Annotated in this window: 66 protein-coding genes (1 of these 66 cut by a window edge); 24 read left to right on the forward strand and 42 right to left on the reverse strand. The window is 43.3% G+C overall.

Translation table 11 applies throughout. From position 1 onward, the window contains the following. Positions 1-236: 236 nt before the first annotated feature. The 4 genes from ACFGVR_RS00190 (at position 237) to ACFGVR_RS00205 (ending at position 5,022) form a co-directional block, all read left to right on the forward strand. Positions 237-440, forward strand: coding sequence for a hypothetical protein (locus ACFGVR_RS00190; RefSeq protein WP_448700265.1), 204 nt, complete (start codon positions 237-239; stop codon positions 438-440). A gap of 35 nt (positions 441-475) precedes the next feature. After that, entirely contained in the window at positions 476-1,237 is a 762-nt protein-coding gene (nth, locus tag ACFGVR_RS00195; RefSeq protein WP_448700267.1) for an endonuclease III, read from the forward strand. A 108-nt stretch (positions 1,238-1,345) separates the two neighbouring features. Further along, complete coding sequence (recA, locus tag ACFGVR_RS00200; protein ID WP_448700269.1) at positions 1,346-2,350, forward strand: recombinase RecA; 1,005 nt, start codon at positions 1,346-1,348, stop codon at positions 2,348-2,350. A 191-nt stretch (positions 2,351-2,541) separates the two neighbouring features. Beyond that, a complete protein-coding gene (locus tag ACFGVR_RS00205) occupies positions 2,542-5,022 on the forward strand; it encodes a PKD domain-containing protein (RefSeq protein WP_448700271.1) in 2,481 nt (826 codons plus the stop codon). Here ACFGVR_RS00205 and ACFGVR_RS00210 read toward each other — a convergent pair. Continuing rightward, on the reverse strand, positions 5,019-6,833 hold the full coding sequence (locus ACFGVR_RS00210; RefSeq protein WP_448700272.1) for a MutS-related protein: 1,815 nt from the start codon (positions 6,831-6,833) through the stop codon (positions 5,019-5,021). The two genes, ACFGVR_RS00205 and ACFGVR_RS00210, sit on opposite strands and share 4 nt — an antisense overlap. 65 nt (positions 6,834-6,898) lie before the next feature. Between ACFGVR_RS00210 and rlmH the strand changes: the two genes are divergently transcribed. Together rlmH and ACFGVR_RS00220 are read left to right on the forward strand one after the other, a co-directional pair. Then, positions 6,899-7,372, forward strand: a complete 474-nt coding sequence (rlmH, locus tag ACFGVR_RS00215; RefSeq protein WP_448700273.1) for a 23S rRNA (pseudouridine(1915)-N(3))-methyltransferase RlmH — start codon at positions 6,899-6,901, stop codon at positions 7,370-7,372. Between the two features lie 52 nt (positions 7,373-7,424). Continuing rightward, on the forward strand, positions 7,425-8,360 hold the full coding sequence (locus ACFGVR_RS00220; protein WP_448700275.1) for a cation diffusion facilitator family transporter: 936 nt from the start codon (positions 7,425-7,427) through the stop codon (positions 8,358-8,360). Positions 8,361-8,446: 86 nt separating this feature from the next. On the opposite strand, the gene ACFGVR_RS00225 is transcribed toward ACFGVR_RS00220, so the two are convergent. Next, positions 8,447-8,872 carry an endonuclease domain-containing protein gene (locus ACFGVR_RS00225; protein ID WP_448700276.1) on the reverse strand — a complete coding sequence of 142 codons (426 nt, stop codon included), beginning with the start codon at positions 8,870-8,872 and terminating at the stop codon, positions 8,447-8,449. A gap of 95 nt (positions 8,873-8,967) precedes the next feature. Continuing rightward, the gene (locus ACFGVR_RS00230) at positions 8,968-10,509 is read right to left on the reverse strand and encodes an acyl-CoA carboxylase subunit beta (RefSeq protein WP_448700277.1); all 1,542 of its coding nucleotides are present in this window, start codon (positions 10,507-10,509) and stop codon (positions 8,968-8,970) included. Between the two features lie 124 nt (positions 10,510-10,633). Here ACFGVR_RS00230 and ACFGVR_RS00235 point away from each other — a divergent pair, with 124 nt between their 5' ends. Together ACFGVR_RS00235 and can are read left to right on the forward strand one after the other, a co-directional pair. Continuing rightward, entirely contained in the window at positions 10,634-11,377 is a 744-nt protein-coding gene (locus ACFGVR_RS00235) for a YoaK family protein (protein ID WP_448700278.1), read from the forward strand. A gap of 21 nt (positions 11,378-11,398) precedes the next feature. Next, positions 11,399-12,064 carry a carbonate dehydratase gene (gene can / locus ACFGVR_RS00240; protein ID WP_448700279.1) on the forward strand — a complete coding sequence of 222 codons (666 nt, stop codon included), beginning with the start codon at positions 11,399-11,401 and terminating at the stop codon, positions 12,062-12,064. Positions 12,065-12,066: 2 nt separating this feature from the next. On the opposite strand, the gene ACFGVR_RS00245 is transcribed toward can, so the two are convergent. From ACFGVR_RS00245 to ACFGVR_RS00265, 5 genes are all read right to left on the reverse strand, one after another. Further along, entirely contained in the window at positions 12,067-12,411 is a 345-nt protein-coding gene (locus ACFGVR_RS00245) for a HepT-like ribonuclease domain-containing protein (protein WP_448700280.1), read from the reverse strand. After that, positions 12,404-12,727 (reverse strand): nucleotidyltransferase family protein, encoded by a 324-nt coding sequence (locus ACFGVR_RS00250; protein ID WP_448700281.1) that lies wholly within the window; start codon positions 12,725-12,727, stop codon positions 12,404-12,406. Before ACFGVR_RS00250 ends, ACFGVR_RS00245 begins: the two co-directional genes overlap by 8 nt. Before the next feature lie 36 nt (positions 12,728-12,763). Continuing rightward, positions 12,764-14,401: an L-glutamate gamma-semialdehyde dehydrogenase gene (gene pruA, locus ACFGVR_RS00255; RefSeq protein WP_448700282.1), complete on the reverse strand. Its 1,638-nt coding sequence runs from the start codon at positions 14,399-14,401 to the stop codon at positions 12,764-12,766. Between the two features lie 136 nt (positions 14,402-14,537). Then, positions 14,538-14,936 (reverse strand): hypothetical protein, encoded by a 399-nt coding sequence (locus tag ACFGVR_RS00260; RefSeq protein ID WP_448700283.1) that lies wholly within the window; start codon positions 14,934-14,936, stop codon positions 14,538-14,540. A gap of 123 nt (positions 14,937-15,059) precedes the next feature. Further along, a complete protein-coding gene (locus ACFGVR_RS00265) occupies positions 15,060-15,794 on the reverse strand; it encodes an energy transducer TonB (RefSeq protein ID WP_448700284.1) in 735 nt (244 codons plus the stop codon). A gap of 589 nt (positions 15,795-16,383) precedes the next feature. Between ACFGVR_RS00265 and ACFGVR_RS00270 the strand changes: the two genes are divergently transcribed. The 6 genes from ACFGVR_RS00270 to ACFGVR_RS00295 all read left to right on the forward strand — a co-directional run bounded on the left by ACFGVR_RS00270 (position 16,384) and on the right by ACFGVR_RS00295 (position 23,978). After that, positions 16,384-16,746 (forward strand): hypothetical protein, encoded by a 363-nt coding sequence (locus ACFGVR_RS00270; protein ID WP_448700285.1) that lies wholly within the window; start codon positions 16,384-16,386, stop codon positions 16,744-16,746. A gap of 147 nt (positions 16,747-16,893) precedes the next feature. Continuing rightward, complete coding sequence (locus ACFGVR_RS00275; protein ID WP_448700287.1) at positions 16,894-19,098, forward strand: SulP family inorganic anion transporter; 2,205 nt, start codon at positions 16,894-16,896, stop codon at positions 19,096-19,098. Positions 19,099-19,162: 64 nt separating this feature from the next. Beyond that, a complete protein-coding gene (locus ACFGVR_RS00280) occupies positions 19,163-19,957 on the forward strand; it encodes a DUF2490 domain-containing protein (RefSeq protein WP_448700289.1) in 795 nt (264 codons plus the stop codon). 43 nt (positions 19,958-20,000) lie between these two features. Continuing rightward, positions 20,001-21,131 carry a tetraacyldisaccharide 4'-kinase gene (gene lpxK, locus ACFGVR_RS00285; RefSeq protein ID WP_448700291.1) on the forward strand — a complete coding sequence of 377 codons (1,131 nt, stop codon included), beginning with the start codon at positions 20,001-20,003 and terminating at the stop codon, positions 21,129-21,131. Beyond that, entirely contained in the window at positions 21,094-21,909 is an 816-nt protein-coding gene (locus tag ACFGVR_RS00290) for a purine-nucleoside phosphorylase (RefSeq protein WP_448700293.1), read from the forward strand. The genes lpxK and ACFGVR_RS00290 overlap by 38 nt, the downstream gene beginning before the upstream one ends. Continuing rightward, a complete protein-coding gene (locus ACFGVR_RS00295) occupies positions 21,906-23,978 on the forward strand; it encodes a putative porin (protein WP_448700294.1) in 2,073 nt (690 codons plus the stop codon). Before ACFGVR_RS00290 ends, ACFGVR_RS00295 begins: the two co-directional genes overlap by 4 nt. A gap of 76 nt (positions 23,979-24,054) precedes the next feature. On the opposite strand, the gene ACFGVR_RS00300 is transcribed toward ACFGVR_RS00295, so the two are convergent. Beyond that, complete coding sequence (locus ACFGVR_RS00300; RefSeq protein WP_448700296.1) at positions 24,055-25,236, reverse strand: asparagine synthetase B; 1,182 nt, start codon at positions 25,234-25,236, stop codon at positions 24,055-24,057. Positions 25,237-25,450: 214 nt separating this feature from the next. Between ACFGVR_RS00300 and ACFGVR_RS00305 the strand changes: the two genes are divergently transcribed. The 7 genes from ACFGVR_RS00305 to ACFGVR_RS00335 all read left to right on the forward strand — a co-directional run bounded on the left by ACFGVR_RS00305 (position 25,451) and on the right by ACFGVR_RS00335 (position 32,306). After that, positions 25,451-25,912, forward strand: a complete 462-nt coding sequence (locus ACFGVR_RS00305; RefSeq protein ID WP_448700297.1) for a peptidylprolyl isomerase — start codon at positions 25,451-25,453, stop codon at positions 25,910-25,912. Between the two features lie 10 nt (positions 25,913-25,922). Beyond that, the gene (locus ACFGVR_RS00310) at positions 25,923-26,456 is read left to right on the forward strand and encodes a DUF5606 family protein (RefSeq protein WP_448700298.1); all 534 of its coding nucleotides are present in this window, start codon (positions 25,923-25,925) and stop codon (positions 26,454-26,456) included. 101 nt (positions 26,457-26,557) lie between these two features. Further along, the gene (locus ACFGVR_RS00315; protein WP_448700300.1) at positions 26,558-26,965 is read left to right on the forward strand and encodes a GNAT family N-acetyltransferase; all 408 of its coding nucleotides are present in this window, start codon (positions 26,558-26,560) and stop codon (positions 26,963-26,965) included. 223 nt (positions 26,966-27,188) lie between these two features. Continuing rightward, positions 27,189-28,316 carry a M42 family metallopeptidase gene (locus ACFGVR_RS00320; protein WP_448700301.1) on the forward strand — a complete coding sequence of 376 codons (1,128 nt, stop codon included), beginning with the start codon at positions 27,189-27,191 and terminating at the stop codon, positions 28,314-28,316. 125 nt (positions 28,317-28,441) lie between these two features. After that, complete coding sequence (locus ACFGVR_RS00325; RefSeq protein ID WP_448700303.1) at positions 28,442-29,344, forward strand: nucleotidyltransferase family protein; 903 nt, start codon at positions 28,442-28,444, stop codon at positions 29,342-29,344. Positions 29,345-29,420: 76 nt separating this feature from the next. Next, entirely contained in the window at positions 29,421-29,939 is a 519-nt protein-coding gene (locus ACFGVR_RS00330; RefSeq protein ID WP_448700304.1) for a L,D-transpeptidase family protein, read from the forward strand. Positions 29,940-29,990: 51 nt separating this feature from the next. Further along, positions 29,991-32,306 carry a glycoside hydrolase family 31 protein gene (locus tag ACFGVR_RS00335; RefSeq protein ID WP_448700306.1) on the forward strand — a complete coding sequence of 772 codons (2,316 nt, stop codon included), beginning with the start codon at positions 29,991-29,993 and terminating at the stop codon, positions 32,304-32,306. A 169-nt stretch (positions 32,307-32,475) separates the two neighbouring features. On the opposite strand, the gene dnaK is transcribed toward ACFGVR_RS00335, so the two are convergent. Further along, complete coding sequence (gene dnaK / locus ACFGVR_RS00340) at positions 32,476-34,380, reverse strand: molecular chaperone DnaK (RefSeq protein WP_448700308.1); 1,905 nt, start codon at positions 34,378-34,380, stop codon at positions 32,476-32,478. A gap of 481 nt (positions 34,381-34,861) precedes the next feature. Between dnaK and ACFGVR_RS00345 the strand changes: the two genes are divergently transcribed. Beyond that, positions 34,862-35,722, forward strand: coding sequence for a helix-turn-helix domain-containing protein (locus tag ACFGVR_RS00345; RefSeq protein WP_448700310.1), 861 nt, complete (start codon positions 34,862-34,864; stop codon positions 35,720-35,722). Between the two features lie 91 nt (positions 35,723-35,813). After that, a complete protein-coding gene (locus ACFGVR_RS00350; protein WP_448700312.1) occupies positions 35,814-36,356 on the forward strand; it encodes a YbhB/YbcL family Raf kinase inhibitor-like protein in 543 nt (180 codons plus the stop codon). 54 nt (positions 36,357-36,410) lie between these two features. Here the strand turns inward: ACFGVR_RS00350 and ACFGVR_RS00355 are convergent, their stop codons facing one another. The 30 genes from ACFGVR_RS00355 to rplC all read right to left on the reverse strand — a co-directional run bounded on the left by ACFGVR_RS00355 (position 36,411) and on the right by rplC (position 53,093). Continuing rightward, positions 36,411-37,781, reverse strand: a complete 1,371-nt coding sequence (locus ACFGVR_RS00355) for a S41 family peptidase (RefSeq protein ID WP_448700314.1) — start codon at positions 37,779-37,781, stop codon at positions 36,411-36,413. 103 nt (positions 37,782-37,884) lie between these two features. After that, positions 37,885-38,424, reverse strand: coding sequence for a 50S ribosomal protein L17 (gene rplQ / locus ACFGVR_RS00360; protein WP_448700315.1), 540 nt, complete (start codon positions 38,422-38,424; stop codon positions 37,885-37,887). Positions 38,425-38,631: 207 nt separating this feature from the next. Next, complete coding sequence (locus tag ACFGVR_RS00365; protein ID WP_448700316.1) at positions 38,632-39,624, reverse strand: DNA-directed RNA polymerase subunit alpha; 993 nt, start codon at positions 39,622-39,624, stop codon at positions 38,632-38,634. A 93-nt stretch (positions 39,625-39,717) separates the two neighbouring features. Then, the gene (gene rpsD / locus ACFGVR_RS00370) at positions 39,718-40,326 is read right to left on the reverse strand and encodes a 30S ribosomal protein S4 (protein WP_448700317.1); all 609 of its coding nucleotides are present in this window, start codon (positions 40,324-40,326) and stop codon (positions 39,718-39,720) included. A gap of 65 nt (positions 40,327-40,391) precedes the next feature. Next, a complete protein-coding gene (gene rpsK, locus ACFGVR_RS00375; RefSeq protein WP_448700319.1) occupies positions 40,392-40,781 on the reverse strand; it encodes a 30S ribosomal protein S11 in 390 nt (129 codons plus the stop codon). A gap of 151 nt (positions 40,782-40,932) precedes the next feature. Then, on the reverse strand, positions 40,933-41,310 hold the full coding sequence (gene rpsM / locus ACFGVR_RS00380) for a 30S ribosomal protein S13 (protein ID WP_448700321.1): 378 nt from the start codon (positions 41,308-41,310) through the stop codon (positions 40,933-40,935). Between the two features lie 71 nt (positions 41,311-41,381). Then, positions 41,382-41,498 (reverse strand): 50S ribosomal protein L36, encoded by a 117-nt coding sequence (gene rpmJ / locus ACFGVR_RS00385; RefSeq protein ID WP_008506259.1) that lies wholly within the window; start codon positions 41,496-41,498, stop codon positions 41,382-41,384. A gap of 8 nt (positions 41,499-41,506) precedes the next feature. After that, entirely contained in the window at positions 41,507-41,725 is a 219-nt protein-coding gene (infA, locus tag ACFGVR_RS00390) for a translation initiation factor IF-1 (RefSeq protein ID WP_448700323.1), read from the reverse strand. Between the two features lie 78 nt (positions 41,726-41,803). Further along, positions 41,804-42,580: a type I methionyl aminopeptidase gene (gene map / locus ACFGVR_RS00395; RefSeq protein WP_448700324.1), complete on the reverse strand. Its 777-nt coding sequence runs from the start codon at positions 42,578-42,580 to the stop codon at positions 41,804-41,806. A 3-nt stretch (positions 42,581-42,583) separates the two neighbouring features. After that, on the reverse strand, positions 42,584-43,921 hold the full coding sequence (gene secY, locus ACFGVR_RS00400; protein WP_448700325.1) for a preprotein translocase subunit SecY: 1,338 nt from the start codon (positions 43,919-43,921) through the stop codon (positions 42,584-42,586). Positions 43,922-43,927: 6 nt separating this feature from the next. After that, on the reverse strand, positions 43,928-44,374 hold the full coding sequence (rplO, locus tag ACFGVR_RS00405; protein WP_448700326.1) for a 50S ribosomal protein L15: 447 nt from the start codon (positions 44,372-44,374) through the stop codon (positions 43,928-43,930). Between the two features lie 4 nt (positions 44,375-44,378). After that, positions 44,379-44,558, reverse strand: a complete 180-nt coding sequence (gene rpmD, locus ACFGVR_RS00410) for a 50S ribosomal protein L30 (protein ID WP_066006030.1) — start codon at positions 44,556-44,558, stop codon at positions 44,379-44,381. A 6-nt stretch (positions 44,559-44,564) separates the two neighbouring features. Next, entirely contained in the window at positions 44,565-45,083 is a 519-nt protein-coding gene (gene rpsE / locus ACFGVR_RS00415; protein WP_448700327.1) for a 30S ribosomal protein S5, read from the reverse strand. Positions 45,084-45,095: 12 nt separating this feature from the next. Beyond that, positions 45,096-45,446: a 50S ribosomal protein L18 gene (gene rplR / locus ACFGVR_RS00420; protein ID WP_448700328.1), complete on the reverse strand. Its 351-nt coding sequence runs from the start codon at positions 45,444-45,446 to the stop codon at positions 45,096-45,098. A 5-nt stretch (positions 45,447-45,451) separates the two neighbouring features. Further along, positions 45,452-46,009 (reverse strand): 50S ribosomal protein L6, encoded by a 558-nt coding sequence (gene rplF, locus ACFGVR_RS00425; protein WP_448700329.1) that lies wholly within the window; start codon positions 46,007-46,009, stop codon positions 45,452-45,454. A gap of 20 nt (positions 46,010-46,029) precedes the next feature. After that, on the reverse strand, positions 46,030-46,428 hold the full coding sequence (gene rpsH / locus ACFGVR_RS00430; protein ID WP_448700330.1) for a 30S ribosomal protein S8: 399 nt from the start codon (positions 46,426-46,428) through the stop codon (positions 46,030-46,032). A gap of 152 nt (positions 46,429-46,580) precedes the next feature. Next, complete coding sequence (gene rpsN / locus ACFGVR_RS00435; protein WP_448700331.1) at positions 46,581-46,850, reverse strand: 30S ribosomal protein S14; 270 nt, start codon at positions 46,848-46,850, stop codon at positions 46,581-46,583. Next, positions 46,850-47,413, reverse strand: coding sequence for a 50S ribosomal protein L5 (gene rplE, locus ACFGVR_RS00440; protein ID WP_448700333.1), 564 nt, complete (start codon positions 47,411-47,413; stop codon positions 46,850-46,852). The genes rpsN and rplE overlap by 1 nt, the downstream gene beginning before the upstream one ends. Continuing rightward, a complete protein-coding gene (gene rplX, locus ACFGVR_RS00445) occupies positions 47,413-47,754 on the reverse strand; it encodes a 50S ribosomal protein L24 (protein WP_448700334.1) in 342 nt (113 codons plus the stop codon). Before rplX ends, rplE begins: the two co-directional genes overlap by 1 nt. A gap of 1 nt (position 47,755) precedes the next feature. Next, the gene (rplN, locus tag ACFGVR_RS00450) at positions 47,756-48,124 is read right to left on the reverse strand and encodes a 50S ribosomal protein L14 (protein ID WP_066006038.1); all 369 of its coding nucleotides are present in this window, start codon (positions 48,122-48,124) and stop codon (positions 47,756-47,758) included. 1 nt (position 48,125) lies between these two features. Beyond that, positions 48,126-48,380 (reverse strand): 30S ribosomal protein S17, encoded by a 255-nt coding sequence (gene rpsQ, locus ACFGVR_RS00455; protein WP_448700335.1) that lies wholly within the window; start codon positions 48,378-48,380, stop codon positions 48,126-48,128. Between the two features lie 13 nt (positions 48,381-48,393). Further along, on the reverse strand, positions 48,394-48,603 hold the full coding sequence (gene rpmC, locus ACFGVR_RS00460; RefSeq protein ID WP_448700336.1) for a 50S ribosomal protein L29: 210 nt from the start codon (positions 48,601-48,603) through the stop codon (positions 48,394-48,396). Between the two features lie 78 nt (positions 48,604-48,681). Next, positions 48,682-49,104, reverse strand: coding sequence for a 50S ribosomal protein L16 (rplP, locus tag ACFGVR_RS00465; RefSeq protein WP_448700338.1), 423 nt, complete (start codon positions 49,102-49,104; stop codon positions 48,682-48,684). 52 nt (positions 49,105-49,156) lie between these two features. Further along, positions 49,157-50,020: a 30S ribosomal protein S3 gene (rpsC, locus tag ACFGVR_RS00470; protein ID WP_448700340.1), complete on the reverse strand. Its 864-nt coding sequence runs from the start codon at positions 50,018-50,020 to the stop codon at positions 49,157-49,159. Positions 50,021-50,026: 6 nt separating this feature from the next. Continuing rightward, positions 50,027-50,455, reverse strand: a complete 429-nt coding sequence (gene rplV, locus ACFGVR_RS00475) for a 50S ribosomal protein L22 (protein ID WP_448700341.1) — start codon at positions 50,453-50,455, stop codon at positions 50,027-50,029. Between the two features lie 3 nt (positions 50,456-50,458). Continuing rightward, positions 50,459-50,725, reverse strand: coding sequence for a 30S ribosomal protein S19 (rpsS, locus tag ACFGVR_RS00480; RefSeq protein WP_448700342.1), 267 nt, complete (start codon positions 50,723-50,725; stop codon positions 50,459-50,461). Further along, on the reverse strand, positions 50,725-51,549 hold the full coding sequence (rplB, locus tag ACFGVR_RS00485; protein WP_448700343.1) for a 50S ribosomal protein L2: 825 nt from the start codon (positions 51,547-51,549) through the stop codon (positions 50,725-50,727). The genes rpsS and rplB overlap by 1 nt, the downstream gene beginning before the upstream one ends. Positions 51,550-51,551: 2 nt before the next feature. Beyond that, positions 51,552-51,842, reverse strand: a complete 291-nt coding sequence (rplW, locus tag ACFGVR_RS00490; RefSeq protein WP_448700344.1) for a 50S ribosomal protein L23 — start codon at positions 51,840-51,842, stop codon at positions 51,552-51,554. Between the two features lie 2 nt (positions 51,843-51,844). Beyond that, positions 51,845-52,474: a 50S ribosomal protein L4 gene (gene rplD / locus ACFGVR_RS00495; RefSeq protein WP_448700346.1), complete on the reverse strand. Its 630-nt coding sequence runs from the start codon at positions 52,472-52,474 to the stop codon at positions 51,845-51,847. Between the two features lies 1 nt (position 52,475). Further along, complete coding sequence (gene rplC / locus ACFGVR_RS00500; protein WP_448703057.1) at positions 52,476-53,093, reverse strand: 50S ribosomal protein L3; 618 nt, start codon at positions 53,091-53,093, stop codon at positions 52,476-52,478. Positions 53,094-53,712: 619 nt separating this feature from the next. Between rplC and ACFGVR_RS00505 the strand changes: the two genes are divergently transcribed. Next, complete coding sequence (locus tag ACFGVR_RS00505; protein WP_448700348.1) at positions 53,713-55,050, forward strand: O-antigen ligase family protein; 1,338 nt, start codon at positions 53,713-53,715, stop codon at positions 55,048-55,050. Positions 55,051-55,104: 54 nt separating this feature from the next. Here the strand turns inward: ACFGVR_RS00505 and ACFGVR_RS00510 are convergent, their stop codons facing one another. Together ACFGVR_RS00510 and ACFGVR_RS00515 are read right to left on the reverse strand one after the other, a co-directional pair. Continuing rightward, entirely contained in the window at positions 55,105-55,644 is a 540-nt protein-coding gene (locus ACFGVR_RS00510; protein ID WP_448700349.1) for a TlpA family protein disulfide reductase, read from the reverse strand. A gap of 16 nt (positions 55,645-55,660) precedes the next feature. Then, positions 55,661-56,013: the end of an NAD(P)-binding domain-containing protein gene (locus ACFGVR_RS00515; protein ID WP_448700350.1), read on the reverse strand. Its footprint extends 904 nt past the window's final position; only the last 353 of its 1,257 coding nucleotides appear in the window; its start codon lies beyond the right edge, outside the window; it ends in the stop codon at positions 55,661-55,663.

Here is a 56,013-nt window from a genome sequence, read left to right on the forward strand (position 1 = left end):
GGGGATTTGTTTTGCGTTACATTTTCATCTTTTTTTCATAATTTTTTCATATAGCGTATACGTAAATGAAATTTTGTCCGTTTGATAAATGTTGATTTCAACCTTCCTGACGCATTTTTTCATTTTAAACAAATCTTATAATACATGAAGATGAAATTTAGATGAAAAAAAATCACAATATGTAAAATATTTTAAATAAGCTTGCGTTTAAGTACTGTAATTTAACTGCAAAGCTTATGATGGAACTTTTTACAAATGATTTAAATTCACCTGCAATCGATAACGAGATGAAGGAAGCTGAAGCCACCATACAGAATGTTGGAACCGACGAAATGTTGTTTTACAACTCCATACGTGCTGATCTGCAACAGATACAGATGAAGCCAAAAGCCGAAACGATAGATAACATACTTCACTATTCGCGAAACTATGCCGGATAATATAACAGGGTAATTCTACCTTGTTATATTTGCCTATGTTAAAAGCCGAACGTTATCAGCATTTCGTAGATTATTTTTCAAAAAACCAACCCGCGCCTGTTACCGAGTTACATTACGGTAACCCTTTTCAATTATTGATCGCCGTTATCCTATCGGCACAGTGCACCGATAAACGCATCAACCAGGTTACGCCTGCCTTATTTGAGCGCTACCCGACGCCTGAATCATTAGCCGAATCAAACTCAGACGAGGTATTTACCTATATCCGTAGTGTAAGCTATCCTAATAATAAGGCCAAACATTTGGTTGGCATGGCTAAAATGCTGGTAGAGGTTTTTCATGGCGAAGTACCATCAGAAGTTAACGAACTGCAAAAAATGCCCGGCGTTGGCCGCAAAACCGCTAATGTTATTGCCTCGGTTATTTACGATGCGCCTGCCATGGCTGTGGATACGCACGTGTTCAGGGTATCAAACCGCATCGGGCTAACCACCAATGCCACTACCCCATTAGCTGTAGAAAAACAACTGGTGAAATACTTGCCACAGGAAGTGATCGGTATTGCCCATCACTGGCTTATTCTGCACGGGCGATATATCTGTGTGGCACGCAGCCCAAAATGCGAGATATGCCCGCTAACGTGGTTTTGCAAATACTACGAACGTACCCATACAGAAGCTTATTTATTAAAAGCCGAGGCTGCCGAACTGCGCAAAGCGGAGTTAAAAAAGAAGAAACAAAAACTTGATGTGATAAGTAAAGAACTCAAAAAACGCAGTGTGGAGAAAGATATTTGATGGTTTTACACAGCTTCGCTATGTTTACTTTACCAAAATAAAAATAAATACTAAAAAAATTAGTTATTCTAAAAATATTAGTATATTTGTCATCATACAATATAAGCAATGAGCAGCGTAGAAAAATTAAAAGCATTACAGCTTACTTTAGATAAGCTTGAAAAATCATACGGTAAAGGCACCATCATGAAACTGGGCGATACCGCTATTGAGCCGATAGAAGTTATTTCGACAGGTTCGTTAGGTTTGGATATCGCTTTAGGTGTTGGTGGTTTGCCTAAAGGCCGTGTTATTGAAATATACGGACCAGAGTCATCTGGTAAAACCACTCTGGCTATCCATGCCATTGCCGAGGCGCAGAAAAAAGGCGGCATTGCTGCTTTTATCGATGCAGAACATGCTTTTGATAAATACTACGCTCAGAAATTGGGTGTAGATGTTGAAAATCTATTGATCTCGCAACCGGATAATGGTGAGCAGGCTTTGGAAATTGCCGATAACCTGATCCGCTCTGGCGCTATCGATATTATCGTGATCGACTCGGTTGCAGCTTTAGTGCCAAAAGGCGAAATTGAAGGCGAAATGGGTGATTCTAAAATGGGTTTACAAGCTCGTTTAATGTCGCAAGCCTTACGTAAGCTTACCGGCACCATCAGCAAAACCGGTTGCTGCTGTATATTCATCAACCAGTTGCGCGAAAAAATTGGTGTAATGTTTGGCAACCCCGAAACTACTACCGGTGGTAATGCTTTAAAATTTTATGCTTCGGTGCGTTTGGATATCCGCCGTATATCGCAAATTAAAGATACCGACGAAGTATCGGGTAACCGCGTAAAAGTTAAGATCGTGAAAAACAAAGTGGCTCCGCCATTCCGCATAGCCGAGTTCGATATTATGTTTGGCGAGGGTATCTCAAAAGCAGGCGAGATCATCGACCTGGGTGTTGAGTACGAGATCATTAAAAAATCGGGTTCGTGGTTTAGCTATGGCGAAACCCGTTTGGGCCAGGGCCGCGATGCAGTTAAACAATTGATATTGGATAACCCTGAATTATCCGAAGAACTTGAAGTCCGGATAAAGGAAGCCGTAACAGGTGAAGCCATAGAAAAGTAATAATTTATTTACATCGACCTATTTAAAACCTCTCGGGCAACCTCCTGAGAGGTTTTTGTGTTTTACACATATAATGATGGCGGCTAAAACATAACTTTGTATTTTTACCGTTATAGCATTATATATCAGTAATGTTTGCCTGTGTATTGAAAACATTTATACTCTTTTTTTTATTTATTGCCTTTTCAATAATGTCGTTTGCACAAGCCCCTGCTAACGACGATGCTGCGAATGCAACAATTTTAACCAATGTCACCTCGGCCTGTTCAACCGATGGTGCATATACCAGTGTTGGTGCAAACGCTTCGCTTACCGCTAACGATAAAGATGTTTGGTTTAAATTTACAGCTATCGCATTTGATGTAAGCATCACTGTTACCGGTAATGGTACCACGCCCTTAAATTCGCCCGGAATTGATATTTACTCTTCCATAAACCCTTACAATTCGGCAATTGGTTCGGTTGCTAATGGCGCTACTACTACTACTTATTACAAAGGCGGCCTCACTATTGGCCAGGTTTACTATTTTAGGGTTTATGGCCGTAATGGCAATGTAGGTACCTTTAAATTATGTATTAATAATTATAACCCAATTTTGCAGGCAGGGCAAGATTATGCTACTGCATCTATCTTATGTAATAAGGCAAGCTTTACGCAAACGGGGGTTACCGGTGCCGGCGCAAATAACCGCGAGTCGGCAGGCACCTGCCTCGATGTTGGCGGTGGCGGTTCAATTGAAGCAAACGCAGCCTGGTATAAATGGACAGCCGCCAATAACGGGAGTTTAACTTTTACTATTACACCAACCGTAGTTGCGCCTTTAGCCGATGATATAGATTGGGTGCTGTATGATCTTGGTCCGGCGGGTACATTGCCCTTAAATGTGGCAAATGCCATACGCTGCGATGCAAGCCGTGGGGTTGATTGTATTGCACCTAACCCTATTTATTACCAAACCGGGTTAAAGGCCGGGGAAACCAAAACAAGCGAGCCTCCCGGCTGTGGACCCAATATCAATGGCTTTGATGCACCGGTCGACATGGTTAAGGGGCACGTGTATGCTTTGCTGATCAACAATTTTTCGAACGGAAATAACGGTTTCACCCTTGATTTTGGTGGAACAGGTGAGTTTGAAGGACCAACATCTGCATTTACAGTAACCGGAGGGACACCATGTACTGCGGGGCAAATATTTACTTTTACTAACCAATCTGCCAATTATCAAAGTTTGCAATGGAGTTTTGGCGAGGGCGCATCGCCGGCAACGGCAACCGGGAATGGCCCTTTTAACGTAACCTATTCAACCACCGGAAGTAAGACCCCTGTTTTACTTGCCCTGGGCGGCCAGGGCTGTACTACCGTTGCCGATACCACTTTTATAGTTGGCGTAACGCCGGCCAAACCCCCTGTGAGTAAAATAAGCACACAATACTGCCTGTTGGATACGATCACTTTAAGTACCCCGATCAAGCCAAATTATACTTATCAGTGGACAGGGCCAAACAATTTTAACAGTTCGGCAAACACCATCCGGCTGCCCATAACATCATACAACATGGCGGGTGCCTATGTATTAAGTGTTACCGAGTTTGGGTGCACCAGCGATACGGCCCAGGTTATTTTGGTAAAGGTGGGGCAAAAACCGGTGGATAACTTTACCATCACACCGGTAAACCTTTGCTCGCCGCAACAAAGCTTTAATATTACCAATAACTCCACCGATTATGCTACCCTGCAATGGGATTACGGCGTGGGCGCCAATCCACCAACGGTGATCAATGCAAATACTGTAAATGTAACCTATAGTAGCTACGGACAAAAAACCGTTACTTTAACCGCAACAGGAATGACCGGCTGTGTTACCACGCTTTCGCAAACACTTAATGTACCTCAAAAACCAGCTATACCTGTTATTGCCTCTAATGGGGCGGTTTGCGTAGGCGATACCATCAGGTTGAGCACTACAGCAACAGCCGACAGCTATTTATGGACGGGACCAAACGGGTTTACTTCCGCATCGGCTACCGTCAAAATACCAGCCACAGTTGCAGCGGCCGGAACTTACAACCTGGTTGTAACAGTCGGCGTGTGCTCAAGTGATGCCGGATCGATCCTAATCGATCCGACACAGATCATTCCGATACCTATCGCTTCATTTACTGTAAACCCGCCTATATCGTCAGCTATACTACCGGTACCTACTACAGTATCGTTTACCAATACCTCAACCCTGGCAGATAGTTATTTGTGGAATTTTGGTGATGGCAGTACCTCAACAGCGGTTAACCCGGTACACACCTACAACAGTAAAGGCAGTTTTACGGTTACGTTAACTGCCACCAGCCGTGGGCAATGCACCAACAATGTAAGCAAGGGTAAACTGATATTGCGCTACCTGGTGGTGATATTTATCCCCAATACCTTTACTCCTAACGATGATGGTGTTAATGATGTGTTTAACGTTAAGATAACGAGTTTAAAAACCTACCACATCAGCATATTTAACAGGTTTGGCGCGAAACTTTATGATGGTTATGACATTACCAATGCCTGGGCCGGTACTTACCAGGGGCGCCCTGTACCCATTGGCACTTATTACTATGTTATAGATGCAGTGAGCCTGAATGATGACCCGATAAAAGAATCGGGCTATGTTACGGTATTGCGTTAAACGGCATCCACATCAATACCTATTTGTTTGAGCAACAGCGATGCGTTAAAGGTTTTGCATTCGCCGTGTTTAATTTTGTAATCAAACAGCATTTCGCCATCAACCACCTGGATATCAAAATAAAAATTGCGGATATAATCCGGATACTTTTGCTCTAATTGTGCAATCTGTAAGTCGTGCGTGGCAACAAGCCCAACGCCCTTCTTTTTAATGAGTTGCTCTATCACGGCTTTTGAGCCCTTGTATTTATCAACTGAGTTGGTGCCGCGCAGCATTTCGTCAATTAAAAAATATACTTTTTCATTGCTACCAACAGCGGCCAGCAGCATTTGCAAGCGATCAAGTTCGGCTTTAAATGTGGAAGTGCTTTCGTTCAGCGAATCTTTAATACGCATATAGCTGATGATGGTAATTACCGATACGTGCATTTTTTGGGCACAAGCAGGTGCGCCGCATAATGCCAGTACGGTGTTAATACCCAGGGTGCGCAAAAATGTACTTTTACCGGCCATATTCGATCCGGTGATGATATCGATCTTCAGCTCATCATTCAGTTCAAAATCATTATCAACACGGCTATTGCTATTGATAAGTGGATGTGCTATGCTTTGCGCGGATAAGGTATAACCTTCGCCCCTGGCAATTTCAGGCCAGCACCAATCGGGGTAATTGATAGCCAAACTGCTTAAACCTAATAAAGCCTCAAACTCGCCGATGGCATCAAAAGCGATTTCCAAACTTTGATGATTGTTGCGTTTCCAGTTTTCGATAGCGATAACCTGTTTAACGTTCCACACAAACAACGCATTGAGGATAACGCCCATCACCATATTCATGCGGGCATTTAAATTATTGATCAGCTTTGACAAGGTCCTGATATTAGTGGATACCGAACCGTTTTGCTGGTTCTTAATTTTATCGGCAACAGCTTTACAGTAATCAGATGCAAACTCCTCTTCTTCCAGTTGCTTAAAGACCACGGCAAAGTTGCCAAGCTCCTTCCCTATTTTGCCGGCTAACAGGTCGGCTTTATCAACCTGTTCACTGTTTTTTGCCACAATACGCAGGTTTACTGCCGCAACAGCAGCCGCTAAATAAATGGCGTTATAGTAAAAAACAGAGGCAATAAAACTTGCAGCAACCAGCCAGGGCGATAGCTTAATGTAAGTTACCAGTAGTTTTTCGTTGGGAATAACAATGGGCAGGCGCAGGTAGGCGAACAGTAATTTCAACTGATCTTTATCCTGCTTTAAGGCAAATAACAAATTGGCCTGTAAAGTTAGTTTCCAATCGTTTTTGGCGGCCAACTCTTTTACAGCTTCCTGCCTCTGCAATATATTTTGTTTTTGCGATGGTGCATTAAGCCATTCGGCCAATTTAGCATTTCCCGGAGTTGTGGCGCCCCGGTTTACCAGACTGAACAAAGATGCATGGCCAAAAATATCCAGATCGGAAGTGTAGTGATGCTTTTCATCAGCGAAAGCGGCGCCATTGTTATAAATATTACCACGATCAGTGATGCTGTCGATCTCGTTTTGATTAACCCTTTTAAGATTTTGGTAAAATAAAAACTGTGCCTCGTGCTTGTTTTGTTGTGTAACCAGCCAGCCAAAAATCAAAATAAACAGCAATATGGCAGCGCTTAATAATTCATAGTTTACATCAATAGCGGCTATCACGATCACAATGATCAATAATACAAAAGCACCTAAACGACTCAGCGAATAAATGTTGGCCTGTTTTTTATAATAGTCGGCCTGCTGCTGTGCGGCAGCTGCACGCTCATGGTAATTTTGAAGAATCGTGTTCATTTAAAGGCAAATTAATTGAAATTTGAGCGCTTATTCTCAAATATTCGTTCTTTTGTTTTTTAATTATGAAGATAACACTGCTCACGATCGGCAAAACTGAAGATAGCTATTTGAAAAATGGTATAGACAAATACCTGTTGCGGTTGAAGCATTATATCAAATTTGAGATTGTCGAAGTTCCGGAGTTAAAGAACACAAAAGCCCTGAGCCAGGAGCAGCAAAAAGTTAAAGAGGCCGAGCTGATCTTTAAAAACACCGCAACAACAGATCATATTATCTTATTGGATGAACGCGGATCGGAGCTAAACTCGGTGCAGTTTTCGGCTATGCTGAATAAAAAAATGATCGCATCGGTACAAAACCTGGTGTTTATTATCGGAGGGCCCTATGGTTTTGATGATGCCGTTTATAAGCGCGCCAATGATAAATTATCGCTTTCGCGGATGACGTTTTCGCACCAGATGGTGCGCCTGTTTTTTGTGGAACAGGTTTACCGGGCGTTCACCATTTTAAAGGGCGAACCTTATCATCATCAATAACATTGATACACAATTAATACGGTTTTAATACCCAAAGCGTTATCTTTGCGCCATGGGTCACGATCACAGCCACGACCATCACGGTCATCACCACCACGATCACGCGCCAAAAATTGATCATATCAATACGGCATTTGTTATCGGCATCATATTAAACTCGGCCTTTGTTATTATCGAAGTGATAACCGGTATCATTACCCATTCGTTATCCTTATTAACCGATGCAGGCCATAACCTGAGCGATGTAGCAAGTTTGGCACTTGCCATGCTGGCATTTAAGCTCACCAAGGTAGCAGCAAACAAGCAATATACTTATGGGTATAAAAGCTCAACCATCATTGTATCGTTGCTTAACGCTTTTATACTGATAGTGGGCATTGGTTTTATTGTTTATGAAGCCATTACACGTTTTATTAACCCTGCGCCAGCTATTGCAGGCGATACCATGGCCTGGGTGGCCTTTGTTGGTATTGCTGTTAATGGTTTTACCGCATGGCTGTTTACCCGCGATAAAGACGGCAAAAAAGAACTGAACGCTAAAGGCGCCTATCTGCACATGATGGTTGACGCAATTGTATCGCTGGGTGTGGTTATATCTGGCTTGATCATTTACTTTACCCATTTGTATTGGATAGACAGCGTAGTGAGCCTGATCATCGCGATAGTTATTTTGAAAGGTACCTGGAGCCTATTGCAGGATAGCTTACGTTTGGCGCTGGATGGTGTGCCCAAAGAAATGGACCTGGCCAAAATAAAAGCCGAACTGCTGAAAGTTAAAGGCGTTACCGATGTGCACCACATGCATGTTTGGGCCCTGAGCACTACCGAAAATGCACTAACCGCTCACCTGGTGATCAACGAAGATTACATATCAACGTTTGATGCCATGAAGCACGACCTGCGCCACCGCCTGGAACACCTGGAAATTAACCACAGTACCTTTGAGCCTGAACTAAGCACAGATAAGTGCGCGCAGGTGGAGTGCTAATTCAAAAGTCAAAAACACCTTACTTCTTCAATTCCCTCCCATTGGGAGGGGTGCGTTGGGATGTGTAGAGGCAGGGAGGGGTTAAACTATGCATTCAACAAAGCACGATCGAATCCCTTCGGTAGTTTAATATCCGGCTCCTTTTTAACTATTGATAAAACTGTATCTCCCAATGTCCGGAGTACGTTTATCATATCATATTTAACTTCGGCTTCAGTAAAGCGAAGGAACTTTACGCCTAAACTCTCCAGTTTTAATTGGCGAGTTTCATCTTTTATTAATACTTCTTCACTGTTGTGTGATATCCCATCAATTTCGATAGCCAAAGTCAATTCTCTACAATAAAAATCGACTATATAATTATCAATGCATCTTTGACGATCAAAATCAAAACCCCAAAACTTATCTGATTTCAATTCATTCCAAAGCAGCACTTCACCGAAAGTCATCTCTTTACGGAGTTTGCGGGCGAGTACTTTTAATTGGGGATTGTAAGGAATAATCTTAGCCATATATTCTTTAGGAATCGCTTTGACCTGTATATTTTAGAAACCCCTCCCTCCGCCCTCCCAAGGGAGGGAATCGCTCTTGCCCCAGCTTTTTGGGCTTACAAAGGAATATTCCCGTGTTTTTTTCTTGGGTTATTCACCACCTTGTTTTCTAACATTTTAAAGGCCTGAATTAATTTAGTGCGGGTATCGGCGGGTTCGATCACTTCGTCGATAAAGCCACGCTCGGCGGCGCGGTATGGGTTGGCGAAGATATCGGCATATTGTTGCTCCATTTCTTTCCATTTAGCTTCCGGGTCGGGTGCGCTGGTAATCTCACGTTTAAAAATGATCTCGGCAGCGCCTTTGGCGCCCATTACCGCAATTTCGGCACTTGGCCAGGCATAGTTCATATCGGCACCAATGTGCTTCGAGTTCATTACATCGTAAGCACCACCGTAGGCCTTACGGGTGATCACGGTTACACGCGGCACGGTAGCCTCGCTAAAGGCGTAGAGTAGTTTAGCGCCGTTGGTGATGATGGCGTTCCACTCCTGGTCGGTACCTGGTAAAAACCCGGGCACATCCTCAAACACCAGCAACGGGATATTAAAGCAATCGCAAAAGCGGATAAACCTCGCCCCTTTTTTTGACGAGTTGATATCCAGCACACCGGCTAAAAATGCAGGCTGATTAGCAACGATGCCGATGCTGCGGCCCGCTAATCGCGCAAACCCAACTACGATATTCTCGGCGTAATCTTTATGTACTTCTAAAAAACTGCCCTCGTCTATCACCTCATCTATTACCTCGCGGATATCATACGGTTGCGATACATTTTCGGGCAGGATATCGTTCAGTTTTGCACGCTTTTCATCTCCGGCCTCATAAGGCAAAGCAGGTGCTTTTTCTTCACAGTTTTGAGGCATGTAGCTCAGCAATTTTTTGATATGCTGTATTGCAGCGATCTCGTTAGCGCAGGCAAAATGCGTTACGCCCGATTTGCTGGCATGCGTATGCGCACCGCCCAGTTCTTCGGACGTTACGATCTCATGCGTTACAGTTTTTACCACATTGGGGCCGGTAACAAACATGTATGAGGTGTGCTCAACCATCAAAATAAAATCGGTAATGGCAGGCGAATATACAGCACCACCCGCGCACGGGCCCATAATGGCAGATATTTGCGGAATGACACCGCTGGCCATGGTATTACGGTAAAATATATCGGCATAACCACCCAGGGATACTACACCTTCCTGGATGCGGGCACCTCCCGAATCGTTCAAACCAATAACAGGTGCGCCGTTTTTCATAGCCAGATCCATTATTTTACAGATCTTTTCGGCATGAGTTTCGGATAGCGAACCACCAAAAACGGTAAAATCCTGCGAGAACACATAAACCAGTTTGCCGTTGATAGTGCCATAACCGGTAACTACACCATCACCGGGATATTTTTCTTTTTCCATACCAAAATCGGTTGAGCGGTGCGAAACCAGCATCCCGATCTCCTGGAAAGAGCCTTCATCCAATAAAAAATGTAAACGCTCACGGGCAGTTAATTTGCCTTTTTTATGCTGACCAGCTATCCGCGCCTGGCCGCCGCCTAAATATGCCTGTTCTTGTTTTTGCCTTAAGGTATCCAGTTTTTTATCCACAGTAATGGTTTTATAATGGTTATGGGGTTAAAAATATGAATTAAATAATGAATGGTGAATAAGGAGTGGTGAATAGTTGGTAGTATAATGTTATTTTTGGATTACCATTTACCTATTAAAAACTATGCTGGCACAAGCGAAAGATAACCGCACACTCAAGGCCAACCTGCTGCTGGCATCATCAACCGCGCTGGTTGCCGGGGTGATCAACGTGGCGGGTGTAATTGCGTTTTTAGCCTTTACCACCAACATAACGGGACATGTTGCTTTACTGGCACGCAAGGTAAGCGCCAAGGATATTGAGGAAGTGATTACGGTGTTTATTTGGCTGCTGATGTTTTTTATAGGTGCATTTGTGTCGCACTTTTTGGTACGATCGTTTGAACGAAGGAGTTTATACCTGGCCCATGCCATGCCTATTATTGCCGAAATGGTGATCTTGCTTTTTGTAGCTATTTATGGTAATCACTTTTTTACCGGCAGCGATACTGAGCGCGACGTGATCATCGGCGCCATGTTATTCTCGATGGGTTTGCAAAACAGTTTAGTGTCGACCATATCGGGCGGGTTGATCAAATCATCACACTTAACCGGTTTATTTACCGATGTGGGCGCCGATATTGCCGAATGGTTGCACCCGCGTACAGGTAAAACGGAAATGGTAAAGAACAGGATCGTGGTAAGGTTAACCGTACTGCTGTTTTATTTTTTGGGTGCGGTAGCCGGAGGGTTCTTTTTCGAGGTTATCAATTTTAAACTCTTTTATTTTGTGCCGGTAGTATTGCTCGGTATATTGCTTTATGACCTATGGGATGTTGGTTTTAACAATTTAGGCAGTAACTTCGCGCCAGATACACAATCAAAATAACTTATCTTAACCCATCATACCATGTGCGCCACAAAAGATGAAAACTTCCCATCCGAACTTTCCCTTTACGAACAACTGTTAGCGGGCAACCGCACTTTTGTTAAAGAAACGCTTGAGCGTGATCCACAATATTTTGAAAATTTGGCGCGGGGCCAAAAGCCACCGGTTTTATGGATTGGCTGTGCCGATAGCCGCGTACCAGCCAACCAGATCACCCATACCAAACCGGGCGAGGTATTTGTGCACCGCAACATTGCCAACATGGTGGTACACTCGGATATGAACATGCTTTCGGTATTAGATTATGCGGTAAATATTTTAGAGGTACAACACGTGATAGTTTGCGGCCATTACGGCTGCGGCGGTGTAATAGCTGCTTTGGGTAACGACGAAAATGGCATTGTTGACAACTGGTTGCGCCATATTAAAGACGTATATCGCTTACACGCTGCTGAACTGGACGCTATTACCGATGAAAAGCAAAAAACCGACCGCCTGGTGGAGCTGAACGTAATTGAAAACGTGAACAACCTTACTGCCACATCCATAGTACAAAAAGCCTGGAAGAACGGCAAAAACCTGCAGGTGCATGGCTGGGTTTATACATTGAACACCGGCTTTATTAATGATTTGAAGGTGAGCTTCAGCAATAATAAAAATATTGACGAGGTGTTTAAGTTTAAGTAAGATCAATTAATAATATCCAGTAATTCTTTAATATGGATAATCAGATCTTCTAAGAAGCTTTCTTTAATCGACCAGATAATACTGTAATCTATACCGAAATAGTGGTGAACGATACGGTTTCGAAGCCCGCGTAGTTTATGCCAATCTATATGAATGTGTTCATCTTTAAACTCATCCGGCAAGCGGATGGCCGCTTCTCCTATTATCTCAAAGTTTCTTACAACTGCATCGATGGTTTTACTATCGGTAACAAAATCATCGTAACTTAAGTTATAAGTGTAGGCAATAATCTTTTCAGCACTTTCAAGAATATCTTCTAAAAGAAGTTTCGGCTGACGTTTAGACATAGATTATCTCGGGCTCAATTTGTTTAAAATACTTTAATTTTATTCCTGCTTTCGAAACCAGATCTACTTTGTGGTTTAACTCCTTTTCGAGTTCGTCGGCTAATGATATAAACTCGATACCGATTGGGCGATTAAAATCTATAATAATATCAATATCGCTATTGTTATTAAAATCATCTCGCACAACTGAGCCAAACAACCCAATAGAAGCTATAGGATATTTTTGTATCAGTAGCGGTTTAAACCGATTCAATATGTTTCTTACTTTATTCAGATCGAGCATAATAACAAATATATGAATTTCTGAAATGTGCATTAAATAAAAAGGCGATGGATACCATCGCCTTTTTATTTACAACTCCTTATCCAAAAACGGATAGCGGTAGCTTTTCGGTGGATCGAAAGTTTCTTTGATGGTGCGTGGCGATACCCAGCGCAACAGGTTGATCATGGAGCCGGCTTTATCATTGGTACCTGATCCGCGGGCACCACCAAAGGGTTGCTGCCCAACTACGGCTCCGGTTGGTTTATCATTTACATAAAAATTACCTGCAGCATTGCGTAAGGCATGTGTGGCTTTTGCAATGGCATACCTGTCCTGCGAAATGATACATCCGGTTAAGGCATAAATAGAGGTTTTATCGATGATGGTTAATATCTCGTCAAAATCCTTGTCATCATAAACATAAACTGTAAGCACCGGGCCAAACAGCTCTTCGCACATGGTTACGTAGTATGGGTCGGTGGTTAAAATGACGGTAGGATCAATAAACCAGCCTTTGCTTTTATCATAAGTTCCGCCGGCAATAATTTCGACTGATTTGTCTTTTTTGGCGTTATCGATGTATTTGGTGATCTTGTTAAACGAGCGCTCATCAATAACCGCATTTACAAAGTTTTCAAAATCTTCTGGCGGACCAACTTTGATAGTTGCCAGTTCGGCTAAAAACTTCTCTTTAAGCTGCGGCCATAACGACTTTGGCAAGTAAGCACGCGATGCGGCAGAGCATTTTTGCCCCTGGTATTCAAATGCACCACGAACAAGGGCTGCAGTCAACACATCGATATTGGCGCTGCTGTGAGCCAGCACAAAGTCTTTACCGCCGGTTTCGCCAACAATACGCGGATAAGTTTTAAACTTATGGATATTGGTACCGATGGTTTGCCAGATATTTTGGAAAACACCCGTCGAACCGGTAAAATGAATCCCTGCAAAATCGGGGTGACTGAAAATGATATCACCGGCCATCGGCCCATCTACATAGATGAGGTTAATTACGCCCGGGGGCACACCTGCTTCAAGGAAAGTTTCCATCAACACATTGGCGGCATAGATTTGGGTTGGCGCAGGTTTCCAAACCACTACGTTGCCCATCATGGCAGCCGAGGTTGGCAAGTTACCGGCAATGGCGGTAAAATTGAACGGTGTTATGGCAAACACAAAACCTTCGAGCGGACGATGCTCAACACGGTTCCAGATGCCTTTTGGCGAAACAGGGGGCTGCTGCGCGTAGATCTCGGTCATGTAAGCTACGTTAAAACGCAGAAAATCGACCATCTCGCAGGCGGCATCAATTTCGGCCTGGTAGGCGTTTTTCCCCTGGCCCAGCATGGTAGCCGCATTTATTTTGGCGCGGTACGGGCCCGATAATAACTCGGCAGCTTTTAAAAATATAGCGGCACGTTCTTCCCAAGGCAGGTTTTCCCAGTTGGCTTTTGCTGCTAAGGCAGCATCGATTGCGGCGTGCACATGGCTCGCGTCACCTTCGTGATAAGTGGCAAGCAGGTGCTGATGATCGTGCGGCGGACGGATCTCGGCCTTTTTGCCGGTACGCACCAGCTTATTGCCGATATACATCGGTATATCAATCACTTTTGAGCGGCCTTCGGCCAATGCGGCTTTAAGCGCAAAACGCTCTACACTGCGCGGGCCATAATTTAATACCGGCTCGTTTTGTGGTATTGGGGTGTTAAAAAATCCTTTGGTCATAATTAGTCAGTTAAACTATGCGGCAAAGATAAGGTTTTCGCCGATGTGCAAATATGCAGATACGTAAATGTGCAAATGTTATGACAATGTGCGGATTAGTAAATAAGCAGGTGTGCAAATGTACCAAACTACTTCACTAGTGTTTCTTCACCACTTTTAAATTATGTACCGAATTGGGAATGGTGTCGATCCGGGTTGTTTGATTATCTGGAGATACAGCCACAGTATCCCCCATGAGTGGTTTATTTACCGCGCTATGGCAAGATGTTAAACCCAAAAACAGCATGGCCGCCGATGCCCATTTAAACCATTTACCATATCGTGGCAGCACTTCTATCCTTTCAGCATCATAGATGCCGCACATTTTATAGTTGTTTTTAATTAGGCTGGCCATTACCTGCTCTTCGGTCATCCCTCTAAAATCGTAGACCATTTTTTTACAGCCATCGCAATACCAATCGCCGTTGCAGGGCTGCAGCTCATTTAGCTGTTTTGGGCATTTAAAGGATAGTTTGATGTTTTGTAAGGGTTCCATGTTATTGTATGTATTTACTCTTTAATACTGCAGCAATGGTTATGTAACCGCGTTTCTGAAATTATTTTTACCTGAATGCTACCGGCGACTCACCGGGTTAGCAAGCTGTTAAAAACACAAATTTTATTGTCGGGAAAAATTAACCGGCAAAGTATACTGCACGCTGTAAGGTTTACCATTTTGAATGCCTGGTTTCCATTTGGGCATTGCTTTAATAGCCTTTATAACCTGATCATTTGCTTCGTTATTGCTACCCCTTATTATTTTAATGTTCGTCAATGAGCCATCTTTCTCAACAGCAAATTGCACATACACCTTACCTGTAAATCCGTCGATATATTTAATGTGTGCTGCTAAATACTTATTCAGCGCGGCCTCGCCTCCGGGAAATTCGGGAAACGTCTCTATTGCTACTCCGAAGAAAACATCTTCAGGAAGTGGTTTTATAAGCGGTTGAGTTAATTTAACGGTATCCGGATCAGGGGTATTTATTGCGCCTACTAAGGGACGTTCGCTGGTGTCGGCTTTAGCAGAAAACGTATTCTGCGATTTATTTTTTATCTGTGCATATAACAGTTGCGATAACCCGGTTAGGCCTAAAAACAGCATAGCTGCCGAAGCCCACTTGAGCCAATTGTTTTGCTGTGGTAATACCTCTATCCTGCCAGCCTCAAACATGCCGCATACCTGATGATCGCTTTTCGCGAAAACATCCAATATCTGACCCTCGCTCATCCCTCTAAAATCATGTACGATCTTTTGGCAGCCATCGCAATACCAATCGCCGTTGCAGGGCTGCAGCTCGTTTAACTGTTTGGGACATTTAAAAGATAGTTTGATGTTTTGAAGTGGTTCCATCGGCGTACACATTTGGTTTTAAGCAAAAAATTGCGTATATTACAGAGATGCGGGAGGAACAGCAATTCCATAAAGGCAAGTATATTTAATGGAAGACGGATGAGGTAAGATGGAAAATGGATTGAAAAATTTCTTACAATTTCCCCCCTGTTTTGAAGAATTGAATGATTGATTTTTGAATGATTGAATGGGAATACCCTTCAGTCGCAGACTGGACTTTATCCGTAGGCTTCAGTTGCAAACTGAAGCCAGAAACTGTAGTTAAACTGAAGGCAGAGGCGTAAGATGGAAAACGGGTTGAAAAATTTCTTACAATTTCCCCCCTGTTTGAGAATCAGGAATCAAGATGCAAGAGTCAAGAAAAAACATTTTTAAAATACCCATATTTACCGATGTCCGATTACCTGTACGTCGGATTGCTTCATTCCCTGGAACAGGGTGGCGGAATTTGCACATTGTGAAAATACCGACAAATACCCACCTTTCCGCCTAGGATGTCTGTCATTAAAAAACGCAATAGTAAGCTTATAAAATATAGGTTATTTAACTGCTAATCGGTATATTTGCAACAATGAGGATCAAAAAGGTTATGGCACTGTTATTTATCGCGGCGTTTTTACTGGCGCGTGTGCAACCTGCTTTGCCCTCATTCAAAGCGCTTTCCAACGCTACGCACCAATTACTCAGCCACAATCTTCCTCTTTTCGTAGCCGATGATCATGCTCATTCAGACCAGGATACAGGCGATGATAAAAACGATGAAAAGGACAATGCTGAGAAAGAATTCAGTGAGAAAGAGTTCAGCAAATCATTTATTGACTATCATAAGCTGGCGCTTAACCACATGGCTGCCATTTATGAAAGTAATTCGGTAAGAGCGCTGTTTCACCATTACCGTCCGGGTAAGGGGCGCGATCATGTGAACGAGGTTTTCCGTCCGCCGCTCGTTTAAAAATATCGATTTTTTTTATTGATCATCATTTGGTGTTAAGCCATAATGATCATTCCGTGCTTTGATCTTTTTGATCAGGGCCTCTTAATTCACGCTTTTCCTTTTCGGGGAAAGGCAAATGCTTGATATTTTTTAAACAAACAACAAATGGAACTTTCATTCAAAAATACATTTAAACAGGACCTGTCATCAGGGCTTGTGGTCTTCCTGGTAGCATTGCCGCTGTGCCTGGGTATAGCTTTGGCAAGCGGCGCACCGCTTTTGGCGGGTATTATAACCGGCATAGTGGGCGGTATTGTGGTTGGCTTTATCAGCGGCTCGCAACTGGCCGTAAGCGGCCCGGCAGCGGGGTTAACAACCATTGTAGCTACAGCCATCATCAGTTTACATTCGTACGAAACCTTTTTGGTTGCGGTAGTTTTGGCAGGTGTTATACAAATTATTTTAGGTTTGATAAAAGCCGGTAAAATAGGCTTGTACTTTCCGTCGAACGTGATCAAAGGCATGCTTGCCGCGATAGGCATCATCCTGATACTAAAGCAAATCCCACACGCATTTGGTTACGATGCCGATACCGAGGGGGATTTCGCCTTTGCACAAGCTGATCACAGCAATACTTTCAGCGAGATCACCAATGTGTTATCACGCGTTAGCCCCGGGGCCATTATCATCTTTGTCATCTCCATGACCATCCTGATGCTTTGGGACACATTATCTAAAAAACTCAAAGCCATACCATCGGGCTTAGTGGTGGTTATAGTAGGTGTTTTAATTTCGATAGCACTGCAAAATGCCCCTGCCGGCTTTAATTTAAAAGGCAACAGCTTTGTACAGCTGCCCCTATTTTCAGGCTTATCCGATTTTGCCACTAATTTAAAATTCCCCGATTTTAGCAAAGCAATGAATATGGAGGTGCTTACTGTAGCTTTTACCATTGCTTTTGTAGCCAGTTTAGAAACGCTGCTGAGTATTGAGGCGGTTGACAAACTGGATCCGTTAAAACGCTCCACACCGCTTAACCGCGAACTGTTAGCGCAAGGTGTAGGCAACACCATTGCCGGTTTACTGGGCGGTTTACCTTTAACTGCAGTAATTGTTCGCGGAGCAACCAATGTTAGTTCGGGTGCAAAAACCAAAACGTCGACGATTTTTCATGGTATTTTATTGTTGGTAGCTGTTTTACTTATTCCCGGCGTAATGAACAAGATACCGCTGGCCAGTTTGGCAGCGATACTGATCATGGTGGGTTACAAGCTGGCCAAAGTGAAGTTATTTAAAGACATGTACAAAGCCGGCTGGAACCAGTTTACTCCGTTTATAGCCACAGTTGTTGCCATTATCCTCACCGACCTGCTTAAAGGCGTATTGATCGGCATGGCCGTAAGCATTGTATTTATCCTGGTTAACGCCACTAAAGATCTGATCTACTCAACACAAAAACTCACCAAAAGCGGCACCATGCAGCAACTGGTATTATCAGAGCAGGTTACCTTTTTAAACAAGGCACACCTTAACGAGTTTTTTAACAGCATTAAACCAGGCATGAGTGTTTGGGTTGATGCCAGCCAAACCCGCTATATTGAGCAGGATTGCCTGGAAATATTACAGGACTTTAAGAGCCGCGCCACGCTCGAAAACATCCCTTGCACCATAACCGGGTTGAAAGATCATTATTCGTTTTTGGAGGCAAAGGTTGAGGTGATGGATCAGCATGAGCACGGCCATAACGATCATCAGCATTATAGCGAGCTGTTTAGCAATAACCGCAAGTGGATAGCCGAAAAGCTGCACCTGGATGTTAACTACTTCGCCAAGCTGAACAAGGGGCAGTCGCCACCATACCTGATCATTGGTTGCTCTGATAGCCGTGCACCTATGGAGGTGATAACAGGTGCGCAACCCGGCGAAATATTCAGTCACCGCAATATTGCCAACCAGGTTATCCCGAGCGATATCAACCTGATGTCGGTGGTTCAATACGCTGTTGAGGCTTTAAAAGTAAGGCATATTGTAGTTTGCGGACACTATGGTTGCGGAGGCGTAAAAGCCGCTGTGGCAGGAGGCATGCACGGCAACCTTGACCAATGGCTAAGCCATATCCGTGATGTCGACCGCGCGCACAGCGACGAACTGAACGCTATTGCCGACAGCGAAATGAGGCACCGCCGGTTGGTAGAGCTGAATGTGGAGGAGCAGATATACCGGTTAAAAACAACCGCCATAGTGCAAAACGCTTTACAAAGTGGGCAAACGCTTAATTTTTATGGCTGGGTTTATGATCTGGCTGATGGCATGCTGCATGATCTGAAGATCAAAGAACCGGTAAAGCAGCCCAAGGTGATCACTGTTTAATTTTTTCAATTACTTAATAGTTTAAAACCGGCCGGGTGAGTAATTGCCCGGCCTATTAAAACCTATGTTTATTTTAAGATCATTATATCATCAATATTTAAAAACAGTTTTCGTTTGCACACTTGTTTGCCTGTTGGCGGTCATCGGTCATCGGGCGAAAGCACAAACCAACCCGCGCATAAACAGCGATAATTTTAACACCTGGATAGTATACAACGGCCAGCATTTGTTTACCGGTAAATTTGGCCTGCATGCCGAGGTACAGATCAGGCGAAATGATGGCGTGAGCAGCTGGCAGCAATTACTTTTAAGGCCAGGCATTTTTTACAAGATCAATAAAAATATACTGGCCACAGCCGGATATGCTTATGTTGAGACATACCCTTACGGGAATATCCCGATAGCGAAAACCGCCTTCCCCGAACACCGCATATGGCAGCAGCTGCAACTTAGCCAGCAAACCGGCGGCGTTGATATTACCAACAGGCTGCGCCTGGAGCAGCGCTTTTTTGGTGATGCCGCCGTAGGCACTTTTACTAATGTGCGTTTTGAGAACCGGGTGAGGTATATGCTGAAAGCTAATATCCCTTTAGGTAAAACTTCGCCGCTGTATGTACCCGTTTACGATGAAGTTTTTATTGCCTTTGGCAAAAATGTAAAGTTTAACACGTTTGATCAAAACCGTTTTGGACTGGGCCTGGGCTTAAACGCCGGCAGGTTTACCAGGATCGAAGTTGGCTATCTGTACCAATATGTGCAGCAACGCAACCTCACGGCCGATTTTAACCAGGTGGTGGAAAACAATCATACCATTGCGATTAACCTGTTTTCGTCGCTGCCATTTATTAAAGCGAAATAAAGATATGAGGTTTGATTAGTTTAAGTGAGTAAGCCCGGCCGCGATGGCCGGGTTTTACTTTTTGCCCGCGGTTGCTATGGTGCTGTTTTGTATCTTTACACCCTGTATGCTCAAATACCTGCGCTGGCTTTTACTGCCTTTTTCGTGGCTTTACGCATTGGTTATTATTATCCGTAACTGGTGTTATGATGCCGGCTTATTTAAAAGCCAGGGTTTTGATGTACCCGTTATTTCGGTTGGAAACCTGGATATTGGCGGCGCGGGCAAAAGCCCCATGACAGAATACCTGATACATTTGTTTAAAAGCGACTATAAGCTCGCAACCCTTAGTCGTGGCTACGGCCGTAAAACCAAAGGTTTCCTTACCGCAACTGCTACTGCAACTGCCGCTCAGATCGGTGACGAACCTTCTCAGTTCAAACACAAGTTTCGGGATATCACAGTTGCCGTTTGCGAAAAGCGGGTTATTGGTGTTGAAAACCTCAAAGCTGACCACGATCTGATCATTTTAGACGATGCTTACCAGCACCGCGCCGTTAAGCCGGGTTTCAGTATTTTATTGTTCGACTATAGCCGTGTATTTGAGCCTCACTTTTTATTGCCTGCGGGTAATTTACGTGAACCTTTCGGCGGACGGAAGCGTGCTGATGTGATCGTGGTGACTAAATGTCCGGTTCAATTATCAGGCATCCGGAAAGAGAAGATCAAAGCACGTATCAACCCTTTTGCAAATCAGCAATTGTTTTTCGCGGGGATCAATTATGGCGCTTTGCAGGACATGAGCGGCAATTCATCCGGCTTGACCATTGATACTAATACTACTGTGTTTTTACTAACGGGCATTGCCAACCCCCTGCCTTTAGTAAACGAACTTGAAAAGCGTTCAAAACAGGTCATTCATCATAATTATCCCGATCACCATCCATATACCTTAAAAAATATCACTAAACTTGCCGATGATTTTAAGGGCTGCGCGGCACAAAAAAAGCTGGTTATTACAACAGAAAAGGATGCGCAGCGTTTAGGTGAACAGGCGTTACAACATACAGTTAAACAACTCAATATTTTAGTACTGCCCATACAGATCGGGTTTTTAGATGGTGAAGGGCAACAATTTGATCAAACTATAAAAAACTATGTTAGAGAACATACAACGCACAACCAGCTACATTAAAAGCCGGATAGGAGATTTTGAGCCCGAAATAGGTATTATTTTAGGCACCGGTTTAGGCGGCCTGGTTAACGAGATACAGGTAGAAAAGCAGATGATGTACAGTAACATCCCTGATTTTCCGATATCGACCCTTGAATTCCACTCGGGTAAACTGATATTTGGCACACTGGCTGGGAAAAAGGTAGTGGCCATGCAGGGCCGGCTGCACTACTACGAAGGTTATAGCATGCAACAGATCACTTTCCCGGTAAGGGTAATGAAAATGCTGGGCGTTAAAACCTTATTTGTATCCAACGCCAGCGGAGCCTTGAATCCTGATTTTAAAAAGGGCGACCTGATGGTGATAGAAGATCATATTAACCTGCAACATCATAACCCATTGGTAGGTAATAATGAGAATGCTTTGGGGCCGCGTTTCCCGGACATGAGCGAGCCTTACAATAAAGCACTGATCGAAAAAGGCTTAAAAATTGCTGCCGATAATAATATTCCGTGCCATAAAGGTGTTTATGTATCGGTTACGGGGCCAAATTTGGAAACCAGGGCCGAGTACAGGTTTTTACGGATAATTGGCGGCGATGCCGTGGGTATGAGCACCGTGCCCGAAGTGATTGTAGCCAACCACATGAGCCTGCCGGTTTTTGCCATTTCGGTTTTAACAGATGAGGGCTTCCCGGATACGTTGAAACCGGTATCGGTTGAAGAGATACTGGCTGTTGCCACTGCCGCCGAACCAAAACTTACCCTAATACTAAAAGAACTGGTTAGCCAACTTTGATCACCAAAAAGCTCAAATATTTTTTAGTACTGCTGATCTGTCTATCGGCCGGTTTTGCCTACGCGCAGGAAGTTAAGCCTATCATTAACAATCGCTTACGCGATACGACTACTATACGCAAAGCATTGAGTGAAGACGACATGCTTGATACCATGCGTAAGCAGCAGGAGAAAAAAAAGGATACGGTAATTTTTACATCAAAATACATTAAGCTCACCAACGAACGGCTGCTTAATGACAGCACACAGGTATTTCCGCTTGATACCGGCTTAACCGATTTTGAAAACTACAGCGCGCTTTACCCGCCCCACAGCCCTAAAATAGGTCTGGGTAATTTAGGTCTGTCAGAACGCGACCTGCTGTTTGAACCCAGCCGAAGAATTGGCTTTGACGTGGGCATGCACACACTTGATGCTTATTTATTGCATCCGCAGGATATACAGTATTACCGTGCCCGAACACCTTTTACCAGCTTATACCTGGTAGCAGGTGGCCTAACGGAGCAGGTGTTTAAAGTAGTACATACCCAAAACCTCAAACCCAACTGGAATATTGGTGTAAACTTTAACCGCATAGGCTCATTTGGTGTATACGCCCACCAGCATGCCGATCACCTGGGTGCGGCAATTTTTAGCTGGTATGAATCGCATGATAAACGTTATAACATTTTAGGCAACCTGATATTTAACAATTTAAAGGCCCCCGAAAACGGATCGATAACCAACGATGCAGTTTTTACAGCAGAAACCAACGTATCGGCATTTGACCCAAGCACGGCTCCGGTAAGGTTAAACAACTCGCGCAATAACCTGCGCGATAACGGATTTTATTTAAAACAGTTTTATTACCTTGGCCGTATCGACAGTTCGACGGTGAGTACCGATAACGGCCAATCGAAGGTGCTACCTACGCAGCGTGTTGCCTACACTTTTTACTATAATGTGCGCAAATACAAGTTTTTGCAGGATGAGGCCGACGCTTACAAGATATTCCCTGACACTTACTTTGATCAAACCACCTCGCGCGATTCGTTATCGGTGCTACACCTGCAAAACGAGTTTTCGTACAGCTTTTATTTAAGAGGCAAAACACTAAGCTTTGTTAAAAACGAAGCCAAGGTTGACCTGGGTTTGGTACACGATTATTATAATTACGCGCAGTATGTGCGCGATACCCTGATCACAACCGGCCTGCCACAGCTGGACAGGGTGCAGAACAATGCTTTTCAGGATATTACCCTGAAGGCAAAGCTGAGCTATCGTTTTAGTGATAAACTGGGGCTTAACGCCGATTTTCAGCAGATAGCTGTTGGCCACGATTTTGGCGATTACCTGTACGATGCCAATATTAATTTATCGGCGGGTAAAACATTGGGCAAGATCATCATCGATGCTTATACCCAAAACAGTTCGCCCCCGCTGCTTTACACGCACTGGGTATCAAACCATTTTATCTGGACCAACAGCTTTAAGAATGTTAAAACCAGCAGCGCATCGTTTAACTACATTAACGATAAGTTTCAGTTTAACGTAAAAGCCGAATACTTCCTGATCAACAACTACCTGTACTTTGCTTCGGCTACCAATAATGGTATTGATGCCTACCCTACCCAGGTAGCAGCGCCAATTAACCTTTTAAAAATTACTGTTGGCAAAAACCTGCAGTTTGGCAGGTGGCATTTTGATAACTACGCGGTATACCAAAAAACCGATTATCAAAGCACCTTACGTACCCCCGAACTGTATACATACAGTAGCCTGTATTACAGCAAGCCCTTTTTTGATGTACTGAATACCAGTATTGGTATTAATGTGCGGTACAATACTCCTTATCTGGCGCCGTCTTATGCGGTGGGTATAGGCCAGTTTTATAACGGCCCGGCTATTACGTTTTCATCATACCCAACCGGTACGGTATACATAAAAGCTACGTTAAAACGTACCAACCTGTTTTTAATGTACGATTATTTTAACCAGGGATGGCTAAGCAACGGTTATTACACGGTAAACCGCTACCCTATGCCAAACGCCATCTTGAAGTATGGTGTGTTTTGGAATTTTTACGATTAGCCCCCCCAGCCCGCTAAAGGGGGAGCTTTTGAAAATCTAATTAACAATCTTGTTCCCCCTTTAGGGGGTTAGGGGGCTACGTTTTCTGCTTCTTTTTTTTCGCCGCCGGGAAAAGTACATTGTTCAGTATCAGCCGGTAACCGGGCGAGTTGGGGTGCAGGCTCAGGTCTGTTGGCGGGTCGCCTACCTGGTGCTGGTAATCTTCCGGGTCATGGCCACCGTAAAATGTCCATTGACCTTTGCCGTATTCGCCGTGAATATAGCGCGCCTCGTTAGCGGTTTTCATTTCGCCCATAATAGTTACACCTGGTTTGATCAGGCTTTCCTTAAAGGCAGTTGTCAATCCCATAAAACCTTTAATTACCTTATCGTGATCCTGCGTAAGCATGCTTGGTACCACATCCCATTTTGCCGAAAAATCAAACAGGGTAAAAAAGTCGTGCGGGCGGTCAACCTGGCGCGTGCGGGTTACATCGATATCGCTAAACTGGTGCGACATCGGGTTTTGATCGAGTACAAAATTCTGAAAAGCGAAGGTTTGGGTATAGTCCAGTTTTGATTGGGCAGACGGGTCGGCGGCATCACCATCAAACATGCTTTCGCAGATATCGGTATGCGATGCCGCAAGTGCAATATCAAACGTATCGGTACCACAACACATGGCAAACAAAAAGCCGCCACCCGCACAAAACTCACGGATATGCTGTGCTACTGCCAGCTTCATTTGCGATACCTTTTTAAAGCCCAGCTTTTTGGCCATCGCTTCCTGGGTTTCCACATCCTCGATATACCAGGGCGCCGAACGGAAAGGCTGATAAAATTTGCTGTATTGCCCGGTAAAATCTTCGTGATGCAGGTGCAGCCAATCGTATTTAGGCAGGTCGCCGCGTATCACTTCCTCATCGTAAATAACATCATATGGGATCTCGGCGTATTTTAAAACCAGGGTTACGGCATCGTCCCAGGGCAGTTTTGATTTTGGCGAGTATACAGCCATCCTTGGTGCCTTTTCCAGTTTTACCACATCCATGTTAACTGATGGGTCGGCAACTTCGGCAATAATGGCGTTTACTTTGGCATCGGGTAACACCTCGTAGCTCACCCCGCGTACCTTGCATTCGTTTTCGAGCTTTTGATCGTATTTCATCATAAAGCTGCCACCGCGATAGTTAAGCAGCCAGTCAACCTCTTCATTATTTTTCAACGTCCAGAAAGCAATGCCATACGATTTTAAGTGATCTTTTTGCTGATCATCCATCGGTATTAAAATGGACGACGCCTTACAAAAAAAGGTAACCAACAATATGGCGAGCGTTAAAAGATATCGGGGATGACACATATTTCAAAACTAACGAAAATTTGTGGATGCTATTATGATTACCGATTGAATCAAAACTTTTTACCTTCTTCTTTTAGCTTTCCGCTTTCGCGTCCTTTTACTAACTTTGCCGCTCAGAATTTTAAACAAAGAAATGAGTAAAGCGATAATTAAAACTGAAAAAGGCGACATGACCGTAGAGTTCTACGAAAACGACGCTCCAAAAGCTGTAGCCAACTTTAAAAAATTAGCTAAAGAAGGTTTTTACGATGGTGTAACTTTTCACCGTGTGATACCTAATTTTATGATACAAGGCGGGTGCCCTAACTCTAAAAACCCTGAAACCGCACACCGCGCAGGTACCGGTGGCCCGGGTTACACTATCGACTGCGAATTAACCGGCGAAAACCAATACCATGATCGTGGTGTGTTATCAATGGCACACGCTGGCCGTAACACTGGTGGTTCGCAATTTTTCATCTGCCACAGCCGTGCAAACACTGCTCACCTCGACAGGAACCATACGTGTTTTGGCAAGGTAATTGAGAATGTTGATATCGTTGATGCTATCCGTCAAGGCGATAAAATTACATCAATTGAAGTTTTAGAAGATTAATTTAGCGTAAATGAATTTACACGGAATAGTTTCGGTATCGGGCAAACCAGGTTTGTGGAAAGCCTTGGCTCAAAATAAAACAGGTTTTATTTTAGAAAGCCTTGATGCGCAAAAAACCAAGCTGATAGCCAACCTGTCGACAGCTAAACTGGCAGCTTTAGATGAGATAACCATTTTTAGCTACGATGAAGACATTTTATTGAAAGATGTTTTTGAACGCATGAAATCGGCAGCCAACATACCTGATGCGAAAGCCGATGGTAATAAACTGCGCCAGTTTTTCAGGGAAGTGGCACCGGACCATGATGAGGAGAAAGTATATGCCTCGGATATGAAAAAGATCATTTCGTGGTTCAATATCCTGAAAGAGTTGCCCTTGTTTAACGAAGAACCTGCTGCTCCGGAAGCCGAAACTGCTGCCGAAGCACCGGCTCAGCCAGCGCCGAAACCTAAAGCTGAAAAGGCCAAACCCACAACCGAAAAAGCTAAACCGGTAAGCAAAGGTAAAGCAAAACCTACGATAGTAGCCAAAAGAGGCGCTTAGGTATACATCATAAATCAGGCCCCGGATTGTATCCGGGGCTTTTTGATTTAATTGCCTTAAGTACATTTTCCATATCCCCTTTTCCATCCTACATTTACAATATGGTTCACATCGAACAAATAACACCCCAGCTTACCTGGCAATTGCGCCGCGATGTACTTTACCCGGGCAATTACCTGCACGAAATGGAAATGGATGAAGATTTGGATGGTTACCATTTCGGTGCCTTTACGGCCACCCAACTTATTGGTGTAGTATCGCTGTTCCCCAAAGGAGCAAGCTGGCAATTCCGCAAATTTGCTATCGACCCTGCGTTCCAGGGACAAGGTATCGGCAAACAGCTATTAGATCATATTACCGGTTTTGCTAAAACCGAGGGTGCAACTCATTTATGGTGCAATGCGCGGCTATCGGCAACCGGGTTTTATAAAAGGTCGGGCTTTACCCAAACCGGCGAAACATTTAGCAAAGGCGGTATCGACTACGAGATTATGGAGAAAACGTTATAAAAAAAACCGATTTGTACCACTCAAATACAAACCGGTCTCCCCTAACTAACTAAACTGAAACGTAAATAAAAAAATTTCTCTTGCCACAAATAAAGCCATCGCAGATAAAGTAAATGTTAAATCAATGATAAATTGGCACATAAAAACTATCCCGGTTTAGGAGCTTATAATTGGTTTGCTATATTTGCTTAGGGCTAACAAGCCGCTTATCAATATCATCACTATGGCTAAAAAAAAATCAGACGAAAAGAAACACGTTCCGGTAGTTAATAAAAAATCGCTTAAATTTTTCGAAGAATATATCAATAACCCATCGCCGACAGGCTTTGAATGGACAGGCCAAAAAATGTGGCTCGACTATTTAAAACCGTATATCGACGAAACCTATGTAGATAATTACGGCACCGCGGTAGGTATCATCAACCCCAAAGCAGACTATAAAGTAGTGATCGAGGCGCACGCCGATGAAATATCATGGTTTGTAAATTACATTACCAGCGATGGCTTGATCTATGTGATCCGTAACGGTGGTTCCGATCACCAGATAGCACCATCAAAACGCGTTAATATCCATACCGAAAAAGGTATTGTGAAGGCCGTATTTGGCTGGCCCGCTATCCACACCCGCAGCGGCGAAAAAGAAGAAGCGCCCACCATCAAAAACATCTTTTTAGATTGCGGCTGCACCACAAAAGACGAAGTAGAAAAGCTGGGCATCCACGTTGGCTGCGTAATTACTTACGAGGATGAGTTTATGGTGCTGAACGACCGTTACTATGTTGGTCGTGCCCTTGATAACCGTGCCGGTGGTTTTATGATTGCCGAAGTTGCCCGTTTATTAAAAGAAAATAAAAAGAAACTGCCTTTCGGCTTATACATTGTAAACGCCGTACAGGAAGAAATTGGCCTGCGTGGCGCCGAAATGATAGCTCACCATATTAAACCCAATGTGGCTATTGTAACCGATGTAACGCACGATACCTCGACCCCGATGATCAACAAGGTAACACAGGGCGACCTGGCCTGCGGCCGCGGCCCGGTAGTATCATACGCTCCGGCAGTACAAACCAACCTGAACAAGCTGTTGGTTAAGGTTGCCGAAAAAAATAAGATACCTTTCCAGCGCCAGGCATCATCCCGGTCAACCGGTACTGATACCGATGCTTTTGCTTATTCAAATGATGGTGTACCCTCAGCATTGATCTCATTACCGCTGCGCTACATGCACACCACGGTTGAGATGATCCATAAAGAAGATGTTGACAATGTGATCAGCCTGATCTACGAAACATTGCTGAACATTAAAGCCGGTCAGGATTTTAGGTACAACCGGTTGCCCGACGAAGATTAATAAAAAATTAACGGGCATAGCGGATAGGATAACCTGATTTTCTTAGGATAATTTGATTTAAATATTCAACTTTAGCCCCCGAAAACGCTTTAAAAAACACAAAATACAAGTACAATAGCATACATATGAAACCAACATTATTAATATTGGCCGCAGGTATGGCCAGCCGCTACGGAAGCATGAAACAAGTTGATGGCTTTGGGCCCAATGGCGAAACCATCATTGATTATTCCATTTATGATGCTATTAAAGCCGGCTTTGGTAAGGTGACCTTTATCATCCGCGAGGAATTTTTGGATAGTTTTAAAGCCATATTTGAGCCTAAATTAAAAGGCCGTGTTGAAACTGATTATGTTTTTCAAAACTACGATCTGAAACAATATGGTATTGATAAAACTGTTGAGCGCGCCAAGCCATGGGGTACTGCACATGCTGTTTTAGCTGCCCGCAACCAGGTACACGAGCCATTTTGTGTGATAAACGCTGATGACTTTTATGGTTACGATTCGTTTGAAAAAATGTACAAGTTTTTGACTACAGAAGTTAGCGATGACCAGTATTCGTTAGTGGGATACCAGATCGATAAGACTTTGTCTGACTATGGTTCAGTATCGCGTGGTGTGTGCAAGGTTGACGATAAAGGCAACATGGTTGAAATTAACGAGCGTACCGAAGTGTATTTTACCGAAGGTGGCAAAGTGGCTTACAAAGATGCTACCGGCGAGCACCCGCTGCCTAATGACACCCGCGTATCCATGAACTTCTGGGGCTTTAACCCGGCCGTTTTCAAACAAAGCGAACCGATGTTCAAAGCCTTTGTTGATGCCAATGAGAACAACCCTAAAGCCGAGTTTTTTATTCCATTGGTTGCTGATGAGCTGATCAAAAGCGGCGAGGCTGCTTTTAAAGTTATCCCAACCGCCTCAAAATGGTTTGGTGTAACTTATAAAGAAGATAAACCTATCGTACAAAAATCAATATCCGATCTGGTTGAAAACGGCACTTATCCGCCAAATCTGTGGTCGTAATAACAACTCGAAATAATATAGAGATCCCGCTCCGGCGGGATTTTTGATTTTATAAGGTTTGTATATATTTATACCAATGATCAAAAAAATTAGTGCATACATTACGTTAATGGCATTCGTTGCAGCTATCGTATATGCACGCTACCCCGAAAAGAAACTGCCGGTTGGTGTGGTTATCGACAGGATATTGGTCATCAAATCAAAAAGGCAGATGCTGGTTTATCATCAAAACAAGCTAATCAAAACTTACAAAATATCACTTGGCTTTTGCCCCATTGGTAAAAAGCAGGTGGATGGTGATGGTAAAACGCCCGAAGGGCTATATCGCATCAATGCTAAAAACCCCAATAGTGTTTGCCATAAAAATTTAGGGATATCATATCCCGATGCAAATGATATCGCAACAGCTAAAAAACTGGTTAGGCCTACAGGCGGTGATATCAAGATACATGGTTTAAAGAACGGGTATGGTTTTATCGGCAAATTCCATCGCTGGCGCGATTGGACAGATGGCTGCATTGGCCTTACCGATACCGAGATTGACGACCTGTATGCGCATACACCAATTGGCACACCTATCCAGATCAAACCTTAACGCAATTCATCTTCTTACAAACTAATCCTTCGCATTCACTGTTGTGGTTGTATGCAAACACAACTTTTGAGCAAGGTACAAAGCCTGGGCGAGCAGACCGGTAAATTGGTTATCACCACCGCCGAAGCCGAAGCACGCATTTGGGTATACAGCCCAACTATTATTCGTGTCAATATCTCCAAACAATTCTCAACCGCCGACAGTTCCTTCGCGGTTATACAAAAACCGTCGAAGAGATTAAGCTGGAGCGAGAATAAAACCAGTATTGAAGTCAGCACCGATAACCTCAAACTCATCATCACCAAGTCGCCGTTAAGATTCAATTTTTATACAGCAGGCGGGCAGCCGCTCAGCGAGGACGACAACCGCTTTGGCACCACCTGGCAGGGCGAAAAGGTGATCACCTATCGTAAGCTTTACGCTGATGAAAAGTTTATCGGCCTGGGCGAAAAAACAGGTAATTTGAACCGCCGCGGTTCATCCTATGTCAACTGGAACACTGATGCCTCTGAACACGATATCAAAACCGACCCACTCTATAAAACATTTCCGTTCTTCATTGGCATCCATAGCGGAGCTACCTATGGCCTGTTCATGGATAACACCCACAAAAGCTATTTCGACTTTGGCGCCACAACCGATGAGCAAATGAGCTGGTTTGGTGCAGATGGCGGCGATATGAACTACTACTTTTTCGGCGCGCAAACCGTTGCAGGTATACTGCGAGACTTTACCTGGCTTACCGGACGAATGGAAATGCCGCCGCTATGGAGCCTGGGTTACCAGCAATGCCGATGGAGCTATATGTCGGCCAACGAAGTGGTGAAAGTGGCACATACCTTCCGCAAAAAGCAAATCCCTGCCGATGTCATATACTGTGATATCGACTACATGGATAAATACAAAATATTTACCTGGGACCCTGAAACCTTTGCCGACCCTAAAGCCATGATGGACGAGCTGAAGCAGATGGATTTCAAGCTGGTCACTATTGTGGACCCGGGCATTAAGGTTGAAGAAGGCTACAAAGAGTACGACGAAGGCGTTGCCAACAAATACTTTGCCACCTACCCTAATGGCGAAAACTATGTAGCCAATGTTTGGCCGGGGCGTTGCCATTTCCCCGACTTTTACCGCTCAGATGTGCGCGAGTGGTGGGGCAAAGCTTTCAGCGCCCTTACCGAACCCGGTGTTGATGGCTTTTGGAATGATATGAACGAACCCGCAGCCTGGGGGCAGAATATACCCGATATTGTTCAGTTCGGTAAATATACCATACCCGAAGTACGGAATGCCTACGGTTTGGAAATGGCCAGAGCCACTTATGATGGCACCAGAAAGCTATTGAACAATAAGCGCCCCTTTGTATTGACCCGTGCGGCGTATCCCGGTGTGCAGCGTTACTCGGCGGTTTGGACGGGTGATAACTCCGCTTACGACGCGCACATGTTGATGGGGGCGCGTTTGGTAAACAGCATCGGTTTGACCGGAGTTGCCTTTACAGGAGTTGACATCGGCGGCTTTACCGGCAACCCAACGCCCGAACTAATGGTGCGCTGGAACTCATTAGGCGTGTATACGCCCATGTTTCGCAACCATGCCTGTATCGGTACCATTTACCGCGAACCCTGGCGCTGGGGCAAAAAAAACGAGGCGATCATCAAAAAGGATATCGAGCATCGTTATTGCCTGCTTCCTTATATCTATTCGAGCTTTTACCAGTCGCATCAAACCGGTTTACCGGTTTGCCGTACTTTGGCTATTGATTATACACACGATGACCATGTGTACGACGGCAGGTTTCAAAATCAGTTTCTGTTTGGCGATAGCATTTTGGTAGCGCCGGTTGTAAGTACTGAGCATCACACCAAAGTATACCTGCCGCAAGGCGAATGGTACCGCCTAAGCACTTACGAAAAATTAAAGGGCGGCAAAGCACATAAAGCTGATGCGCCGTTGACCGATTTGCCCGTGTTTGTAAAAGCCGGGGCCATTATTCCGATGCAAGGTATTGTACAAAGCACCACTGATCATGGCGATGGCATTCTGAAACTACATATCTGGTATGGTAAACAACCTAACAGCTTTACCTATTACGAAGACGATGGTACAACTTACAACTATCAAAAAGGCACTTACTATAAGCGTGATATCAGCTTTGAGCCGGTTAAGAATCACATTACCCTAAGCCCGGTTGAAGGTAAATTTGAGTCGCGCTTTACGCAGATCCGGCTCATTTTACATGGTTTTAGTGATAAGCTCAAAACTATCCGGGTAAATGGCGAAAGTATCAAGCTGCAGCATAAAAAACATGGTATTAGTGTTATAATACCCAATAACCGGATGGAAATGGTTATAGCTTATTAGAAAACCGCGTTAGGGATAGCAGCGGATACCGGCCCTGTGGCTAAGGCCCTGTGCAGTATGAGCGGAAAGCCCGGCCGCAGGCAACGCCCGGAATTAAACAAAAAAGCCCGCTCAAAATTCAAGCGGGCTTTATGTTTATCCTGTTCCCCCTTCAGGGGGCTAGGGGGTATTACTTCACTTCTTCAAAGTCAACATCGGTAACTGCGTCGCCGGTTGCGCCTTGCTGAGCACCTTCGGCATGTTCCGCACCTGGTTGTGGCTGGCCACCTTCGGCTGATGCTTTGTACATGTCTTCAGATGCTGCCTGCCATGAAGCTTCCAGTTCAGCCTGGGCAACTTCAATGTCAGCTAAGTTCTTGGCAGAATAAGCTGCTTTCAGTTTTTCCAAACCGCTTTCAATCGGTGCTTTTTTGTCAGCAGGGATCTTATCGCCATACTCTTTCAGTTGTTTCTCTGTCGAGAAGATCAGCGCATCGGCACCGTTCAGTTTTTCAACTTCTTCTTTTGCCTTTTTGTCAGCGTCAGCGTTAGCTTCAGCTTCATCTTTCATGCGTTTGATCTCAGCGTCGGTTAAGCCCGAAGAAGCTTCGATACGGATCTTTTGCTCTTTACCTGTAGCTTTATCTTTAGCGGCAACGTGTAATATACCGTTGGCGTCAATATCAAAAGTTACTTCAATTTGCGGTACGCCGCGCGGTGCCGGTGGTATACCATCTAAGTGGAAACGGCCAATTGTACGGTTTTGAGCGGCCATTGGGCGCTCGCCTTGCAAAATGTGGATCTCTACCGATGGCTGGCTGTCAGACGCGGTTGAGAATGTCTCTGATTTTTTAGATGGGATAGTTGTGTTAGCTTCGATCAGTTTGGTCATTACACCCCCCATAGTTTCGATACCCAACGAAAGCGGGGTAACATCTAACAGCAACACATCTTTTACTTCGCCGGTTAACACACCGCCTTGTATTGCAGCACCAATGGCTACAACCTCGTCAGGGTTAACACCTTTTGACGGTGATTTACCAAAGAATTTCTCTACGGCTTCCTGTATCGCAGGGATACGGGTTGAACCACCTACCAAAATGATCTCGTCGATATCACCTACCGATAAACCTGCATTTTTCAATGCTGTTTTGCAAGGCTCAATAGTACGTTTGATCAGGCTATCAGCCAGTTGCTCAAATTTAGCACGGGTTAAAGTTTTAACCAAGTGCTTTGGCATACCGTCAACAGCGGTAATATAGGGTAAGTTGATCTCGGTTTGAGCCGAGCTTGATAATTCAACTTTAGCTTTTTCAGCCGATTCTTTTAAACGCTGCAGAGCCATCGGATCGCGGCGCAGATCAAAACCTTCGTCAGATTTAAACTCGTCGGCCATCCAGTCGATGATCACCTGGTCAAAGTCGTCACCACCAAGGTGTGTATCACCGTCGGTTGATTTTACTTCGAACACGCCATCACCTAATTCTAAAACAGAAACGTCGTGTGTACCGCCACCGCAGTCAAACACAACAATTTTCATGTCTTTGTGAGCTTTATCCAAACCGTAAGCCAAAGCTGCGGCGGTAGGCTCGTTGATAATACGGCGAACTTTTAAACCTGCAATTTCACCGGCTTCTTTAGTAGCCTGGCGTTGTGCATCGTTAAAATAAGCCGGTACGGTAATAACCGCTTCAGTAACTTCAGTTCCCAAAAAGTCTTCGGCAGTTTTCTTCATTTTTTGAAGGATCATCGCCGAGATCTCTTGCGGAGTATATTTGCGGTCGTCAATTTCAACACGTGGGGTGTTGTTATCGCCCTTTACTACTTTGTAAGGTACACGGCCGGCTTCTTTAGTAACCTCGTTAAACTGGTTACCCATAAAACGCTTGATAGAAGAGATAGTTTTTGTTGGGTTGGTAATGGCCTGACGTTTGGCAGGATCACCAACTTTACGTTCGCCGTTGTCAACAAATGCAACTACCGAAGGCGTTGTACGTTTCCCCTCACTGTTAGCAATAACTACAGGCTCGTTACCTTCCATTACCGCTACGCAGGAGTTTGTTGTTCCTAAGTCGATTCCAATGATTTTAGACATATGATTGTTTTTACTATATTGATTTTACTATAATTCTATAGCCATATTAACAAGGGTTGTGCCAAATTGCTTATGGCAGGCAATACGGCAATAAATAATATTTTTCGTCAGTTTGGGTTTATTTGGCGGTGACAGGTTGGCAGTTTTTCAATGTGTAGATGGCGTTGCTGTAATGTTGCAGGGGTTTAAAGTTAAATGTTACTTCGCTGCTGGCTGACAGGGTGGGTATTTGTCGGTATTTTCAATTGTTTTTGTCTTGATTCTTGCATCTTGCCTCTTGATTCTTTCATCAGGGGGGAAATTGTATCCAGCCTTCTTTTTATTCAATCATTCAAAAAATCAATCATTGCCCGGAGGGGGGAAATTGTAAGAATTTTTCAATACATCTTCCATCGTACCTCATCCATCTTCCATTTCCTACAATATACTAAAATCCTGCATCAATATCAAGCGTAATTGATACTTTTACAGCCATTAAGTTATGCAGGTTTATCAGGTACCCGAAGCTGTAAAACAGCAGCCCCAGATCAAGGCAGGCGAGATAGCATTTGTAAGCTATCACGAAAACGGCAGCCTGTTTAAAAACCGCGTGGTGTTTAACCAATACGCCATCAGTTTTGTAATGAACGGGCAAAAGGAAATTTACCGCGCTACCGAAAACACCATTATCAAAGCCGGGCAGGCCATGCTCATTCCCGAAGGTAATTCCATTATTGCCGAACATAGCTTAAACCAGCACCAATACCATAGCCTCATCGCCTTCTTTCCGGGGCATATCGTCAATAGCTTTTTAGCCAAACACCATATATCCCCGGGTGGAACCGATCAGTTGCCTGATGTTGATCCGTACATCTACTTTTCGAGCACCCCATATCTCAATGAGTATTTGCGTGGCATCAAAGCTTTAATTGAGGGTGGGCATACGCTTTCCTATAACGTAGCGCTCCACAAGCTGGAAGAGCTTTTACTGGTTATTTACGAGCTTTTTCCGGCGCAACTGGTCAATATGTTCAGCCGTAACCGGGATACCTCCGTGGTGTCGCTTAAAAACCTGGTAGAGAATAACCTGTTCAATAACCTCACGCTGGATGAGTTTGCTTTTCTGGCCAACCGCAGCAGGTCATCGTTTAAACGCGATTTCGAAAAAGCTTACGCCATATCGCCGCAAAAATATATCCGCGAACGTAAGTTAGAGGCTGCCTGTACCGAACTGGCCAAAGGCAAACAGGCCAGCGAATTGTATGATGCTTACGGATACGAAAACCTATCGAACTTTAACACTGCGTTTAAAAAGAAGTTCGGACTAACGCCTGCCGCTTACCGCCAAACCAGCGTAGCCTGAACCATTTGCAATAGTATTTGGGCCGCTTGCAATACCGGGCACAGTTACAATTCTTTCAATTTTGGATCAATAAATTTTAGTCCAAAATCACATGAAAACAATCTTAATGTTCGTATTCAGCCTGGCATTTGCCCAGCACTCTTTCCCGCAAACGTTTACTTTAAAAAGTAACGATCTGGGCGGTCAGTTCACCAACCAGTTTACCGCCAATAGTTTTGGCTGCAATGGCAGCAATAAATCGCCCGAGCTAAACTGGGCAAACGCTCCCGAGGGCACACAAAGCTTTGCCATTACCATGTACGATCCTGATGCTCCCACCGGCAGCGGTTTCTGGCACTGGGTGATGGTTGATATCCCGGCCACAGTGCACGAGCTTAAACAAGGCGCAGGCGATATCAAAGCTAACCTTGCCCCTGCCGGCAGTTTGCAAAGTAATAATGATACCGGTATGCCGGGGTATCAGGGTCCCTGCCCGCCCGAAGGCGATGCCGCGCACCGGTACATTATTACGGTGTATGCGTTAAAGTCGGCCAAGTTGGGTACCACTGGCACAACCACTCCTGCCGTTACAGGTTTTATGTTAGGTAAACAGGTGTTAGGCAAAGCATCATTAGTGGTGTATTGCAAACGATAACGGAGTTAGGTCAGTAATCAGTTAACGGTAAGCCCTGGCCAGTTGGTCAGGGCTTTATTTATCCAGCCATTTCTTGGCATATTCCAATACATTATCTCGTGTGCCGCTTTTAGCGTTTACCAGGTAGTCAGGCGCTATCACGCCTTTGTCATTCGCATTTCCGTTAGGCCTACCCCACATCGTCGTGGAGGTAAAGGCCCGTAAATCTGTATTAGGCAACTTTATCGTACATAACTCGCCGTAATGATTCGCAGCTTCGCCCGTAGGTTCGCCTATTAAGGTAAATAACTTGTAATCCTTAACCGTAGCCGCAAGCATGTTTGCGCTCGAAAACGTATTCGGTCCGATCAGGAAACATACTTTGCCTTTAAATTTATGTTCCTTATTCTCAGGTTTGGTCAGGTCGTCGCTTCCGAGCGGCATAAATGTACCTACCGGCAGTTTCAGGTAATCGTTATAATTGTCCCCGTAAAGGTCTTTATTAGCGGTCAGGTAGTCTTTAAATTGCTGGCTCACCTTACGCTTACTGTCGCCGGCCATGCGATACGGTTTATCGGTAATGTAATTGAGCAGGCAATGCCCCAGGCCCGAATTACCGCCACCATTTTCGCGCAGGTCAACCACCAGCCTACTGATCTTTCTTTCATCAAGCATCTTAAAAACCGAGTCACAAAAATGGCAGAAACGGTCGTAATCAGCCATCGCCTTAAAATTCAGGTAAGCATATTTATCATTGGTTATCATTAACGCGTAAGGCTCGCTCTGCGGTTTCCTGATCAAAGCGTCGCTATATTCCTTTTCGGTGATGCTGTTTACCGTTACTGTTTTACTTACATGCTCAACATCCTTATACTTTATAAGATAAGGCTGGCTGATACCGATAACCGATAAAAAGAACCTGAAGTTACCAATCGCCACAACTTTCCTGAACGATGGCAGGTCGCCTTTCAGCGCCATCATCCGCGCCAGTATCACCGATGATTCCTGCCCGTTAATGCTGCTTACCTCAATATGCTTTACCTGCGCTTGCGGCATAATCAGGTTTGCCTCAAAATAGTTATTATCGTAGCTTAATACCTGTAATGGTATCCCTTTAAACGCGCCTGCGCGCATTGCCTTTCTTATTGGCGATGGGATATCGAGGCTGGTATGCCCTTCGTTAACAAAAGCAGTCGCCTGGGCAAAAGCGCCATACGCAGTGAAAAGCGATACGCTATCCGGTAGCTTACTGATCAGCGAATCAACCCTTCGCGTTAGTTCACCGGCTGAAATATCATGGTATAAATTGGGATGGATATCGGCTGCATTTTTAAGCAGATAACGGATGTCATCTGCAACCTGTTTTTTTGAGTAGATCAGGCTATCCTGGGCAAATGCTGCAATGGATAAGCAAAATAAAATAGCGATAAATAGAAATTTCTTCATATGCTAAATGATGCCTTATTGAAGTAAATGGTCACAGCAATATACAAAAAAAGCCCTGTTTGTTTCCAAACAGGGCTTTAATATTCTAAAAAGAATCACGCAATTATTCGCCTTTTTCTTCTTCTGCCTCCGGAGCTGCTTTTTCTTCAGCTGCTGGCGCTTCTTCTTTAACTTCTACTGCAGGCTCTGCTTTAGCTTCAACAGCTACAGTTTTACCTTTGCCCGAACCACCACGACGACGTGTTGATTTTTTAGCAGCTTGCTCAACGTCCTTACCGTAAACAGTGTTGTAGTCAACCAGTTCAATTAGTGCCATTTCAGCGTTATCGCCTAAACGGTTTTCCAATTTAACAATACGGGTATAACCACCCGGACGGTTAGCAATTTTCTCAGCTACCTCGCGGAATAAAATGGTTACAACTTCTTTGTCTTGTAAATAGCTAAATGCTGTACGACGAGAGTGTGTAGTGTCGTTTTTAGCTTTAGTTAAAATAGGTTCAACATACATACGTAAAGCTTTTGCTTTAGCTAATGTAGTTTGGATACGCTTGTGCAGGATAAGCGATGATGCCATGTTTGCCAACATTGCCTTGCGGTGACTGTCGGTACGGCCTAAATGGTTTACTTTTTTTCCGTGTCTCATTGTTTTGTTGATTTTTCACGTGCATACCGTTGGGGAGATTCGTCAACCCTCGGAATTATGCGGTCGCTTATTTGTTTGTATTAGATTTGAGTATTGAGATCTGAGATTTGAGACTCATATCCGGCTTACTCGTTTATTCTTGTTTTAAACAAGAAGTGAGATATAAGTAAGAGAAAATCTCAATACTCATATCTCACATCTCATATCTTACTCTTCGTCTAACTTAAATTTCGACAGGTTCATACCAAAAGATAAGCCTTTTGATTTAACCAGGTCCTGAATTTCAGTCAGTGATTTTTTACCGAAGTTTCTGAACTTTAACATATCAGCTACGTCGTATGATACCAGGTCAGCCAGGCTGCGGATATCTGCTGCTTTTAAGCAGTTTAACGCACGTACCGAAAGGTCAAGATCAACCAGTTCAGTTTTCAGGATCTTACGCATGTGCAGGATCTCTTCGTCAACTTCTTTGGTTTCCTCTTTAGCCTGAGCCTCTAACATCATGTTCTCATCGCTGAACAACATAAAGTGTTGGATCAAAATCTTAGCTGCTTCTTTCAAAGCATCTTCCGGGTGTACCGAACCATCAGTAGCAATATCCAAAACTAATTTCTCATAGTCGGTTTTTTGCTCAACACGATAGTTTTCGATGGTGTATTTTACGTTTTTGATAGGTGTGTAGATCGAGTCGATCGCGATAACGCCTAACATAGCATCCGGATTTTTATTCTCTTCGCTTGCAACATAACCACGGCCCTTGGCAATAGTTAATTCAATTTCAAGCGTTACAGACGAATCCATGTTGCAGATAACCAGGTCAGGATTCAAAACAGTAAAGTTGTTTGAAAACTTAGTGATATCGCCTGCAGTAAAGCTATCCTGACCGTTGATGATCACGAACACTTTTTCTGAATCGCCGGATTCGCCCGTTTTTTTCATACGAACTTGTTTTAAGTTCAATATGATCTCGGTAACGTCTTCAACCACACCTTTGATGGTCGAAAATTCATGAGTTACCCCTGAAAAACGAACAGAAGTAATCGCATAACCTTCCAATGATGAAAGTAAGATACGACGTAAAGCATTACCAATGGTTATACCGAAACCTGGTTCTAACGGACGAAATTCAAACGTACCATCAAAATCAGTTGATTTCTGCATGATAACCTTATCTGGTTTTTGAAATGCTAATATTGCCATTTATAATCCTTATTTATGTTTACTATTTGGATTGACTTAAAACCGGAAAAAATGATTGGCAGATACCAATCATTTCCCGGATAATTATCGTTATTATTTTGAGTACAACTCGACGATCAGGTTTTCCTTGATGTTTTCAGGAATCTCATCGCGGTTAGGATAGTTAAGGAATGTACCTGTTAAGGTTGATGCATCCCACTGTAACCAGCTGTATTTGTTTATCTTTCTGCCTGCTACCGAGTTGGTAATCGCTTCCATGGTTTTTGATTTCTCACGTACTGCAACTACGTCACCTGCTTTCAAAGCATACGAAGCAATGTTTACTACTTCGCCGTTAACAGTAATGTGTTTATGGCCTACTAACTGGCGTGCACCTGAACGTGTTGGAGCAATACCTAAACGGTAAACTGCGTTATCCAAACGGGCTTCTAAAAACTTTAACAAGTTTTCGCCGGTGATACCTTCTTTAGCTGATGCGCGGTGAAACAGGTTTTCGAACTGACGCTCTAATACACCGTAAGTGTATTTTACCTTTTGTTTCTCCATTAACTGAGTTGAATACTCAGATTGTTTTCCTCTTCTTTTAGAGGCACCGTGCATACCCGGTGCATAGTTTTTACGTTCTAACGCTTTATCAGGACCGAAGATCGGCTCTCTGAAACGACGTGCAATTCTGGATTTTGGACCTGTGTACCTTGCCATTGTTGTGTGTTTTAAAGTATCATCCGGCCCGCAGCCGGTGAATCTTAGCTTTAAAAATTAATTGATTAAACTCTTCTCCTTTTTGATGGACGGCAACCGTTGTGCGGAAGCGGAGTGATGTCCTTTATAGTTGTTACCTCGATACCGGCAGTTTGCAAAGTACGGATAGCCGACTCGCGGCCTGCACCCGGGCCTTTAACAAAAACTTCTACCTTGCGCAAGCCTAAATCATAAGCTACTTTACCGCAATCAGAAGCTGCCTGACCTGCAGCGTATGGAGTGTTTTTCTTTGAACCTTTAAAACCCATTTTACCTGCCGAAGACCATGATATAGCCTGACCGCTTTTGTTAGTTAAGGTAATAATGATGTTGTTGAAAGTAGCATTGATGTGTGCTTCGCCTACAGGCTCAACAATTACAATACGCTTTTTGGTTACTTTTTTAGCTTTTGCCATTTTCTTTTTTAGATTTTAGATAGGAGACTTGAGATAGGAGACTTTCTCTATCCCGGCACTCTTATCCTGTTTTTCTTTTTTCTATTCCAGATTGGGATGATTTGACAGATATGGTTCTCATATCTAAAATCTCACATCTCAGATCTATCTATTACTTGGTTACTTTCTTCTTGTTAGCAACTGTTTTACGTTTACCTTTACGGGTACGTGAGTTGTTTTTAGTACGCTGACCACGTAATGGTAAACCTTTACGGTGACGGGTACCACGGTAACAACCGATATCCATTAAACGTTTAATGTTCAGCTGCACTTCCGAACGTAATGCACCTTCAACTTTAACACGGTCGTTAATAATTGTACGGATGGCGGTTAATTGCTCATCGGTCCAGTCTTGTACTTTAGTATTAAAGTCGATACCAGCCTCAGCTAAAATGCCTTGTGCTTTAGTACGGCCAATACCATAGATGTACGTAAGTCCGATCTCTCCGCGTTTGTTTTTTGGTAAATCAATACCTGCTATCCTTGCCATATTTGTTATTTGTTTTTAGTAAGACCGAACGGCGGGCCACCGTTGTACGGATCTTTACACTTTTTTTTTAATTATCCCTGACGTTGTTTGTACTTAGGGTTCTTTTTGTTGATCACATAAAGTTTCCCTTTACGACGGATGATCTTGCAATCAGCACTACGTTTTTTTATTGATGCTCTAACTTTCATCTCTTTGTTTATTTATATCTGTAGGTTATTCTGCCTTTTGTTAAATCATACGGACTCATTTCCAATTTCACCTTGTCGCCAGGTAATATCTTGATATAATGCATGCGCATTTTACCAGAAATGTGTGCAATAATTTCATGGCCGTTTTCCAGTTCGACCCTGAACATTGCATTTGATAATGCTTCCTTTATTGTACCGTCTTGCTCAATTGAAGCCTGTTTGGCCATATATTACTGATTTCTATACAATTATCCGCCTTAAAAGCGGGATGCAAAATTAATAAATATTTTTTATTAATACTATTTTTATTTAAAAACTTCTTCGATGTACGAAAAAGTTGAAAGAATGTCTGCCTTCCCTTTTCTGATGGCTACTGTATGCTCGTAATGGGCCGATACCTTACCATCGCTGGTTGATACCGTCCATCCATCATCCCAAAATCTAACACCGGCACGGCCTGCGTTGATCATCGGTTCAATGGCAATCACCATTCCTTCTTCCAGCTTAATACCCGATCCGCGTTTACCGTAGTTTGGTACTTCCGGCTTTTCATGCAGCCGTGTTCCAACTCCATGGCCAACCAGTTCTTTTACTACACCAAAGCCATTCTTTTCAGCATGCTCCTGTACCGCGTACCCGATATCGCCAACGCGCATACCAACTACAGCCTTCTCAATACCAAGCACCAAACATTCTTTGGTTACCTGCATCAATTTCTCAGCTGTTTCGCTCACCTGGCCTATCGGAAATGTATAGGCCGAATCGCCGTAGTATTTATTCAATAACACGCCGCAATCAACCGATACCAGATCGCCCTCCTGCAATTCATACTTGCTGGGGAAACCATGCACCACCTGATTATTTAACGAAATGCAAAGTGAATACGGAAAACCGTTGTAGTTTAAAAATGCGGGGACACCCTTGTTATCACGTATGAATGTCTCCGCAAGTTTATTAAGTTCGATGGTTTGGATGCCCGGTCGGATAACCTTGGCAATCTCACCCAATGTTTTAGCAACGAGTTGTGAACTATTTCTGATCAGTTCTATTTCCTCAGCCGACTTATAATTGATTTTTGACATCCCTTATATCGCCGATGGCGTTGTTCCAGAAGCTGTTGGAATTGCTGTTCTGCCTTGTATTCTTCCGGTTTTCATCAAACCATCGTAATGGCGCATTAACAGGTGGCTCTCAATTTGTTGCAAGGTATCTAATACCACACCTACTAAAATGATGAGCGAGGTGCCGCCAAAAAAGCGCGCAAACTGGTTGTTAACTCCCATTAAAGTAGCTATCGCAGGTATGATCGCAATAATAGCCAGGAATATAGAACCTGGCAAAGTAATTTTTGATATCACACCGTCAATAAAGTCGGCAGTAGCTTTACCAGGTTTAATACCCGGGATAAATCCACCGTTCTTTTTCATATCATCAGCCATTTGGTTTGGATTAACCGTAATAGCTGTGTAGAAGAATGTAAATACAATGATCAATATTGCAAATAACAGGTTGTGTCCCCATGAAGTGTAATCAGACAATGCAATTAACACACTGCTTGACGCGATAGACGGGAAAAACTGTGATATGGTAGCCGGGATAAACATTAACGCCTGGGCAAATATAATAGGCATTACACCTGCTGCATTTACCTTTAACGGAATGTATTGCCTAACACCGCCATATTGTTTGTTACCTACAATACGTTTAGCATATTGTACGGCAATTTTACGTGTACCCTGAACGATCAGGATGGTAAACATAACCACAGCTATCAGGCCAACTATCTCCACAATAAAGATAAATAAACCACCGGTACCGTTAACGCGGGTTAAAAACTCGCTGCCAAGGGCGCCGGGTAACTGTGCGATGATACCCACCATAATGATCAATGATATACCGTTGCCGATACCTTTGTCGGTGATCTTTTCGCCAAGCCACATTACAAATAGCGTACCCGATGTTAATACAAACACCGATAGAATGGTAAAGTATGGCTCGCCTATTAACCTTCCGGCAACCTGCGATTTTACATAACCAATGGCCTGTAAAGCAGTAATACCGATGGTTAGGTAGCGGGTCCACTGGTTGATCTTGTTACGTCCGCTTTCACCCTCTTTTTGCAATTTCTGGAAGTAAGGCACTGCAATACCTAATAATTGCACCACAATTGATGCCGAAATATAAGGCATTACACCTAACGCAAAAATTGATTGACGGCTGAATGATCCGCCGGCAAACATGTTCAATAACCCCATCAAACCTTCTTTGGTTTTTTGAGAATCAAGTGTTGTAGGGTCAACGCCTGGCAACACTATAAATGAGCCTACACGGTAAATTAAAAGAAATAAGAATGTGTTTGATATACGCACTCTTAGATCTTCAATTTTCCAGATATTCGATAATGTGGTGAAAAATTTCTTCATTGAAATTTATAACTTAACAATTGAACCGCCTGCTGCCTCAATAGCTTTTTGTGCAGTGGCCGAAAATGCATGTGCTGTTACCTCTAATTTAGCTTTTAATTCGCCACGGCCCAATACTTTCACCAGGTCGTTACGCGATACCAAACCATGTTCTTTTAAAGTTTCAAAGTTAACAACAGTTACTTTGTACTCGTCAACCAGGCCTTGTAAAGCATCAAGGTTAACACTTACATACTCAACACGGTTAGGGTTTTTAAAGCCCACTTTAGGCACACGGCGTTGCAATGGCATCTGTCCGCCTTCAAAACCAACTTTGGTTGAAGTACCCGAACGTGAGCCCGCACCTTTATGGCCACGGGTTGAAGTTCCGCCACGGCCCGAACCGGTACCACGGCCTATTCTTTTTCTATTTTTAGTAGAACCTTCTGCAGGTTTCAGATTACTTAAATTCATAACATTAAATGTTTTCTACTGCTACCAAATGATTTACTTTTCTTACCATGCCGATGATAGCTGCATTTGCTTCAACTTCAACACTATGATTTATTTTCTTTAAACCTAATGCTTCGATGGTTTTTTTCTGGCGCTCACTTCTATCGATCACGCTTTTAATCTGAGTTATTTTGATTTTTGCCATGACTGATTATCCGTTAAATACTTTACCTAAACTAACTCCGCGTTGTTGTGCCACGGTATAAGCATCGCGCAGTTGCGATAATGCAGATACAGTTGCTTTAACCACGTTGTGCGGGTTTGACGAACCTTTTGATTTTGCCAGTACGTTGTGTACACCGGCACTCTCTAATACAGCACGCATCGCACCACCGGCAATTACACCGGTACCGTTTGCAGCAGGTTTCAGGAATACAAAACCACCTGAAAATTTACCTATTTGCTCGTGAGGTATAGTTTGATTAATGATCGGAACTTTTACCAAATTCTTTTTAGCATCATCAATACCTTTTGCAATTGCTTCGGTAACCTCTTTAGCTTTTCCTAAACCGTAACCTACAATACCGTGCTCATCGCCTACTACCACAATGGCAGAAAAACTGAAAGTACGACCACCTTTGGTTACCTTGGCTACACGCTGGATGCTTACCAAACGATCTTTTAATTCGATTTCGCTTGATTTTACTCTTTTTATGTTAATAGTTGACATCTCTTGTTGTAATTAAAAATTTAAACCACCTTCACGTGCACCTTCAGCTAACGATTTTACCCTACCGTGGTATAAGTAACCGTTACGATCAAACACAACATCTTTTATACCTGCTGCAACAGCTTTTTCGGCAATCATTTTACCAACCGCTACCGATTGATCTGACTTGCTGCCTGTAGTTGCAAACTCTTTTGATAAAGATGAAGCTGATACTAAGGTTTTGCCTTGAACATCATCTATAATTTGAGCATAAATACCTTTATTGCTCCTGTACACTGACAAGCGCGGACGCTCGGTAGAACCGGTAAGACGTTTTCTTATCCCTTTCTTGATTCTATCTCTTCTTGATAATTTACCTGTCATGACGCTTATTTTTTAGATGCTGATTTACCTGCTTTTCTTCTCAATACTTCGCCAACAAACTTGATACCTTTACCTTTGTAAGGCTCTGGTGCACGTAACGAGCGTATTTTTGCCGCTACCTGGCCAATCAGTTGTTTGTCGATCGATTCCAGAATGATCGTTGGGTTTTTACCCTTCTCAGCAGTAGTTGTAACTTTAATTTCTTTTGGTAATTCAAACACATAGTGGTGAGAGTATCCCAACACCATATCTAAAGTATTACCAGTATTAGTTGCACGGTAACCTACACCTACCAGCTCTTGCTCAAGCTTGTAACCTGCTGTTACACCTACAACCATATTATTGATCAATGCACGGTATAAGCCGTGTAATGCTTTGTGACGTTTTTGTTCTGAAGGGCGTTGTACAACGATGTTTCCTTCTTCCTGGGCGATGGTGATATCGGTATCAACTGCCTGGGTTAATTCGCCTTTAGGGCCTTTTACGGTTACAATATTATCATCAGATACAGTAACTGTAACGCCTGCCGGGATTGCGATTGGTGCTTTTCCTACTCTTGACATTTCTTAGTTCTCCTGTTTGATTAATAAATGTAACATAAAACTTCGCCGCCTATATTTTGTGTACGGGCTTCTTTATCGGTCATTACACCTTTCGAAGTCGACAATATAGCGATACCTAAACCATTTAATACACGTGGCATGTTATCGGCACCGGCATACTTACGTAAACCTGGTTTGCTGATACGCGCTAAGCTGCGTATTGCTGATATTTTAGTTATCGGATGGTATTTCAAAGCTACTTTAATAGTGCCTTGCGGACCGTTATCCTCAAATTTGAAATTTGCAATGTAACCTTTGTCAAAAAGCACTTTCGTGATCTCTTTTTTCAGGTTTGATGCAGGGATCTCAACAACTCTGTGGTTGGCTTTAATCGCATTTCTTACCCGTGTAAGGTAATCTGCTATTGGATCTGTATTCATTTTATTGATTTATGATGGTGGTTTCCTTCCAGTAACATCCTGGACGACCTGCCGTCGGTTAATTCACTTTTGTTTTAAGCGTGAAGTTTTACGCATGAAGCCCGAAGCTTTTTTAGCTTCCGGCTTCCCGCTATTTGCTTCCGGCTTTTATATTACCAGCTTGCCTTTTTTACTCCGGGGATCTTACCGGCCAGAGCCATTTCGCGGAATGTAACACGCGAAATACCAAACTGACGCATATATCCGCGAGGGCGGCCTGTTAATTTGCAACGGTTGTGCAGTTTTACCGGCGAAGCTGCTTTTGGCAACTTGTCTAATCCAATAAAATCACCAGCTGCTTTAAGGGCTGCTCTTTTTTCAGCGTATTTAGCTACTATCTTAGCGCGTTTTAATTCACGTGCTTTTACACCTTCTTTAGCCATTATTGATTTGTATTTTGATTTTTAAATGGTAAACCAAATTGTTTTAACAATTCCAAAGCTTCAACATCATTTTTTGCTGAGGTTACAAAGGTAATATCCATACCCATAATTTTATTGATTTTGTCAATATTTATCTCAGGAAATATGATTTGCTCGGTTATACCTAAAGTATAGTTACCGCGGCCGTCAAAACCTTTATCGTTAATACCTTTAAAGTCACGTATACGTGGCAATGCAACGGCAATTAAACGATCTAAAAACTCGTACATGGTGTTATCACGTAAAGTAACACGTACGCCTACCGGCATATTTTTACGCAATTTAAAGTTCGAGATATCTTTTTTAGATTTTGATGCTACCGCTTGCTGACCGGTAATAGTGGTCATTTCGGTAATTGCAACATCGATCAGTTTTTTATCGGTAGTTGCAGCACCAACACCCTGGTTGATAGCAATTTTCTCAAGTTTCGGAACCTGCATAACGCTTTTGTACTGAAATTTATCTTTCAGTGCAGTACGAATTTCCTCTTTGTATTTCGATTTTAATCTTGGTACGTAAGCCATTATTTAATTTCCTCCCCTGATATTTTAGCAATCCTAACCAATTTACCAGCTGCGTTCTTTTTACGTCCAACACGTGTTGGTTTACCCGATTTAGGGTCGATCAACTTTACGTTTGAAATGTGCAGGGCAGCTTCTTGTTTAATGATACCGCCGTTAGGGCTGGTAGCATTTGGTTTAGTATGTTTTGATACCATGTTAGCACCTTCAACCACAACGCGGTTGGTAGCAGCTATCACTTCTAATATTTTACCTTCTGTGCCTTTTGAGTCGCCGGCAATAACCTTAACCAGGTCGCCTTTACGTACTTTTAATTTAGGCTGTTTATTATTCTTTCTTTCCATGTTACAATACCTCCGGTGCTAATGATACAATTTTCATGAATTGTTTCTCACGCAACTCTCTTGCAACTGGGCCAAAGATACGGGTACCTCTTGGTTCGTCCTGGTTGTTCAGCAAAACGGCTGCGTTATCGTCAAAACGGATATAAGAACCATCTTTACGGCGGATCTCTTTTTTAGTTCTAACAACTACTGCTTTTGAAACTGTACCCTTTTTGATGTTGCCTGATGGCAAAGCGCTTTTTACGGTTACAACAATTTTGTCGCCGATCGAGGCATATCTTTTGCCTGTGCCGCCTAACACACGGATCACTAAAACTTCTTTAGCTCCGCTGTTGTCAGCTACGTTTAATCTTGATTCCTGTTGTACCATCTTATTTAGCCCTTTCTAAAACTGTAACTAATCTCCAATTTTTGCTCTTGCTCAATGGGCGGGTTTCCATGATCAACACAGTATCGCCAATGCCACAAGTGTTTTCCTCGTCATGAGCCATAAATTTGGTAGTCTTCTTTACGAATTTACCATAGATAGGGTGCTTTACCTTACGCTCAACCGCTACAACAATAGATTTTGTCATCTTATTGCTGACTACCAATCCGGTACGGGTTTTTCTTAAATTTCTTTCCATTTTTTTCTAAAAATTAATTCTTTTCAGAAGCAGGCGCCGCTTTGCGCTTAGTTAGTTCAGTATTTAAACGAGCAACGTCTTTTCTTACTTTGGTGATACGGCTTGGGTTTTCAATAGCCGAAACTGCATGAGCAAATTTCAGTTTATTCAAGTTCCCTTTTTCTTCAGCGATCCTCGCGGTAAGTTCCTCGGTTGATAGCTCTAAAATTTCTGAGTTCTTCATTGTTTTGTTAATTATTCGTTATGCCTGTACTTTGCGTTATCCTGCTGTTTAAGAGGCAAAGCCAATTCGCTAACCTGTTTATTCTTCTACGTAATCCCTACGTGTTATAAATTTTGTTTGTACCGGTAGTTTTTGTGCGGCAAGGCGTAAAGCTTCTTTAGCGATATCCAATGGTACGCCTTCAGCTTCGAAGATGATTCTTCCTGGCCTTACTACTGCTACCCAATATTCAGGAGCACCCTTACCTTTACCCATACGTACCTCTGCTGGTTTTTTGGTTACAGGTTTGTCCGGGAAAATACGGATCCATACCTGGCCTTCACGTTTCATAAAACGTGTAACAGCAATACGGGCAGCCTCGATCTGGCGACTGGTTATCCAGGCGGCTTCGAGTGATTTTATACCGAAAGATCCGAATGACAGTTCAGCACCACGGGTGGCTAAACCTTTCATTCTGCCTTTTTGCATCTTTCTGAACTTCGTTCTTTTTGGCTGTAGCATTGTCTTAAATTCTTATAAACGATGTCTCGTCGACTTTGTAATTCTGTTATTATTATCTCTTACCTGGGCCACCTGGACGGTTACCACCCTGGCCACCTGGGCGATTGCCACCCGGACGGTTACCACCGCCACCCTGGCCGCCACGGCGGTCATTGCTTCTGCGGTCGCCACCACGCTCACCACCTCTGCGGTCGTTTCCGCCACGGTCGCCAAATGCTGCCGCGCCTTCAGGGCGTCCGCCTTTGCCGCTTGCGCTGCTTGTACCACCGATGTTTGGAGAAAGATCGCGTTTTCCGTAAACCTCGCCTTTGCATATCCAAACTTTAATACCTATTTTACCATAGGTTGTTAAAGCTTCGCCTAATGCATAATCGATATCTGCACGGAAAGTGTGCAAAGGTATTCTGCCTTCTTTATATTGCTCGCTACGTGCCATCTCAGCACCGCCTAAACGGCCCGATGTCATGATCTTGATCCCTTCGGCACCCATACGCATAGTAGAGGCGATTGAAGTTTTCATGGCACGGCGGAATGATATACGTGCTTCTAATTGTTTAGCTATGCCTTCTGCCACTAATTGTGCATCAAGCTCAGGGCGTTTAATTTCGAAGATGTTGATCTGAACGTCCTTTTTAGTCAGTTTTTTCAACTCTTCTTTAATTTTATCAACCTCGGCCCCACCTTTACCAATTACAATACCCGGACGGGCAGTGTGGATGGTTACAGTGATACGTTTTAAAGTACGCTCGATAACTACTTTTGATACGCCGCCTTTAGCGATACGTGCTGCTAAGTATTTACGGATCTTTTCGTCTTCAACTAATTTGTCGGCATAGTGGTTGCCACCGAACCAGTTAGAATCCCAACCTCGGATGATTCCTAAACGGTTACCTATTGGATGTGCTTTTTGTCCCATTTCAAATTAGTTGTTTACATTTTTACTTTCAACGATTAAGGTAACGTGGTTTGAACGTTTCCTGATACGGTATCCTCTTCCTTGCGGAGCAGGGCGTAATCTTTTTAACTGACGGCCACCGCCTACAGATATTTCTTTTACATAAAGGCCATTGTCTTCGGCTTTTTTGCCTTCGTTTTTGGCTTCCCAGTTAGTAATTGCCGAAACCAAAAGTTTCTCAACACGTACCGCTGCTTCTTTATTTGTAAATTTCAATATGCTTAACGCTTTAAAAACGTTTTCGCCTCTGATCAGGTCAACCACCAAACGCATTTTGCGTGGTGAAGTTGGGCAGTCTTGTAATTTAGCGATAGAAGCGCCGCCTACAACAGCTTTTGCTGCTTCTTTCTGCTGTCTGATCAATACAGACTTTTTGATTTTAGTTGTTGCTTCCATGCCTTATTTTTTCTTTTCTGCGTGACCACGGAATGTACGGGTTGGCGCAAATTCTCCCAACTTGTGCCCAACCATGTTTTCTGTTACATACACCGGTATAAATTTGTTACCGTTGTGTACTGCGAACGTATGACCTACGAAATCTGGAGAGATCATGGAACGGCGTGACCAGGTTTTTACTACCGATTTTTTTGCTGAATCATTCAAGGTCAGAACTTTTCTTTCCAGGTTATGATCAATATAAGGTCCTTTTTTAATTGAACGTGCCATTATTTCTTCCTTCTTTCAATGATATAACGATCTGATGTTTTCTTTTTGTCGCGGGTTTTAAAGCCTTTAGCCAATAAACCTTTGCGTGAGCGTGGGTGACCACCTGAGGCCCTGCCTTCGCCACCACCCATAGGGTGATCTACCGGGTTCATGGCTACACCACGAACGCGAGGACGACGACCTAACCAACGTTTGCGGCCGGCTTTACCCAATACTTCATTTGCTTTGTCGCCATTTGAAACTGTACCGATTGTTGCCAAGCAAGTCGACAAGATCATACGGGTTTCGCCTGAAGGCAATTTGATGATCGCGTATTTACCATCGCGGGCCGAAAGCTGAGCATAAGTACCAGCCGAACGTGCAATGATACCGCCCTGGCCCGGGTTCAACTCAATGTTGTTGATAATTGAACCTAATGGAATGCTCTTTAATGGTAAGGTGTTTCCAACTTCAGGTGGAACTGCGTCTCCTGATAAAACAACCTGGCCAACTGCTAAGCCTTCCGGGGCTATCATGTATCTTTTCTCGCCATCGGCATAGTGCAATAATGCAATACGTGCCGAACGGTTTGGATCATATTCAATTGTTGCAACGGTTGCCGGGATATCAAACTTATTACGTTTGAAATCAATTAACCTGTATGATTTTTTGTGACCACCGCCAATGTAGCGCATTGTCATCTTACCATCGTGGTTACGACCGCCTGAACGTTTGTGTGATACCACCAACGTTTTTTCTGGAACGTTAGTTGTGATATCCGAGTTATCGGCACCTACCCTGAAACGGGTACCCGGGGTTACCGGTTTAAATCTTTTAACTGCCATCTCTATATTGTGCTATAAAAGTCAATAGTTTCACCATCTTTCAAAGTCACAATAGCCTTTTTGTACTTAGCGGCGCGGCCCGATACCGGTCCGGCTTTAGTGTTACGGCTTTTTAACTTTCCAACGTAGCGCATGGTGTTTACGGCTACTACCTCAATGCCATACATGGCTTTGATGGCATCTTTAATCTGAATTTTGTTAGCTCTTGGATCAACGATGAAAGAGTAACGGTTAAGCTTATCAGTTAAGATAGATACTTTTTCAGTAAGTAAGGGTTTCTTTAATACTTCCATTTTTACTTAGCTAATGCTTCCTCCAAAGTTTTAACAGAACCGGTAGTTAACAACAGCTTGCCAGCGTTAAGCACATCATAAGTGCTTAATTGATCAGCTGTAATAACTTTCGCTTTTTTCAGATTTCTGCTTGATAAATAAATATTGTTGTTTGCTGATGGCAGTACTAACAAAGTTTTTTCGTTAGTTAAGTTCAAATCAGCAACAAACTGTATGTACGATTTAGTTTTTACGGCTTCAAAAGTGAAGTCTTCTAAAACTACGATACTGTTATCTTGTGCTTTGTATGATAAGGCCGATTTACGGGCAAGCGCTTTCAACTTTTTGTTCAGCTTAAAGCTATAGTCGCGTGGTTGCGGACCAAATACACGGCCACCACCATTAAACAAAGGAGATTTAATACTACCTGCACGGGCACCACCTGTACCTTTTTGTTTGTACAATTTGCGGGTTGAACCTGCAATTTCGTTACGTTGTTTAGCCTTGTGAGTACCCTGACGTTGGTTAGCCAAATATTGCTTAACGTCTAAGTAAATTGCGTGATCGTTGGGCTCAATACCAAATACCGACTCAGGTAGATGCAAACTTGCACCTGTTTCTTTACCTGATACATTTAATACTTTTAATTCCATCTTATTTATCCACAATTACAAATGAACCCTTAGCTCCTGGGATGGAACCCTTAACAACCAACAAATTTTGCTCTGGATACACTTTAACAACCTGTAAGTTTTGAACCTTAACACGCTCGCTACCAGTGTGGCCAGCCATACGCATACCTTTAAATACGCGCGATGGCCATGATGAAGCACCTAATGAACCCGGGGCCCTTAGGCGGTTGTGCTGGCCGTGAGTTTGCATACCCACACCATTAAAACCGTGACGTTTAACAACACCCTGAAAGCCTTTACCTTTTGAGGTACCAACTACATCCACATAATCACCTGTTTCAAAAATCTCTACGGTAACAGTGTCACCCAGATTTTTTGTTTCTTCAAAAGTTTTGAATTCAACAAGTTTACGTTTTGGAGTAGTACCGGCTTTTTGGAAGTGACCTTTTAACGGGCCAGTGGTGTGTTTGTCTTTTGTTTCACCGTACGCTAACTGAACAGCAGCGTAGCCGTCTGTATCCACAGACTTTACATGTGTTACTACACATGGTCCAGCTTCGATCACAGTACATGGGATATTTTTCCCTGCCTCGTCGAATATGCTGGTCATACCTACCTTTTTACCAATTATTCCTGACATTTTCTTTTTAGTTTTTGCCCATCGAAGCAGTAGGGCTTCGTTCAAGGCATTATAAATCCCCCCGAAAGGGACGGCAAAGATAGGAATCTTATATTAATTATCAAATAGTTACTCAGTTATTTTTTAATAAAAAGAGTGAATGGAGTTGAGAAGATGTAAAAATAGTGACTTAAACTAAGCGTCTATCGATAATTAACTGTTTATCAATATGTAAAATGGATTTCATTATCTGCGTTTAACTCAAAATACCGCTCTGCAGCCTATAGAGACTGAACCTGTTAATGGAGATATTACTGGCTTTGCATTTACCTTGGAAATAAGTGAAGGCAGGTATTTGAATTTGATGGAAAGATATATTACGATTTGATAAAAAATCGCATAAGTTAATTATTCGGCGTTGCCTGCGGCCGGGCTTTACGCTTATACTGCACAGGCATTAGCCACAGGCCGGTATCCGCTGCAATCCCTAACGCTGACTTTCCGGTTCGAACCTGATTCTTCTTTCAAACTTTCCGACTTCCTGACTGACTCCGGACTCAAGACTTTTAACAGTACTGCATTTTTATGGTAATAGCTGCCGTATGATTTTTATATTTACGGCAGCTATTGCCCTTATTGCATGAATCTATTGACTAACTTAGGCTGGGACAACCGCCAAACCACCAGACAGAACATTTTTGGCATATGTTGCTTTCTGCTCATCATCACTACCTTCTTTACCCATCTTACCCATTTCAGGTATTTTGGCTATAAGGTACAGCCTACAGAGATCCTGTTTTTGCTGACTATCCCATTTATACCTTATAAAGAGGTATGGCAATACCAATGGCGCGAAAATGCTACGCTGGTTAAGCTGATCCTGATCTATTTAGCTTTTGACCTGATAGCCTCTTCGCTTAGTCATCGGTCCAGTTCGGTGATGGAAAGTATGGGCCGTATTTACTTGTTCGTGCTTTTTTCTGTATTGGCTTATCGCTTCAGCACATTGGATATTGACGATCTGATAGAGAAGATCACGCGCGTGTTTTTTTTCGGTGCGGTACTTACCGCACTGATAGCTGCCTATGGTTACCTGATGATCACTATCGGCCGCCCTACCGAAACGTTGATGTTTTTTGATCACTACCCCTACTTCGGACGTTTGTACCGGTTACGGAGTTTTAATATTTATCCTTCTCTCTTCATCAGCATTATTACTTTGCCGGTACTATACCTGGTGAGCGTGTATAAAACCAGCCGCGTAAAAAATCTGGTGGTAATTGGCTTGATCTTATTATTAATCTGTACAGCGCTAACATTATCTAAATCGATATTACTGATCACGCTTGGGCTGATAATTTTCGCATTGAAGTGGATGGGGTATCTCAATAAAGGTACCTTCATAGCGGCAACTGTGATCTTTATTATCTCAATAGTAACGTTTACGCATGTGATCATCGTAAAAACCGGTTCGGATGAAGAGAAAAAAGTATTGCCTACTTATTTCACCTCCAACAAAGTAGTGTCGCAAATTGCCGGGTATGATCTGCTGGAAACCGATTATCTCACCTTAAAGCGTACCGAGGTCGACCTGTTCCCGAAACATTTGTTTTTTGGCGTAGGCACCGGTAATTTTAACATGGAAGTACGTAAGTATAAAAACCGCGGCCTGTTCCCCGAAAAGTTTGGCGATCTTGACCCGCATTGTACTTACCTGGGTGCTTTAGTTGAGGACGGGATTTTTGCCTTTGTCGCCTTACTCGCCATATTTATTTACATATTCCGGTTATTTACCAAACGCCCGGACCTGTTTAAAAACGATCTGATATTGGGGTTGTTCCTGATCTACGTTACTTTCCTGATCGATGGTATTGAAACGGATATCTTTAACTTCCGTCACCTGTGGGTATTTCTGGCATTGGCGGTGGTATGTTTGCAAAAGGTGAGAACGGCAAAGCACCCTGTTGAGGTTGCATAGATCTTTTCTCACAGGTTCTTTTTCAGGAAAGAGCCGCAAGATATTTGTTGGTATTCAATTCACTATCTTTTTTAACGTGGCATATACCGAGGCGCTTCCCTGTTTGCTCGCAAAGGTGTCTACAACCATTCCCTTTTTATCAAATATTATATGATGCGGCAGATATGAGCTTCTTTTCATAACGCCATTTCTTTTTTGGACGGATGCAAAAGTAGTATGCAACTCCTTATCTAAATTAGGGTTTACCAGAACATGATATCCCACAAGACTGTTTGCTCTAATAAATGATTTCCACTTGCTGCCATCTTTATCACAACATACATACAGTATCACAATATCATTTTTTCGAGCAAAATCCTGAAAACCTTTTACGCTTTTCTCCTGAAGCTCATGCCGGCAGGGAGAACACCACGAAGCCCAGATGTCGACAAAAATAGCTTTACCCTTAAACCGCTCAGCCAGGCTGTTAAAGTTTGCAGCGGTGTCAGTTATATAGTGTATCTGTGTATTTTTTGAAGTTTGTGCACTCACCTGCATTACAGCAAATAAGCACGTTGTACAGATGCTTAAAGATAAAATATTAAATTTCACCATCGTGGTTAATTAAGAATTACTCCATCAATCGCCTGATCAGCTCAGCACTTTGCACCCTACCATGCTCCAGCCTGTCGCCAAAAAATTCTTTTACCTGGTTAAAATGTTCTTTATAACCTTTCATATCACCATAGCCGATAATGGACGACCATTCGCGCACGGCCGAGTGAAATTCCAGATCGTCGCCGCGGATGGTTTTATCATATAAAGCAGCTTCTATTGATTCTTCAAGCAGCTCTTCGTTTTTGAACAGGTACTCGGCTATCCCTAACCGCAAACGAAATGGCGGTGTTTGGCAGATCATGTTATCGTAAGGGTTTACGCCCAGGTGGTACCAGGCATCAACCATACTCAGTAAGCTCAGGTGCG

The sequence above is a fragment of the Mucilaginibacter aureus genome, from assembly GCF_053514885.1.

Bases quoted from the DNA above. Each gene is read 5' to 3' on its own strand.
- ACFGVR_RS00190 (WP_448700265.1), top strand. From the start codon at position 237: ATGATGGAACTTTTTACAAATGATTTAAATTCACCTGCAATCGATAAC.
- nth (WP_448700267.1), top strand. From the start codon at position 476: ATGTTAAAAGCCGAACGTTATCAGCATTTCGTAGATTATTTTTCAAAA.
- recA (WP_448700269.1), top strand. From the start codon at position 1,346: ATGAGCAGCGTAGAAAAATTAAAAGCATTACAGCTTACTTTAGATAAG.
- ACFGVR_RS00205 (WP_448700271.1), top strand. From the start codon at position 2,542: ATGTCGTTTGCACAAGCCCCTGCTAACGACGATGCTGCGAATGCAACA.
- ACFGVR_RS00210 (WP_448700272.1), bottom strand. From the start codon at position 6,833: ATGAACACGATTCTTCAAAATTACCATGAGCGTGCAGCTGCCGCACAG.
- rlmH (WP_448700273.1), top strand. From the start codon at position 6,899: ATGAAGATAACACTGCTCACGATCGGCAAAACTGAAGATAGCTATTTG.
- ACFGVR_RS00220 (WP_448700275.1), top strand. From the start codon at position 7,425: ATGGGTCACGATCACAGCCACGACCATCACGGTCATCACCACCACGAT.
- ACFGVR_RS00225 (WP_448700276.1), bottom strand. From the start codon at position 8,872: ATGGCTAAGATTATTCCTTACAATCCCCAATTAAAAGTACTCGCCCGC.
- ACFGVR_RS00235 (WP_448700278.1), top strand. From the start codon at position 10,634: ATGCTGGCACAAGCGAAAGATAACCGCACACTCAAGGCCAACCTGCTG.
- can (WP_448700279.1), top strand. From the start codon at position 11,399: ATGTGCGCCACAAAAGATGAAAACTTCCCATCCGAACTTTCCCTTTAC.
- ACFGVR_RS00245 (WP_448700280.1), bottom strand. From the start codon at position 12,411: ATGTCTAAACGTCAGCCGAAACTTCTTTTAGAAGATATTCTTGAAAGT.
- ACFGVR_RS00250 (WP_448700281.1), bottom strand. From the start codon at position 12,727: ATGCACATTTCAGAAATTCATATATTTGTTATTATGCTCGATCTGAAT.
- pruA (WP_448700282.1), bottom strand. From the start codon at position 14,401: ATGACCAAAGGATTTTTTAACACCCCAATACCACAAAACGAGCCGGTA.
- ACFGVR_RS00260 (WP_448700283.1), bottom strand. From the start codon at position 14,936: ATGGAACCCTTACAAAACATCAAACTATCCTTTAAATGCCCAAAACAG.
- ACFGVR_RS00265 (WP_448700284.1), bottom strand. From the start codon at position 15,794: ATGGAACCACTTCAAAACATCAAACTATCTTTTAAATGTCCCAAACAG.
- ACFGVR_RS00270 (WP_448700285.1), top strand. From the start codon at position 16,384: ATGGCACTGTTATTTATCGCGGCGTTTTTACTGGCGCGTGTGCAACCT.
- ACFGVR_RS00275 (WP_448700287.1), top strand. From the start codon at position 16,894: ATGGAACTTTCATTCAAAAATACATTTAAACAGGACCTGTCATCAGGG.
- ACFGVR_RS00280 (WP_448700289.1), top strand. From the start codon at position 19,163: ATGTTTATTTTAAGATCATTATATCATCAATATTTAAAAACAGTTTTC.
- lpxK (WP_448700291.1), top strand. From the start codon at position 20,001: ATGGCCGGGTTTTACTTTTTGCCCGCGGTTGCTATGGTGCTGTTTTGT.
- ACFGVR_RS00290 (WP_448700293.1), top strand. From the start codon at position 21,094: ATGTTAGAGAACATACAACGCACAACCAGCTACATTAAAAGCCGGATA.
- ACFGVR_RS00300 (WP_448700296.1), bottom strand. From the start codon at position 25,236: ATGGATGATCAGCAAAAAGATCACTTAAAATCGTATGGCATTGCTTTC.
- ACFGVR_RS00305 (WP_448700297.1), top strand. From the start codon at position 25,451: ATGAGTAAAGCGATAATTAAAACTGAAAAAGGCGACATGACCGTAGAG.
- ACFGVR_RS00310 (WP_448700298.1), top strand. From the start codon at position 25,923: ATGAATTTACACGGAATAGTTTCGGTATCGGGCAAACCAGGTTTGTGG.
- ACFGVR_RS00315 (WP_448700300.1), top strand. From the start codon at position 26,558: ATGGTTCACATCGAACAAATAACACCCCAGCTTACCTGGCAATTGCGC.
- ACFGVR_RS00320 (WP_448700301.1), top strand. From the start codon at position 27,189: ATGGCTAAAAAAAAATCAGACGAAAAGAAACACGTTCCGGTAGTTAAT.
- ACFGVR_RS00325 (WP_448700303.1), top strand. From the start codon at position 28,442: ATGAAACCAACATTATTAATATTGGCCGCAGGTATGGCCAGCCGCTAC.
- ACFGVR_RS00330 (WP_448700304.1), top strand. From the start codon at position 29,421: ATGATCAAAAAAATTAGTGCATACATTACGTTAATGGCATTCGTTGCA.
- ACFGVR_RS00335 (WP_448700306.1), top strand. From the start codon at position 29,991: ATGCAAACACAACTTTTGAGCAAGGTACAAAGCCTGGGCGAGCAGACC.
- dnaK (WP_448700308.1), bottom strand. From the start codon at position 34,380: ATGTCTAAAATCATTGGAATCGACTTAGGAACAACAAACTCCTGCGTA.
- ACFGVR_RS00345 (WP_448700310.1), top strand. From the start codon at position 34,862: ATGCAGGTTTATCAGGTACCCGAAGCTGTAAAACAGCAGCCCCAGATC.
- ACFGVR_RS00350 (WP_448700312.1), top strand. From the start codon at position 35,814: ATGAAAACAATCTTAATGTTCGTATTCAGCCTGGCATTTGCCCAGCAC.
- ACFGVR_RS00355 (WP_448700314.1), bottom strand. From the start codon at position 37,781: ATGAAGAAATTTCTATTTATCGCTATTTTATTTTGCTTATCCATTGCA.
- rplQ (WP_448700315.1), bottom strand. From the start codon at position 38,424: ATGAGACACGGAAAAAAAGTAAACCATTTAGGCCGTACCGACAGTCAC.
- ACFGVR_RS00365 (WP_448700316.1), bottom strand. From the start codon at position 39,624: ATGGCAATATTAGCATTTCAAAAACCAGATAAGGTTATCATGCAGAAA.
- rpsD (WP_448700317.1), bottom strand. From the start codon at position 40,326: ATGGCAAGGTACACAGGTCCAAAATCCAGAATTGCACGTCGTTTCAGA.
- rpsK (WP_448700319.1), bottom strand. From the start codon at position 40,781: ATGGCAAAAGCTAAAAAAGTAACCAAAAAGCGTATTGTAATTGTTGAG.
- rpsM (WP_448700321.1), bottom strand. From the start codon at position 41,310: ATGGCAAGGATAGCAGGTATTGATTTACCAAAAAACAAACGCGGAGAG.
- rpmJ (WP_008506259.1), bottom strand. From the start codon at position 41,498: ATGAAAGTTAGAGCATCAATAAAAAAACGTAGTGCTGATTGCAAGATC.
- infA (WP_448700323.1), bottom strand. From the start codon at position 41,725: ATGGCCAAACAGGCTTCAATTGAGCAAGACGGTACAATAAAGGAAGCA.
- map (WP_448700324.1), bottom strand. From the start codon at position 42,580: ATGTCAAAAATCAATTATAAGTCGGCTGAGGAAATAGAACTGATCAGA.
- secY (WP_448700325.1), bottom strand. From the start codon at position 43,921: ATGAAGAAATTTTTCACCACATTATCGAATATCTGGAAAATTGAAGAT.
- rplO (WP_448700326.1), bottom strand. From the start codon at position 44,374: ATGAATTTAAGTAATCTGAAACCTGCAGAAGGTTCTACTAAAAATAGA.
- rpmD (WP_066006030.1), bottom strand. From the start codon at position 44,558: ATGGCAAAAATCAAAATAACTCAGATTAAAAGCGTGATCGATAGAAGT.
- rpsE (WP_448700327.1), bottom strand. From the start codon at position 45,083: ATGTCAACTATTAACATAAAAAGAGTAAAATCAAGCGAAATCGAATTA.
- rplR (WP_448700328.1), bottom strand. From the start codon at position 45,446: ATGACAGGTAAATTATCAAGAAGAGATAGAATCAAGAAAGGGATAAGA.
- rplF (WP_448700329.1), bottom strand. From the start codon at position 46,009: ATGTCAAGAGTAGGAAAAGCACCAATCGCAATCCCGGCAGGCGTTACA.
- rpsH (WP_448700330.1), bottom strand. From the start codon at position 46,428: ATGAATACAGATCCAATAGCAGATTACCTTACACGGGTAAGAAATGCG.
- rpsN (WP_448700331.1), bottom strand. From the start codon at position 46,850: ATGGCTAAAGAAGGTGTAAAAGCACGTGAATTAAAACGCGCTAAGATA.
- rplE (WP_448700333.1), bottom strand. From the start codon at position 47,413: ATGGCTTACGTACCAAGATTAAAATCGAAATACAAAGAGGAAATTCGT.
- rplX (WP_448700334.1), bottom strand. From the start codon at position 47,754: ATGGAAAGAAAGAATAATAAACAGCCTAAATTAAAAGTACGTAAAGGC.
- rplN (WP_066006038.1), bottom strand. From the start codon at position 48,124: ATGGTACAACAGGAATCAAGATTAAACGTAGCTGACAACAGCGGAGCT.
- rpsQ (WP_448700335.1), bottom strand. From the start codon at position 48,380: ATGGAAAGAAATTTAAGAAAAACCCGTACCGGATTGGTAGTCAGCAAT.
- rpmC (WP_448700336.1), bottom strand. From the start codon at position 48,603: ATGAAGAACTCAGAAATTTTAGAGCTATCAACCGAGGAACTTACCGCG.
- rplP (WP_448700338.1), bottom strand. From the start codon at position 49,104: ATGCTACAGCCAAAAAGAACGAAGTTCAGAAAGATGCAAAAAGGCAGA.
- rpsC (WP_448700340.1), bottom strand. From the start codon at position 50,020: ATGGGACAAAAAGCACATCCAATAGGTAACCGTTTAGGAATCATCCGA.
- rplV (WP_448700341.1), bottom strand. From the start codon at position 50,455: ATGGAAGCAACAACTAAAATCAAAAAGTCTGTATTGATCAGACAGCAG.
- rpsS (WP_448700342.1), bottom strand. From the start codon at position 50,725: ATGGCACGTTCAATTAAAAAAGGACCTTATATTGATCATAACCTGGAA.
- rplB (WP_448700343.1), bottom strand. From the start codon at position 51,549: ATGGCAGTTAAAAGATTTAAACCGGTAACCCCGGGTACCCGTTTCAGG.
- rplW (WP_448700344.1), bottom strand. From the start codon at position 51,842: ATGGAAGTATTAAAGAAACCCTTACTTACTGAAAAAGTATCTATCTTA.
- rplD (WP_448700346.1), bottom strand. From the start codon at position 52,474: ATGGAATTAAAAGTATTAAATGTATCAGGTAAAGAAACAGGTGCAAGT.
- rplC (WP_448703057.1), bottom strand. From the start codon at position 53,093: ATGTCAGGAATAATTGGTAAAAAGGTAGGTATGACCAGCATATTCGAC.
- ACFGVR_RS00505 (WP_448700348.1), top strand. From the start codon at position 53,713: ATGAATCTATTGACTAACTTAGGCTGGGACAACCGCCAAACCACCAGA.
- ACFGVR_RS00510 (WP_448700349.1), bottom strand. From the start codon at position 55,644: ATGGTGAAATTTAATATTTTATCTTTAAGCATCTGTACAACGTGCTTA.